We start from the raw sequence: 44978 nt of genomic DNA, 5'->3' as shown, positions 1-44978 counted from the left end.
TGGTCAGCCGTCGCCGACTGTCTATCCGCCTTCACCCCCGAGGAATGCCGGAACTACTTCGAGCCCGCCGGATATGACCCGGACTAAGTCGAATCCGCGCTAGCCCATGGTGTCCCGCAGCTTCATCGCGATATACCAGGTGATCGGCAAGGCGATGACCGCGCCCCCGGCGGCAGCCAGGAGAATGGCGCGCAGATCGTAAAATCCCATCGCCAGGACGATGATCACGCCGATCCCGGCAAGCGTGGTCAGGCTGATCGACAGCAGAATCATGAAAAGTCGGGTCATTTCCATCCTCGGACAATTGCCACATCGTAAGGGCACATTTCGAGGCGGCAGGCTTTGATAGGGATCAAAGCGGCCAGGCCCGGCCGGACAGGGGACCAAGGCAGACCCGCGGGCAACAGCGCGATTCCGCGGGGAAACCCGCCCGGCGTACCGGCCTTCCTGCGGCGATCCGCCTCACGCGGGAATGGTGCGGGTGGAGGGACTTGAACCCCCACGCCTTGCGGCGCCAGAACCTAAATCTGGTGCGTCTGCCAATTTCGCCACACCCGCAACGGCGCGTTCTCTAGCAAAGCCGCGCTTCACATGCGAGCGGTAATTTCATCCCCCCGGCCGGCGCAGCACCGCGGGCAGCGCCTCGGGCAGGTCGTCGGCGATCAGGCCGGGGCCGACATGGCGCGCGGCCCTGGCATGGACCAGCGTGCCCAGGCTGGCGGCGTCCAGCGCCGGCAGGCCGCGGGCCAGCAGGCCGGCGATGATCCCGGCCAGCACGTCGCCGGCACCGGCGGTGGCAAGCCAGGGAACATCGAAGGCGGAATGGATGCGCGCGCGCCCGTCGGGGGCGGCGATCACCGTGTCGGGGCCCTTCAGCAGCACCACCGCGCCACAGCGCGCCGCAGCGTCGCGGGCGGCGTCGAGGCGCGAATAGAGCGGCCCGCGCATTTTCGCCAACGCCTCGCGATAAGCGGCCAGTTCCGCCAGGCGCCGCGCCATCCGCGCCGGATCGGAGGCCTGGTCGCGGCCACCCGCGGCGGGCGGACGCGGATGCTCGAGGCGCTCGGCAAGGTCGGGAAAGACGCGCCCGAATTCGCCCGCATGCGGGGTCAGCACGCAGTTTTCGTGCAAAAGCGCCATCAGGCCGGGGTCGCGCGACAGGGCGGTCAGCGCATCGGCATCCAGCACCGTCGCCCGCCCCGCGCCCAGGATCGCGGGCAGCAGCGCCGCCGCGCGCTCGACCCCGCAGCCGGGACCGATGCAGAGCGCGTTGACCCGCGGGTCGGCCAGCATGTCCCGCAGCGCGGCGGCATCGTCGACGCCTCGGCGCATCAGCGCATCGGGCGGGCCGGCATGCTCCGGCAGGGCCTCGGCCGGCGGCGCCAGCGTCACCAGCCCGGCACCGATACGCAGCGCGGCGCGGGCCGAGAGGCGCGCCGCCCCGCCCCTGGCCGGCCCCCCGGCGACGATCAGCGCATGGCCGTGGCTGAACTTGTGGCCGCTGCCGGCCTCCTGCTTGCGCAGCCAGGATGCCTGCCGGCGGGCGGCCATCGGGTACCGGCGCGAATCGGGAACGGCGAAACCGGGCCAGAGGGCCTCGACGGCGGGAAAGCGGGTGATGCTTGACGGGGTCGCGCCCTCGTTCGGCTGGCGGATCCGCCACGCCGCCAGGCCGATATCGGCGATGACCAGCTCGCCGCAGCATTCCGGCCCGCGCTCCAGCAGGTGCCCCGGCTTGGGGCTGTCGAAGGCGACGGTCAGGCGGGCGCGCAGGTCGAAATCGCCGGGCTCGCGCGGCCGGCCGGGAAAGGCGCCGCTGTCCAGGCACAGCCCGCTGGGGCAGTCCACCGCCACCAGCCGCTCGCGGAAGAACGCCCAATCCCCACCCGAACCGCCCAGATAGTCCAGGATCGCGGCAATCTCGCCCTCGGGCGGGCGGGTGAGACCGGTGCCGAAGACCGCATCCACATAGACATCCGCATCGGGCCCGGCGCGCAGGGCGTCCCGGGTCAGGGGCAGGACGGGGCCCAGCGCCTGCCATTCGGCCTTCATCCGCGCCGCATCCGGCCCCGGCCGGCTTTCCATCCCCAGCACCCGCACCTGCCAGCCCGCCTGGTGCAAAAGCCGCGCCACCACATAGCCGTCGCCGCCGTTGTTGCCCGGTCCGCACAGCACCGCCACCAGGCCCGGCCTGGCCCAGCGCAGCCGGATCTGGCCGGCGACGGCGCGGCCGGCGCGCTCCATCAGTTCCGCGCCCGTCACCTGCCCGCTGGCCATGGCGGCGGATTCGATGGCGCGCATTTGGGCGGTCGTCAGGATTTCGGTGCCGTGAAGCATGCTGTCTGCCTAAATTATAATCTTGCTGCACGAAATATGCGCATATCGGCCGGGCAGATGCGATCCGCCGCGCGATCCGGGCCCTGCCCCATTTACCCGCATCATCAAACCCGCCAATCAGGTCGCAGGCAAGTCGCGAGAGAAGGATCAGGCGATGAAGAAAGTCGAAGCCATCATCAAGCCCTTCAAACTGGACGATGTGAAAGAGGCGCTTCAGGAAGTCGGCGTCCAGGGTCTCTCGGTCACCGAGGTCAAGGGCTTCGGCCGGCAGAAGGGCCATACCGAACTTTATCGCGGCGCGGAATATGTCGTGGACTTCCTGCCCAAGGTGAAGATCGAGATGGTGCTGCCCGACGACCTGGTCGAGGCCGCCGTCGATGCCATCGTCTCGGCCGCGCGCACCGAGAAGATCGGCGACGGCAAGATCTTCATCATCCCGGTCGAACAGGCCATCCGCATCCGCACCGGCGAGACCGGCGACGACGCGGTCTGATCCCGCCCGACCCGCACAAAGAATCCGATGACCCTTGCCCCGCGGCGGCGCCGGGCAGACTGATGGAGGAAGGATCCCAATGACAGTCAAGGACGTTCTGGATCTGATGAAGACGGAAGAGGTCGAATATGTCGACGTCCGCTTCACCGATCCCAAGGGCAAGCTGCAGCATGTGACCCTGGTCGCCGACCTGGTGGACGAGGACTTCTTCGAGGAAGGCTTCATGTTCGACGGCTCCTCGATCGCCGGCTGGAAGTCGATCGACCAGTCCGACATGAAGCTGATGCCGGACGCCGCCTCGGCCTATATCGACCCGTTCTATGCCGAAAAGACGCTCTGCGTGCATTGCAACGTCGTCGAGCCCGACACGGGCGAGCCCTATGCCCGCGACCCGCGCGGCACCGCGCTGAAGGCCGAGGCCTATCTGAAATCCAGCGGAATCGGCGATACCGCCTATTTCGGCCCCGAGGCCGAGTTCTTCCTGTTCGACGACGTGCGCTATTCGGTGACGCCGCAGAAGGTCTCGTTCGAGCTTGATTCGGTCGATGCCGCCTGGAACACCGACACCGTCTACGAGGACGGCAACCTCGGCCATCGCGCGGCCCACAAGGGCGGCTATTTCCCGGTGAACCCGATCGACGCCGCCCAGGACATCCGCGGCGAGATGCTCTCGACCATGAAGCGCATGGGCATCAAGGTCGACAAGCACCACCACGAGGTCGCCACCGCCCAGCACGAGCTGGGGATGATCTTCGGCGGGCTGGTCGAGCAGGCCGACAACATCCAGAAATACAAATACGTCATCCACAACGTCGCCGCCGCCTATGGCAAGACCGCGACCTTCATGCCCAAGCCGATGAAGGGCGACAACGGCTCGGGGATGCATGTGAACATGTCGATCTGGAAGGACGGCAAGCCGCTGTTCGCCGGCGACAAATATGCCGACCTCAGCCAGGAGGCGCTGTATTTTATCGGCGGCATCCTCAAGCACGCCAAGGCGCTCAATGCGCTGACCAACCCGGCGACCAACAGCTACAAGCGGCTGATCCCCGGCTTCGAGGCCCCGGTGCTGCGCGCCTATTCGGCCCGCAACCGCTCGGGCTGCGTGCGCATTCCGTGGACCGAATCGCCCAAGGCCAAGCGCGTCGAGGCCCGTTTCCCCGATCCGGCGGCGAACCCCTACCTGGCCTTCGCGGCGCTCTTGATGGCCGGCCTTGACGGCATCAAGAACAAGATCGACCCCGGCCCGGCCTCGGACAAGGATCTCTACGACCTGCCGCCCGAGGAGCTGGCCGAGATCCCGACCGTCTGCGGCAGCCTGCGCGAGGCGCTGGAGGAACTGGAGAAGGACATGGACTTCCTGCTGGCCGGCGATGTCTTCACCCGCGACCAGCTGGAAGGCTACATCAAGCTGAAATGGGAAGAGGTCTATGCCTATGAACATACCCCCCATCCCATCGAATACGCGATGTATTACAGCTGCTGAACGGCTGGGACAGCGACGGAAAGCCGCCCTTCGGGGCGGCTTTTTCATTCGGATCAAGGGCAACAAGCGGCGATCCGGCGCATCACCGGCAGGATCTGCGACGCCGCGGTCTCCAAGGCCTTGCCCTGGGGCGGGACGGACCGCCGCAAAGCGGGCGGCGCGGGCCGTCCGCCATGCCGCCGCCGCAGGACCGCCTTCCCGCCCGCGATGCGGCGCCGAAGCACCGGTCACGCCCAGGCGCAGCGACGCCTGGCCCGCGCGCAAGGCCGCCACGGTGCCGCACGCTGATGGCGTCGAACACGGGGCGCCACCGGCCAAGGCCGGGTCAGCCAAAGGCCGGACCCATCGCCTTGACCCATGCGCTGCCCCTTTCGTGACAAGAGCCCGCCGGCCGCAGATGCAGGCCAGCGGACCGGTCCGATCCGTCGGACCCGGCAAAAGCGCGAAAAGGATCAATTTGTCTGAAAAAATGCGAGAATCTGGGCGCGGAACCGCGCTTGCCCCTTGCCATGCCCTGCGAACCGTCTTCTGTATGGCGCGCGGCAGCCACCGGCCTACCCTGATCGGCGGATGCCTGCTTTCAGCCTCCGGCATGGGCAAGGCCCGGCCTGCTACAGGATCCTAGAATGCCTTTTTTCACTGAAATACCTGATGCGACCATCGACCTGGAGGCCGCGACCCCGGTTCTCAGTCTCGGCAGCAATCTCCTGCTGAACAGACTCGGCGGCTCGACCCAATTTGCGCAATATGACGTGGATGCCTCGCAGGCCACCACGCTGCGCCGGGGCGACGATGTCTCGCTGGTGGATGGCGAGGGCAATCCGCTGCTGTCGGGCGGCACCTTCGCAGGCACCGGCACGCTGTCCTCGGCAGCGGCCAGCGTGGGCGTTCCATTGGTTGCCCAGCTCAAGGTGCAACTGAACCCGATCAACGGCTCTTTCGTCGTGGACGGCGAGGACACCTATTTCGTCTCCGACCAGCCCCTGGACAAGGACCATATCGGCGTCAAGATCACCGGCACCATCCTTGGACAGCAAATCAATCTTGCGAATGTGAACATCTCGGACCTCGGCGGTGTATTGACCGGCCCGGTTCTGTCAGCGGTGCAGAACCTGCTTGACACGCTGGTGGTCAACATCGCCTACAATCCCGCCGGCACGCTGGTCCTTGACGACGACGACGTCTTTCCCTGCTTCACCGCCGGCACGCTGATCGACACGCCCGATGGCCCGGTTCCGGTCGAAAGCCTGTCGGTGGGCGATCTGGTACTGACGGCCGACCACGGCCCGCAGCCGGTCCGCTGGATCGGCCGCCGCCGCTTTGCCGCCGACCGGCTGGCCGCCCATGACGCCCGGCTGATGCCCGTCCGCATCAAGGCCGGGGCACTGGGGCCGAACATGCCCTCGGCGGACCTGACCGTCTCGCCGCAGCACCGGATCCTGCTACGCTCGCGCATCGCGCAGCGGATGTTCGGCACCGACGAGATCCTGGTCGCCGCCAAGCAGCTCCTGCAGATCGAGGGCGTCGAGCGGGCCACGGACCTGGCCGAGGTGGAATATGTCCATATCCTCTTCGACCGGCACGAGGTGGTCCGGGCCAACGGCACCGCGACCGAATCGCTCTATCTGGGCCCGCAGGCCCTTGCCGCCCTGCCCGCCCCGGCGGTCGGGGAAATCCTTGCCATCTTCCCCGAACTGGCCGCGCGCAGCCATGCCCCCGAGGGGGCGCGGATGCTGGCCTCGGGGCGCAAGGCGCGCAAGCTGGCGCAGCGCCATGCGCAGAACGGCCAGCCGCTGGTCCTGGCCTGAATCGGCAGCGGCCGTGCAGGGGCCGCCGTGCCCCTGCCGGCTGCGGTTGCGGGTGCGGGGCCTTGTCGCTAAAACCCCGGCAAACCCAAGGAGCCCCGCATGATCCCGCGCTATGCCCGTCCCGAAATGGTCGCCATCTGGTCGCCCGAGACCAAGTTCCGCATCTGGTACGAGATCGAGGCGCATGCCTGCGACGCCCAGGCCGACCTGGGCGTGATCCCGCGCGAGAATGCCGAGGCCGTCTGGAAGGCCAAGGACGTCGAATTCGACGTCGCCCGCATCGACGAGATCGAGGCCGTGACCAAGCATGACGTCATCGCCTTCCTGACCCACCTGGCCGAGCATATCGGCGCCGAGCAGGCGCGCTTCGTCCACCAGGGCATGACCAGCTCGGACGTGCTTGACACCACGCTGAACGTGCAGCTGGTGCGCGCCGCCGACATCCTGCTGGCCGACATGGACAAGGTGCTGGCCGCGCTGAAGAAACGCGCCTACGAGCACAAGGACACCGTGCGCATCGGCCGCAGCCACGGCATCCATGCCGAGCCGACCACCATGGGCCTGACCTTCGCCCGCTTCTACGCCGAGATGGCGCGCGGCCGCGAACGCCTGCTGCGCGCCCGCGAAGAGGTGGCGACCGGCGCCATCTCGGGCGCGGTCGGCACCTTCGCCAATATCGACCCGGCGGTCGAGGAACATGTCTGCGCCAAGATGGGCCTCTCGCCCGAGCCGATCTCGACCCAGGTCATCCCGCGCGACCGCCATGCGATGTTCTTTGCCACGCTGGGCGTGATCGCCAGCTCGATCGAGAACATCGCCATCGAGATCCGCCACATGCAGCGCACCGAGGTGCTGGAGGCCGAGGAATATTTCAGCCCCGGCCAGAAGGGCAGCTCGGCCATGCCGCATAAAAGGAACCCGGTCCTGACCGAGAACCTGACCGGCCTGGCCCGCCTGGTGCGCATGGCCGTGGTGCCGGCGATGGAGAACGTGGCGCTGTGGCACGAACGCGACATCAGCCATTCCTCGGTCGAGCGCGGCATCGCCCCGGATGCGACGATCACCCTGGACTTCGCCCTGAACCGCCTGGCCGGCGTGATCGAGAAGCTGGTGGTCTACCCCGAGAACATGCTGAAGAACATGAACAAGTTCAAGGGACTGGTCATGTCGCAGCGCGTGCTTCTGGCCCTGACCCAGGCCGGGGTCAGCCGCGAGGACGCCTATCGCCTGGTGCAGCGCAATGCCATGAAGGTCTGGGAACAGGGCGCCGATTTCAAGACCGAGCTGCTGGGCGACGCCGAGGTGACGGCCGCGCTTTCCCCCGCCGAGATCGAGGAGAAGTTCGACCTCGGCTATCACACCAAGCATGTGGACACGATCTTCGCCCGCGTCTTCGGGGAAAACGGCGCGCATTAACCGCCTGTTCGCTTTTCCCTGCCAGATTGCCCCCGACAGGTTTGGAATCGGGGGCAATCCATGGGTGTTCCGGCGCTCGGGGCGACGGCGGGGCTCAGTCCGCGGCAAAAGGCGGCGGTGATCGTGCGGCTGGTGCTGGCCGAGGGCGGGGATATCGACCTGGCCCGGCTGCCGCCCGAACTGCAGACCGACCTGGCGCAGGAAATGGCGCTGATGGGCATGATCGACCGCGAGACGCGCAATGCCATCGTGGCCGAGTTCTGCGACCGGCTGGAGGCGGTCGGCCTGTCCTTTCCGGGCGACATCGACGGCACCCTGGACCTGCTCGACGGCCATCTCTCGCCCGATACGACCGACCAGCTGCGGCGCATGGCGGCGCTGCACGGGGCCGGCGATCCCTGGGACAGCATCGCCGCCCTGCCGCCCGCGCTCCTGGCCGAACTGGCCCGGACCGAAGCGGTCGAGATCGGGGCGGTGATGTTCTCGAAACTGCCGGAGCCGCGCGCGGCCGAGGTGTTCGGCCTGCTGGACCAGGAACGCGCCCGCCAGATCGCCTATGCCATGTCGCTGACCGGCGGCATCACCCCCGAGGCGCTGCAACGCATCGGCCGGGCGCTGATCCAGGCCGCCGACGCCGTGCCGCAGCCGGCGCTGGAGGGCAAGGCCGGCGAAAAGGTCGGCGCGATCCTGAACTTCTCGCCCTCCAGCATGCGCGACAGCGTCCTGGCCGGGCTCGAGGACGATGATGCCGCCTTTGCCGGCGAGGTGCGCAAGACCATCTTCACCTGGGCGCATATCCCGCGCCGCATCGACCGGCGCGACATCGCCCGCATCCTGCGCGAGGTGGACAATCCCGTGCTGCTCAAGGCGCTGGCCGGCGCCCGCGGCCCGGCGCGCGAGACCGTGGATTTCCTGCTCGGCGGCATTTCCTCGCGCCTGGCCGAATCGATGCGCGAAGAGATCGAGGCGCTCGGCAAGGTCTCGGCCCGCGATGCCGAGGAGGCGATGGACCAGGTCGTGGTCACGATCCGCCGCATGGAGGCGGCGGGCGACCTGTTCCTGATCGCCCAGGAGACCGAGGAGGAGGGAGAGGAGGAAGAACCGCAAGCCCCGCCCGGCTGATGGGCGCCGGCACCCGCGATCCGGCAGGCCGTGGCAAGGCCGCCGCCACGCGCCGCGGCCTCGCCGACCGCCCGACGCGGCCCCGGGCCGCCACGCGCCGCACGGGTCGCCCCGCACGGCATCGTACCGCATCGGCTTCGCGCGGCAGCAGGCCGCCCGGCGCGGCATCCGGTCCGAGTCACCCGGCACGGCATCCAGGCAGGCCGGGCGCGCCGCCTGCCGGCACATGGCAGACGGCAACCGGGACCGCATGGCAACCGGGCCCGTGGCACGCGACGGCCGGGCCGTCCGGCACATCGCGTCAAGGCCGCCCGGCGCTGGTGCCCTCGCCGATCGCGGCACCGCGTCCGGCGGCCAGCCGCAAAGGCTTGCCCGGCCCCGGCCTCTGCCCTAGCAGGGGGCGGGAGCGGCGCATCGCGCCAGGGGACGGCGGGCCAGGGGACGGCGGGCCAGGAAAACGGCAAGGACGGGACGGATGGCATGACAAATCGGATCGCGCTGGTGCTGGGGCTTCTGATCCTGGGCCTTTTCGCCGCGGATGCGCTGGTGCTGCATTGGAACCTGCCGCTGTTCCTGGGCAAGGAATTCGCCGGCCTGATCGAATATCTCAGCTTCTGGCGCTGAGGCGCCCGGCGCGGCGATTCGCCGCTCTGCAGCATCGGCCCTCGCGGCAGGCGGCCCGCCCCGCCGGCGCCAGACATCCGCGCCGCCGGCCGGGCGCCGCGGCAGCGACCATATGTCGCAACAATGCCCCGGCATGGCCCTTTCAGCCCGGTTTCCGCCCCTTCCGCTCGCAGGCATTTGCATTTCCCCGGCGATGCGGGCTATTTGCAGCGCGAACATCATCAGCGGCGGAGGAAACCTATGGCTGTCAAGGTAGCGATCAACGGCTTTGGCCGGATCGGTCGGAACGTGCTGCGCGCGATCATCGAATCGGGGCGCAATGATATCGAGGTCGTGGCGATCAACGACCTGGGCCCGGTCGAAACCAATGCGCATCTGCTGCGCTACGACTCGGTCCACGGCCGCTTCCCCGCCGAGGTCAAGGTCTCGGGCGATTCGATCGACGTCGGCCGCGGCCCGATCAAGGTCACCGCGATCCGCAACCCGGCCGAACTGCCCTGGGGCGACATCGACGTCATCATGGAATGCACCGGCATCTTCGCCTCCAAGGAAAAGGTGCAGCCGCACCTGTCGACCGGCGCCAAGCGGGTGCTGATCTCGGCCCCCGGCGACAATGCCGACAAGACCATCGTCTTCGGGGTGAACCACGACACGCTGACCAAGGACGACATCGTCGTCTCGAACGCCAGCTGCACCACCAACTGCCTGTCGCCGGTGGCCAAGGTGCTGAATGACAGCATCGGCATCGCCCGCGGCTTCATGACCACGATCCACAGCTATACCGGCGACCAGCCGACGCTGGACACCATGCACAAGGATCTCTACCGCGCCCGCGCCGCGGCGCTGTCGATGATCCCGACCTCGACCGGCGCGGCCAAGGCCGTGGGCCTGGTGCTGCCCGAACTCAAGGGCCGCCTGGACGGCGTGGCGATCCGCGTGCCGACGCCCAACGTTTCGGTCGTGGACCTGGTCTTCGAAGCCGCCCGCGACACCTCGGTCGAGGAAATCAACCAGGCCATCCGCGCCGCCGCCGACGGCCCGCTGAAAGGCATCCTGGGCTATACCGACGAGCCGCTGGTCTCCTCGGACTTCAACCACGACAGCCACAGCTCGGTCTTCCACATGGACCAGACCAAGGTGATGGAGGGCAAGCTGTGCCGCATCCTGACCTGGTATGACAACGAATGGGGCTTCTCGAACCGCATGTCCGACACCGCGGTCGCCATGGGCAAGCTGATCTGAACCCGCATCTGAACCCGCAAGGGCTCGATCCGAAAACCGAAACGCGCCCTCGCCGGGGCGCGTTCTTCCTTTCCGGCGGGCCGGCCTGGCCGGTCGCCCGTCAGTCCTTGCCCGAAAGGCGCCGCACATTGGCGCGGGTGCGCTTGCGATAGGGCCGCAGCGCCGCCGCCATCACCCGGTCGGCCCGCTCGCCCCGCCCGGCGGCGCGCAGCGCGGCATGCAGCGCCTCGGAGGCGGCATCGGCCTTCTCGACCACCATGCGCTGCGGCTCGGCCGCGTCCTGGCGCAACAGCCCCATCATCCCCGCCGTCCGCAGGGCGATGACCATCTGCGATTCCCAGGCCATGCGCGCCATCTGCTGCCACAGCAGCAGCGGCGCCTGCATCGCCGCATAATTCATCTTGCCGAAACCCATCACGAATTCCCTTTAAGCGAACAACAGGCGGGCAAGGCTGCGCCCATGGCGACGAAATGCCAAGAGCCCCGGTGGACGGGATCTTTGCCCTATGGCCTTGCTGCCGCACCCGGTATAGAGGGAAAATCATGACCAAATCCGTGACGCTCCGACGCCCCGACGACTGGCACCTGCATCTGCGCGATGGCGCCATGCTGCAGGCAGTGGCTTCATTTTCCGGCCATTTCGGCCGGGCGATCATCATGCCGAACCTGGTGCCGCCGGTGGTGACCGGGGCGCAGGCCGCGGCCTATCGCGACCGCATCCGCGCCGCCCTGGCCCCGGAAATGACGTTGCGTCCCTTGATGACGCTCTACCTGACCGAAACCAGCGATCCGGCCGATGTGCTGGCCGCCCATGCGCAGGGAATCATCTCGGCGGTCAAGCTCTACCCGGCCGGGGCGACCACCAATTCGGCCTCGGGCGTGCGCGATTTCGACAAGGTGCGCGGCGTGCTCGAGGCCATGGCCCAGGCCGGCATCCCGCTCTGCGTCCATGGCGAGGTCACCGATCCGGCGGTGGACATCTTCGACCGCGAGGCCGTGTTCATCGACCGCGTCCTGGACCCGATCCGCCGCGCCACCCCCGGCCTGCGGGTGGTGATGGAACATGTCACCACCTCGGACGGGGTGGATTACGTCGCGGCAAACGAGGATATCGGCGCCACCATCACCACGCATCACCTGGTCATCAACCGCAACCACATCCTGGCGGGCGGCATCCGGCCGCATTACTACTGCCTGCCGGTCGCCAAGCGCGAAACCCACCGGCTGGCGCTGCGCCGCGCCGCGACCTCGGGGGACGCGCGTTTCTTCCTGGGCACCGATTCGGCGCCGCACCCGGACCGCGCCAAGGAATCGGCCTGCGGCTGCGCCGGCTGCTTCACCGCGCCGAACACCATGTCGATCCTCGCGCAGGTCTTCGAGGAGGAGGATGCGCTCGACCGGCTGGAAGGCTTCGCCTCGCTCCACGGCGCCGGCTTCTACGGCATGGCGCCGAACCAGGACCGCATCCGCCTGGTGAAGCGCGACACGCCCGCCGCATATCCGACCCATATCCCGGCCGGCGACGAGACCGTCACCGTCTTCGACCCCGGCTTCCCGCTCTACTGGCACCTCGAGGATCCCGCATGACCCTGCCCTTTCCCCCGCGCGAGGAAATCGCCCGGCTGACCGCCCGCATGCTGCTGGAGATCAAGGCGGTGCATTTCAACGCCGCCGAGCCCTATACCTATGCCTCGGGGCTGAAGGGGCCGACCTATATCGACTGCCGCAAGCTGATCAGCTTTCCGCGCATCCGCGCGACGCTGATGGATTTCCTGGCGGCGACGGTGCTGCGCGAGGCGGGCTTCGCCGCCTTCGACAACGTCGCCGGCGGCGAGACGGCGGGCATCCCCTTCGCCGCCTGGGTGGCCGAGCGGCTGGAACTGCCGATGACCTATGTGCGCAAGAAGCCCAAGGGCTACGGCCGCAACGCCCGCATCGAGGGCGCCATGACCGAGGGCCAGCGCGTGCTGCTGGTCGAGGACCTGACCACCGACGGCGGCTCGAAGCTGAGCTTCGTCGACGCGATCCGCGAGACCGGCGCCACCTGCGGCCATACGGCGGTGATCTTCTATTACGGCATCTTCCCGGAAACCACGCAGCGCCTGGCCGACCATGGCGTCCGGCTGCACCATCTCTGCACCTGGTGGGACGTGCTGGCCGAGGCCAAGGCGCAGGGCTTCTACGACCAGGCAACGCTCGCCGAGGTCGAAAGCTTCCTGACCGATCCCCGCGCCTGGCAGGCCGCGCATCCCTGATCCGGCGCCAGACGCGCAACCACGGCGCCTCTCGGCACGGCCGCATGGGTATTTGATGAACGAAGAAGACGGGCGCGGCGCTCCATTCTTCTCTGTTGCCCAAATACCCATACCGCCCTGGCCACCGGCGCGAGGGGCGGCATTCCGTCCACAGCTTATCCACAGCATATCCCGATGGACCGCGGGGCGCATAAGGTGGATAACGGCTCCCAGCCGAGTCGAAGGTCGGAGACCATGGGATGAGCGAGTTGCGCGCCGTCGAAATCAGGAAGCCCGGCGAGATCGCCGAGGCCGCCGCCGCCCAGGCGGTGCCCTTCTCGATCGAGGCCGAGCAGCAATTGCTGGGCGCGCTGCTGACCAATAACGAGGTCTACGACCACGTCTCGCGCATCATCCAGGCCGGGCATTTCTACGACCCGGTCCACCGCCGCATCTACGAGATCTGCGCCGAGCGCATCGCCCGCAACGCGCTGGCGAGCCCGGTCACGATCAAGGCCTTCATGGAGCATGACGCGGGGCTGAAGGAACTGGGCGGCCCGGCCTATCTGGCGCGGCTGGCCGGGGCGGCGATCTCGTCCCATGCCGCGCGCGATTATGCGCAGATGATCCGCGAATTCGCCCTGCGCCGCGAGCTGATCGGGCTGGGGCAGGACATCGCCGCGCGTGCCGCCACCGTCACGGTCAGCGATTCCGCCGAGGAGCAGATCAAGGAGGCCGAGCAGGTTCTCTACAAGCTGGGCGAGCAGGGCGTGGCCGAGCGCGGCTTCCAGAGCTTCCTGGCCGCCGTCACCGGGGCGCTGAACGCCGCCAATGCCGCCTTCAGCCGCGGCGGCGGGCTGTCGGGCATCTCGACCGGGCTGGTCGACCTGGACGGCAAGATGGGCGGGCTGAACCGCTCGGACCTGATCATCCTGGCCGGGCGGCCCTCGATGGGCAAGACCTCGCTGGCCACCAACATCGCCTTCAACGTCGCCAAGGCGCATCGCCTGGGCGAGCTGCCCGACGGCACGCATGGCACGGTGGCGGGCGGCGTCGTCGGCTTCTTCAGCCTCGAGATGTCGGCCGAGCAGCTGGCCGCGCGCATCCTCTCGGAGGCCGCCGAGGTGCCCAGCGAGGCGATCCGCCGCGGCGACATGACCGAGGACGAGTTCCGCCGCTTCGTCAAGGCCGCCCACGACCTGCAGAACTGCCCGCTTTACATCGACGACACGCCCGCCCTGCCGATCAACCAGCTGGCGGCGCGGGCCCGCAAGCTCAAGCGCACCATGGGGCTGGACCTGCTGATCGTGGACTATCTGCAGCTGCTGCGCGCCGCCTCGGCCAAGGACAGCCGCGTGAACGAAGTCAGCGAGATCACCCAGGGCCTCAAGGCCGTCGCCAAGGAGCTGGACATCCCGGTCATCGCGCTCTCGCAGCTGTCGCGCCAGGTCGAGAGCCGCGAGGACAAGCGCCCGCAGCTGTCCGACCTGCGCGAATCCGGCTCGATCGAGCAGGATGCCGACATCGTCATGTTCGTCTTCCGCGAGGAATATTACCGCGAGCGCGAAAAGCCCGCCGACCACGACCTCGACAAGATGGCCACCTGGCAGCAGGTCATGGAATCCTGCCACGGCAAGGCCGAGGTCATCATCGGCAAGCAGCGCCACGGCCCGATCGGCACGGTCGAGCTGTCCTTCGAGGGCCGCTTCACCCGCTTCGGCAACCTGGAAAAGCATCGCAGCTGGGATCGCGCTGAATGAACCTGCCGGTGCCCTTCGTCACCATCGGCCTGCTGATCCTGTCGAACCTGTTCATGACCGTCGCCTGGTACGGGCATCTGAAATTCAAGGCCGCGCCGCTTCTGCTGGTGATCCTGGTCAGCTGGGGCATCGCCTTCTTCGAATATGTGCTGCAGGTGCCGGCGAACCGCAGCGGCTACGGCCATTTCAACGCCGCGCAGCTCAAGACCATCCAGGAGGTGATCAGCCTGTCGGTCTTCGTGCTGTTCTCCTGGGCCTGGCTGGGCGAGCGGCTGACCTGGAACGTGGCGGCGGGCTTTGCCTGCATCTGCCTGGGCGCCTTCCTGATCTTCCACGATTTCGGCAGTTCTGCGCATTGACGCGAAACAGTGCCCTGTAAACAGGCGATTGCCTTTGCCCGCCGACCGGGCAAAGGTGCGGGCATGAGCAGCGCGACCCCCTCCCTTCCCCGCCGGCCAAGCATTCTGACCCTGGTTTCGATCTCGGCCGCCGGGGCGCTTTCCATGAACATCTTCCTGCCCTCGCTGCCGGCCATGGCGCGGGATTTCGGCGTGGAATACGGCTTCATGCAGCTTTCCGTCTCGGCCTTCCTGGGGGTCAGCGCGGTGCTGCAACTGCTTTGCGGCCCGATCAGCGACCGCTATGGCCGCCGGCCGGTGGTGCTGGGCTCGTTTGCGATCTTCCTGCTGGCGACCGTGGGGGCGCTGCTGGCCAGGGATGCCGCCTGGTTCATGGTCTTCCGCCTGATCCAGGCCGTCGCCACCACCGGCTTCGTCATCAGCCGCGCCGTGGTGCGCGACATCGTGCCGGCCGAGCAGGCGGCCAGCATGATCGGCTATGTCACCATGGGCATGTCGCTGGTGCCGATGATCGCGCCGACGCTGGGGGGCGTGCTGGACGAGACCCTGGGCTGGCGCGCCAGCTTCGTCGCCATGGGCCTGACCGGGCTGGCGGTCATGGCGCTTTGCGCCTTCGACCTGCCCGAGACGGCGCGCGGCGGCGGCGTGCCGCTGCGCCGGCAGGTCGCGACCTATCCGGTGCTGGCCCGCTCGCAGCGGTTCTGGGGCTATGCGCTGGCGGCGACGCTCAGCGCCGGGTCGTTCTATGCCTATCTGGGCGGCGCGCCCTTCGTCGGCCAGGTGGTGCTGCACCTGTCGCCGGCCGAGGTCGGCTATTGGTTCGCCGGCCCCTCGATCGGCTATGCGCTGGGGAATTACCTTTCGGCGCGGTTCTCGACCCGCATCGGCATGAACCGGATGATCCTGTCGGGGGCGCTGATCTGCTCGGTCTTCCTGGCGCTGGCGCTGGCGGTGGACCTGATGGGCGGGCTGACGCCGCTGGTCTTCTTCGGCGCGGTCGGGCTGATGGGGCTGGGCAACGGCATGGTGCTGCCCAATGCCAATGCCGGGATGATGAGCGTGCGCCCCGAACTCGCCGGCACCGCCAGCGGGCTGGGCGGCGCCATGGCGGTGGCGGGCGGCGCCGGGCTGGCGGCGCTGGCCGGCGCGCTCTTGCACGACGAATCGGGGGCGGCGCCGCTTCTGGTCATCATGGCCGGGTCGGCCCTGGCCTCGATCGGCTTCATCCTCTGGGTCATGATCCGCGAAAGGCAGGTCATCGCCGGCCGCTAGATCCCCCTTGCGGCAACGCCTTTGCAAAGCGTATGGCTGCTTTGCAAAGAGGACTCGCATGGCCACACAAAAGATCTATGCCGGCGTCGCCCTGCGCGAGACGCGGGCCCGCGCCGGCCTGACCCAGCGCGCCTTTGCCGACCGGCTGGGCGTGTCGCTGCCCTATCTGTCGCAGATGGAGAACAACCACCGCCCGGTCTCGGCCGGGGTGCTGCTGAAGCTGGCCTCCGAGTTCTCGGTGGACCTGGGTGCCATGGCGGTCGGCGATGCCGAGCGCATGGTGATGGACATGGCCGAGGCGCTGGCCGATCCGCTGTTCGACAGCGCGCCGCCCCGCGCCGACCTGCGGCTGGCCGCGACCAATGCGCCGGCTCTGGCGCGCGCCTTCCTGGACCTTTATCGCGCCCATCGCGAGGGGCAGGAACGGCTGGCCGCGCTGGACGAGGCGCTGGGGGCCGGGGCGCAGAACGCCACCCCCTCGCCCTGGGAGGAGGTGCGCGACTTCTTCCACTATTGCGACAACTATATCGACGCGGTGGACCACGCCGCCGAGCATTTCGCCCGCATCCGCCCCGAGTTGCGCCCGCTGGACCGCGCCATCGCCGCCCTGGCCGAGCGCGGCATCGAGGTGGTGATGGCCGAGCTGGGCAGCGGCCCGGTCTATCTGCGCGACGGCAAGCGCATCACCCTGAACGCCGCCGCCGAGCCCGCCACGCAAGCCTTCCAGCTCTTGCACCTGCTGGCACTGGAGACGCGCGGCGACCTCCTGGAGGCGACGCTGGAACTGGCGCGGTTCCGCAGCGCCTCGGCCCGCGACATCGCCCGGCTGGGGCTGGCGAATTACTTCGCCGGCGCGGCGATGATGCCCTATGCCCGCTTCCTGGCCACCGCGCGGGCCGAACGGCACGATCTGGAGCGGCTGGCGCATCTGTTCCACGCCTCGCTGGAGCAGGTGGCGCATCGGCTTTCGACCTTGCAGCGCGGCGGCGACCGCGGCGTGCCGTTCTTTTTCGTCCGCGTCGACCAGGCCGGCACCATCACCAAGCGCCATTCCGCCACGCGCATGCAATTCGCCCGCTTCGGCGGCGCCTGTCCCTTGTGGAACGTGCACCAGGCCTTCGAGACCCCCGGCCGCTTCCTGCGCCAGCTGGCCGAGACCCCGGACGGCAAGCGTTACCTGCTGCTGGCGCGGGACGTGTCCAAGCCCGCCGGCGCCTTCGGCGCGCCGGTGCGCCGCTTTGCCATCGGCCTGGGCTGCGAAATCAGCCATGCCCGCGACGTGGTCTATGCCGACGGGCTGGACATCGGCAATCCGCAGCTGTTCGAGCCGATCGGCGTGTCCTGCCGGATCTGCCCGCGGCCGAACTGCCACCAGCGTTCGGTGCCGCCGGTGGACCGCCATATCCGCATCCCGGCGGATCGCCCCGGCCCGCTGCCCTATGAGATCGCCTGAAACCGCCGCAAGCCGCACGGTTCCGCCGCCCCGGGGGCGAATCCCGCGCGCCATCGCCCGATCTGCCCCTGGGCCGGACCGGCCTGCCTAATTCATGGGCAGAAATCCTGGCCGGCCGCCGCAAGCCCCCGCCGCCACGCGGGATGCGGATCGAACCGACCAGTGCATCAAATTATCTTCAAACTTTCACATATTGATTGGACTGGTTCAGTCTTGCAATCCACGGTTGTATCAAAAGGGGCCTTTCCTCCGGCACAGATCCACCCGCCTGGCGGGGGCGATCGGCATCAATCCGCCCAAGCGGCACATAAACCCTCCGCCCCTGTTGCGCTTTGATCACAGGTCGGATTTATCCGTGCGCAGCCATGACCGCCTTTGCCCGGCAGGTCGGCCGAAACAACATGGACCTGGGACATTGCGGATCACCCACAGCCTGAATTCGGTGCTTGAGCGCTGGCTGCCAGAACAGCGCCTATTCCTGAAGTCGGACAAGACCACCCGCTTTCTGCGGCTGCGTCCGGCCACGCAGCTTCTTGCCCTGGGCGGCCTCGCGCTGGTCTTCGGCTGGACGATCATCGCCAGCTCGATCCTGGTCATCGACGCGATCGGCGCCGGCTCGGTGCGCCAGCAGGCCCGGCTGACGCAAGGCGCGCTGGAAGCGCGGCTGACCGATCTGTCCGCCGAACGCGACCGCCGCGCCGCCGAGGCGGTGGCGGCGCAGAACCGCTTCGCCGTGGCGCTGGACCAGGTCTCGCACATGCAGTCGCTGCTTTTGGAAACCGAGGCGCAGCGCCGCGAGCTGGAAACCGGCCTGGGCGCGGTGCAGGCCGAGCTGCACGGCGCGGTCAAGGCCCGCCAGCAGGCCGAGGCGCTGGCGGCGCCCGAAGGCGCTGCCGGCCCCGCCCGCACCGCCGAATTGCAGGCCGCGCTGGACATCTTGGCGGGCGAGTTGAAACAGGCCGCCGGCCAGCGCATCGAGGCGGTGCAGCAGGCCGAGGACGCCCGCCGCCTGGCCGAGGCCGTCACGCTGGAGCGCGACCAGATCATCGCCCGCAACGACGCCATCCTGTCGCAGCTGGAAGACGCCGTGACCGTCTCGGTCAAGCCGCTGGACGACATGTTCCGCAGCGTCGGCATGAACCCGGACGAGATCCTGCGCACCGTGCGCCGCGGCTATGTCGGCCAGGGCGGCCCGCTGAACCCGGTCGGCTATTCCTCCAGCGGCAATGCCGAGATCAGCCAGGGCGAGGCCAAGGCCAGCGAGATCCTGATCACCCTGGACCAGATGAACAGCTATCGCATCGCGGTCGAGAAGATGCCGCTGGCCATGCCGGTGAAATCGGCCTTCCGCTATACCTCGCCCTTCGGCCGCCGCTGGGGCCGCGCGCATGAGGGCATCGACATGGCCGCCCCGGTCGGCACGCCGATCTATGCCACGGCCGAGGGCACGGTGATCTTCGCCGGCTGGCAACGCGGCTATGGCAACCTGATCAAGATCCGGCACGAGCTGGGCACCGAAACCCGCTATGGCCACCTGTCCAAGATTCGCGTGAAGGTGGGCCAAAAGGTATCGCGCGGCAGCCAGATCGGTGATATGGGCAATACCGGCAGATCGACCGGCCCGCATCTTCACTATGAAGTCCGCGTGAACGGCCGTGCCGTGAATCCCATGAGCTTCATCAAGGCAGCCCAAAATGTTTTCTAAGACCCGTGTTACCGAACCCGGCCCCCGCACCCAGCCGACCCCCGAGCCCGAATCGGCGCGCAGCCTTGACACGAGTTACGACCTTCCGCCGGCCGCGGCCCCGCGGGCACGCACCGCGCCTTCGGTGCTGTCCCCCGACCTGACCGTCACCGGCAATATCCGGACCGAGGGCGACATCCAGGTCGAGGGCACGATCGAGGGCGACATCCGCGCCCACCAGCTGATCGTCGGCGAAAGCGCCACCATCCGCGGCGAGATCGTCGCCGAGGAAGTGGTGGTGAACGGCCGCATCGTCGGCCGCCTGCGCGGCCTCAAGGTCCGCCTGACCGCCACCGCGCGGGTCGAGGGCGACATCATCCACAAGACCATCGCCATCGAATCCGGCGCCCATTTCGAAGGCTCGGTCCAGCGCCAGGAAGACCCGCTGGCCAATGGCGTGACCCCGAAACTGGCGCCGCCGCCGGCCCGCGCGGCCAATGACGACGCCGAGTGATCCTGGGGATCCCGGCGTCACCGCGATGATCGGCGGCCCTCGGGCCGCCGTTTTTCATGGTTCGGGCTCGGGGTCCGGCATCAGCAACCGATACATGTGCCAGCTGGCATGGCCCAGCACCGGCAGGGCGACGAACAGCCCCAGAAACAGCGGCACGATGCCCAGAAACAGCAGCGCGGCGATGACCACGGCCCAGGACAGCATCACCGGCAGGTTCGCCCCCACCGCCTGGAAGCTGGCGATGATGGCCGAGATCAGGTCCACCTCGCGGTCCAGGATCAGCGGCAGCCCGACCACGGTGATCGAGAACAGCACCGCGGCAAAGCCCGCCCCGATCGCCGTGCCCGCCGCCAGCATGACCAGCCCGCGGCCCTGCAGCAGCACCTCGGGCGAGGAGGTGATGTTGGTCAGCGCCGAGACGCCCATGAACAGCGCGAAGGTGGTATGGGCGACAAAGACCCAGAACATGAACATCAGCAGGATGACCATGGCCATGGACGGCACCTGCCGGTCCTTTTGCGCGATGACCACGGCCAGCACCTCGCGCCAGATCAGCGGCCGGTCCGATTCGATGCGCCGGCTGACCTCGTAAAGCCCGACGGCGGCGAAGGGCGCGATCAGCGGAAAGCCGACGATAAAGGGCATCAGCCACCATTCCTGCCCTGCCGCGGTGGCGACCGCGGTCAGCACCAGCCCGCCCGCGACATAGAAGGCCGCGAACAGCAGGCCGAATGCGGGCGCGCGGCGGAAATCCCGCCAGCCCGCCGCCAGCGCCGCCGGAATGGCCTCCAGCCCGATCACCGCCGGCAGCGGGATCTCGTCCGGGCCCGGATCGGGCAAGGGGTCGGGCAGCGGCTGCCGCTCGGGCTCGGGGATGGGACTGGGAATGGGCTTGGGGTCCGAATCGGTAAATACCATCTGCTCCTCCGTCAATGCGACGAAGGTTAGCAGGCCCGCGGCAAAGAAAAAGCCTTAGCGCGCGAAGCGCGCCATCAGCGCCTCGCGGACGGTGGGCGAGACGAATTTCGACACGTCCCCGCCCAGCCGCGCGATCTCCTTGACCAGTTTCGAGGCGATGGCCTGGCGCCGGGCATCGGCCATCAGGAAGACCGTCTCGATGCTGTCGTCCATGGCCCGGTTCATGCCGACCATCTGGAACTCGTATTCGAAATCGGCCACCGCCCGCAGGCCGCGCACGATCACCGTGGCGCCGACATCGCGGGCGCAGTCGATCAGCAGGTTCTCGAACGGATGGACCACGATCTCGCCGCCGCGCCTGGCGACGATGCGGTCGCATTCCTCGCGCACCATGGCGACGCGATCCTCCAGCGCGAAAAGCGGACTCTTGTCGCGGTTGATGGCAACGCCGATCACCAGCCGGTCCACCAGTTCCAGCGCACGCTGGATGATGTCCTGGTGGCCCAGGGTGATGGGATCGAAGGTGCCTGGGTAAAGCCCGATGCGCATGGGTTGCCGTCTCCTCGCCGAATGCCGGCAGTCAAACAGGGTTTCGCCAAGGAATGCAAGACCATGCGCCCGGCCCGCCTTGCGCGCGGCGGGCGGGCGGGCCGGGTCAGTTGCCCATGATCATCCCGGTCAGCGCCTCTTTTTCCGCCGCCAGTTCCTTGAGCCGGGCCGAGACCGCGTCGCCGATCGAGACGATGCCGACCATCTCGCCCTGCTCGTTCACCACCGGCAGGTGGCGGAAGCGGCCCTGGGTCATGCGGTCCAGGATCACCAGCGCATCCTCGCCGGTGGTGCAGGTCGCCAGCTTGCGGGTCATCAGCTCGGTGATCGGCTGCTCCAGGATCGCGGCCCCCCGCTTGCCCAGTTCGCGCACCACGTCGCGCTCGGACAGGATGCCCAGCGGGATCTTGCCATCCTCGGACACCACGATCGCACCGATGCGCTTTTCCGAAAGCAGCCTGGTGGCCTCGGCCACGCTGGTTTCCGGGGCGACGGTGAAAATCTCGCCGCTGGCCTTCATCGACAGGATCTGATTGACGAGCATCGCTGTTCCTCCTCAGGGTTGGCGCAAGCAGGGCTGGCGCAAGCGTCCTGGCGCCCAGCGTCACCTCAACCTCGGCTTGCGTCAAGCCCGATGTTGCAGTGCAGCGATCAAGGTATGACCAGCGCCTGCAGCCGCGCCACCTCGGCCCGGATGCCCTGCGCCAGCGCATCCGCCAGCCGGTTCATCCGCTGCGAGCGGCGGTCGTCGGCATGCCGGATCAGCCAGAAGCTGCGCGTCAGCGAAACCTGGTCGGTCAGCACCCGCTGCACGCCGGGGCAGAAGGGAATCGCGAAGTCATGCACGATGCCCAGCCCCGCGCCCACCCGGATGGCCTGCATCTGCACCGAGACCGAGTTCGAGGTCAGCGCCGCCCATTCCGCCCCCGTCTCGGTCAGGTAGTCCAGCTCGCGGTCGAAGATCATGTCGGCGATATAGCCGATCATGCGATGGCCGCGCAGATCCTCGCGCGAGCGGATCGGCGGATGGGCGCGCAGATAGTCCTCATGCGCCGCCAGATGCAGCTGGTAGTCGGTCAGCCGCTGCACCACCAGCCGCCCGGCCTGCGGCTGCGAGACGGCGATGGCCATGTCCGCCTCGCGCTTGGACAGGTTGAAGACCCGCGGCAGGGCGACGATCTGGATCTCCAGCCGCGGATGCGCCTCGGACAGGCGCGCGCAGACCTGCGGCAGCAGGTAGTTGGCGCAACCGTCCGGCGCGCCGATGCGCAGCTGCCCGGTCAGGTCGCCGGGGCCGCTCAGCGCCTCTTCGGCGCCGCTCAGCGCCGCCTCGACCGCCTCGGCATGGGGCAAGAGCCGCTCGCCCTCGGGCGCCAGGCCATAGCCCTGCGGCGTCTTGACGAAAAGCTTGGCGCCCAGCGCGCCTTCCAGCCGCGCCACCCGCCGGCCCACGGTCGAGGCGTCGATGCCCAGCCGACGCCCCGCCCCCGACAGGCTGTCGGCCCGCGCCACGGCCAGGAAGATGCGCAGGTCGTCCCAGTCCATGCCCGCCACCTTTGCAGAAATGCAAAACCCTTTTGCCAGACTTCCTCTTTTTCCGGCAATGCTGCAAGTCTATGATCCCTCCGAAACCTGAACCCCTCGGGAGGCACCCATGGAAGAACTGAGCCACTGGATCGACGGCAAAGAGGTCAAGGGCACCTCGGGCCGCTTCAGCGATGTCTACAATCCCGCGACCGGCGAGGTGATCGCCCGCCTGCCGCTGGCCACCCCGGCCGAGCTGGACGCCGCCGTGCGCAGCGCCGAGAAGGCGCAGGTCGCCTGGGCCGCCACCAACCCGCAGCGCCGCGCGCGGGTGATGATGAAATTCGGCCAGCTGATCCAGGACAACATGGACGCGCTGGCCGAGCTGGTCTCGCGCGAACACGGCAAGACCCTGCCCGACGCCCGCGGCGACGTGCAGCGCGGCCTTGAGGTGATCGAGGTCTGCATGGGCGCGCCGGCGCTGCTCAAGGGCGAATATACCGACAATGCCGGCCCCGGCATCGACCTTTATTCCATGCGCCAGCCGCTGGGCGTGGTGGCGGGCATCACCCCCTTCAACTTCCCGGCGATGATCCCGCTGTGGAAGATGGGCCCGGCGCTGTCGGCCGGCAACGCGATGATCCTCAAGCCCTCCGAGCGCGTGCCCTCGACCTCGCTGATGCTGGCCAAGCTCGCGCAAGAGGCCGGGCTGCCCGACGGCGTGCTGCAGGTCGTCAACGGCGACAAGGAGATCGTGGACGCGATCCTCGACCATCCGACCGTGCAGGCGGTGGGCTTCGTCGGCTCGACCCCGATCGCGCAATATATCTATGGCCGCGCGGCGGCGAACGGCAAGCGCGCGCAATGCTTCGGCGGCGCCAAGAACCACATGCTGATCATGCCCGATGCCGACCTGGACAAGGCGGCGGACGCGCTGGTCGGCGCCGGCTTCGGCGCGGCGGGCGAACGCTGCATGGCGATCTCGGTCGCGGTGCCGGTGGGCGACAAGACCGCCGACGCGCTGATCGAGCGGCTGATCCCCAAGATCGAGAAGCTGAAGGTCGGCCCCTATACCGCCGGCGCGGACGTGGATTTCGGCCCGGTCATCACCAAGGCCGCGCAGGAGCGCATCGGCCGGCTGATCGATTCCGGCGTGGAACAGGGCGCCAAGCTGGTGGTGGACGGCCGCGGGCTGAAGATCCAGGGCTACGAGAACGGCTTTTTCTGCGGGCCCTCGCTCTTCGACAACGTGACCCGCGACATGGAGATCTACAAGGAAGAGATCTTCGGCCCGGTGCTCTCGACCGTGCGGGCGCAGAGCTACGAGGATGCGCTGAACCTGGTCATGGACAACGACTATGGCAACGGCACGGCGATCTATACCGCCGACGGCGACACGGCGCGCGACTTCGCCAGCCGGGTGAACGTGGGCATGGTCGGCATCAACTTCCCGATCCCGGTGCCGCTGAGCTATTACACCTTCGGCGGCTGGAAGAAGTCGGCCTTCGGCGACCTGAACCAGTATGGCCCGGACGCCTTCCGCTTCTACACCAAGACCAAGACCGTCACCGCGCGCTGGTTCTCGGGCATCAAGGACGGCGTGGCGCTGAACTTCAAGGCCATGGACTGATTGAACGGGCGGGCGGGGGCTCTGCCCCCGCGTGCCCTGCACCCCTCGACGGGGTGCCGGGCACGCTCCCCCGGGATATTTGGACAAGAAAGAAGCCGGGGCGCGGTTGCCGCCCCCGCCGTTTCGCGCAAACCTGCAAAACTGGCGCAACATTTCCCGGCCATGACCGGACAAGACACATCAACACGAAAGACATGAGGGGGAGAGCATGGATTTCGCGCTGAGCGAAGAGCAGCAGGCGATATTCGATCTGGCCCGGGATTTCGGGACGGCGGAGATCGCGCCCCATGCCCGCGCCTGGGAAGAGGCGGGCACCATCCCGCGCGCGCTGTGGCGCAAGGCCGCCGAACTGGGTTTCGGCGGCGTCTATGTCGGCGAGGATCACGGCGGCACCGGGCTTTCGCGGCTGGACGCCACGCTGGTCTTCGAGGCGCTGGCCATGGCCTGCCCCTCGGTCGGCTCGTTCCTGTCGATCCACAACATGTGCGGCGGCATGATCGACAAGTTCGGCACCGACGCGAACAAGGCGCGCTGGCTGCCTGGCCTGTGCAGCATGGAAAAGGTGTTCTCCTATTGCCTGACCGAGCCGGGCTCGGGCTCGGACGCCGCGGCGCTGCGCACCCGGGCCGAGCGGGTACCGGGCGGCTGGAAGCTGAACGGCACCAAGGCCTTCATCTCGGGCGGCAGCTATTCGGATTGCTACCTGGTCATGGTCCGCACCGGCCAGGACGGGCCGCGCGGCATCTCGACCATGGTGGTCGAGGCCGGCACCCCGGGCCTGAGCTTCGGCGCGCTGGAACACAAGATGGGCTGGAAGGCGCAGCCGACCGCGCAGGTGCAGTTCGACGATTGCGTGATCCCCGAGGAGAACCTGATCGGCGAGGAAGGCCGCGGCTTTGCCTATGCCATGGCCGGCCTGGACGGCGGGCGGCTGAACATCTCGGCCGGGGCGCTTGGCGGTGCGCAGGCGGCGCTGGACGCGACCCTGCGCTACATGGGCGAGCGGCGCGCCTTCGGCCAGACGCTCGACCAGTTCCAGGCGCTGCAGTTCCGGCTGGCCGAGATGGAGACGGCGCTGCAATCGGCGCGCATCTTCCTGCGCCAGGCGGCCTGGAAGCTGGACCGGGGCGCGCGGGACGCCACCAAGTTCTGCGCCATGGCCAAGCTGCATGTCACCGACCGCGCCTTCGAGGTCGCCAATCAATGCCTGCAATTGCATGGCGGCTACGGCTATCTGGCCGATTACGGGATCGAGAAGCTCGTGCGCGACCTGCGCGTGCACCAGATCCTGGAAGGCACCAATGAAATCATGCGGCTGATCATCGGCCGCGCCCTGCTGGCGGAGCGTGACTGATGGCCGAGATGCCCGAATCCGACATGATCATCCGCAAGGACCGCCGCGCCGGCCGGCTGACCTTCAACCGCCCGCAGGCGCTGAACGCGCTGAGCCACGAGATGGCGCTGGCCATCGACGCCGCCTTGCGCGAATGGCAGGACGATCCCGAGGTGGCGCTGGTCGTCATCGACGCCGAGGGCGAGCGCGCCTTTTGCTCGGGCGGCGACATCGCGGCGGTCTATCGCGCCGGGCTTGCGGGCGACCACCGGGTCGGGCGCGAGTTCTTCCGCGACGAATACCGCATGAACGCCCGGATCAAGGACTATCCCAAGCCCATCGTCGCCTTCATGCAGGGTTTCGTCATGGGCGGCGGCGTCGGCGTCGGCGGCCATGCCAGCCACCGCATCGTCGGCGACACCACCCAGATCGCCATGCCCGAGACCGGCATCGGCCTGATCCCCGACGTGGGCGGCAGCTGGCTTCTGGGCCACGCACCGGGCCGCTGCGGCGAATATCTGGGCCTGACCGGGGCGCGCATCGGCGCCGGCGACGCGATCTTCACCGGCTTCGCCGACAGCTACATCCCCGAGGCGGAATGGCCGGCGCTGATCGACCGGCTGGCCGAGACCGGCGACGTGGCCGCAATCACGCCCCGCCCCCGCCCCGCGGCGCCGCTGGAGGGCCGCGACCTTTCCGCCTTCGGCGGTCCGAGCGTGGCCGAGATCGTCGCCGCGCTGGAAGCGGCCGGCGACGAGGCGGCGTTGAAGCCCTTGCGCCGCAACTCGCCCCTGTCGATGGCGGCGACGCTGGCGCTGGTGCGCGCCGCGCGCGGCGATGCCCGCCTGCGCGACAGCCTGGCGCGCGAGCTGCGCTTCACCGCCCGCGCCACGGCCGAAAGCGATTTCCTGGAAGGCGTGCGGGCGCAGATCATCGACAAGGACCGCAACCCGCAATGGTCGGCCGATGCCAGCCCGGCGCATGTCGAGGCGATGCTGGCACCGCTGGGCGAGGACGAAATCGAATGGGAGGACCGGACATGAAGATCGGATTCATCGGCTTGGGCAATATGGGCGGCCCGATGGCGGCCAATCTGGCCAAGGCAGGGCACGCGGTCGCGGGCTTCGACCTGGCCGCGCCGATGCCCGAGGGCGTCGCCAAGGCCGCCAGCGCCGCCGAGGCGGCGCAGGGCGCCGATGTCGTCATCACCATGCTGCCGAACGGCGCCATCCTGCGCGCGGTCGCGGATGAGGTCGTCCCGGCCATGACCGCGGGCGCGGTGTTCTGCGACTGCTCGACGGTGGACGTGGAAAGCGCCCGCGCGGTCTCGGCGCAGGCGCAGGCGGCGGGGCTGGGCGCGCTGGACGCGCCGGTTTCGGGCGGGGTCGGCGGCGCGACCGCCGGCACGCTGACCTTCATGGTCGGCGGCGCGGCCGAGGCTTTCGACAAGGTGAAGCCGCTTTTCGACGTCATGGGCCAGAAGGCGGTGCATTGCGGCGCGGCGGGCGCCGGCCAGGCGGCCAAGATCTGCAACAACATGATCCTGGGCGTGACCATGATCGCCACCTGCGAGGCCTTTGCGCTGGCCGACAAGCTGGGGCTGGACCGGCAGAAGATGTTCGACGTGGTCTCGACCTCCTCGGGCTACAGCTGGACGATGAACGCCTATTGCCCGGCGCCGGGCGTGGGGCCGCAATCGCCCGCCGACAACGGCTACAAGCCGGGCTTCGCCGCCGAGCTGATGCTGAAAGACCTGCGGCTGAGCCAGCAGGCCGCCGAGGCCGCGGATGCCGACACGCCGATGGGCGAGCTGGCCGCCGCGCTCTATGCCCGCTTCGTCGAGGACGAGGACGGCAAGGGCCGCGATTTCTCGGCCATGCTGCCCAGATTCGAGGCCCGGCACCGGCACGGCTGATTTTCTCGCATTCGTGAGGGAGCCGATCGGCGGGTTGCGGCGTTTGGCCTTTGACAAGGATTATCGTGCCAGGCTGAAGCCATGTTCCGCAATCGCCAGAGCCTGATTCTCGCCGTCGGCCTGTTCGGCATCCTTGCGCCCGCGACGCTGGCGCAAGGGGTGGGCCAGGCGGCCGAGGCAACCGCCCCGGCCGCCGCCGGACAACCCGCCATGCTGCGGGTGGGGGACCGGCTGGACAGCGCGCGCCTGCATCCGGTGACGCGCCCCGGCCTTTACGGCATGAGCGAGGCACCGTCGGGCAGCCGCTACGGCATCGTGGACGGCAAGCTGATCCGCTATGACCCGGAAAACGCCCAGGTGCTGTCGATCATCCGGCAGGTGGACCGCATCATGGATTGACCGCGGGCGCCGCGGCGAAAGGGCGGCGCCATGACCGCGTCTCCCGCCCGCTTGCGGGAACGGGAACGGGAACGGGAACGGGCCGCAACCCCCCCCCCGCTAGGCGCCGGCAAGGGCTTTCCCGCCACGCCCGCGGGCAGGGCGACCCCCGAATGCGCCTTTGAACTTCGCGCCGTGTTTTCTCCTCGCGCCCGCGGCCCGGCGGGGCGGCCCTGCCCGTCACATCTTCTCGCCGGGCAGCCGGCTGGCCTGCGCGACCCAATCGGCGAATTGCGCCTCGTCGAACTCGCCCTCGCGGATGTCGAGATAGCGCACCTGCGGGTGCTTGGACCTGCCCGGCGGCGGCGGCTCCAGCGCCGTGCCGCGAAAGAACGTCACCTTCACGTATTTCGTGAAGCAGTGAAAGCTCAGGAACCAGCAATCATCCGCCAGCCCGTAGAAGGGCGAGTTCCATTTGACCGCCTTGCGCACGCCGGGCACGACGCGCGCGATGATGTCGTCCATCCGCCGCCCGAGGTCGCTTTTCCATTCCGGCATGGCGGCGATATAGGCCTGGACCGGGGCGTCGCCATAGCCCTTGGCGATCTGGGGATTGCCGCCCGACAACAGCACGGAGCCGCCCTGCCCCCTGGGTTTCTCGGCGCTCGGGGTCTTTTTGCTGGTCATGTTCGCCTCCGCTCTCGGATGACCGGCCGGACGGCACCCTGTTGCGGCGGCCGCCCGTGTCGGCGGGCCGGGCGCGCTTCGGCCGATGCCGGCCCAGCGTCGCAGCAAACCGGCCGCGGGGAAAGCCCCTGGTGGCGCGATCACAAGCGCGGCAACCCCCCGGCCGGCACCATGCGGCACCAGCCGGGCCGCCGGCATGCCTCCCCATTGAAATGCCAAGCAATTTCCGTGCGCGCCGGGTATGATCGGCGGCATTTACAAGCCGGCCGGGATGGCAAAACCATGGTCGCGTCGCGGCGGGAACCACGCTAAAAGCGTCGCGAAACGGGGGCCGAGCCGCACCCGCCTGATACCTTGTCGCCCGGCCGGACCCGGCCGAATGTTACGGAGTGCCCCCGATGCGCAAGCCCGTTGCCCTTGTCCTGATCGCCGCGGCGCTGGTCGCCCTGCTGGCCGGTCTGGGCGGCCTGGGCGAGGGCAAATCCGCCGCGCCCGCCTATGTGAGCGCCGCAGTCACCCGCAGCGACATCGAGGTCACGGTGCTGGCCGAGGGGCGGGTCAAACCCTCGAACCTGGTGGCGGTGGGCGCCCAGGTCTCGGGGCGGATCACCGAACTGGCGGTGCGGCTGGGCCAGCGGGTGGAACAGGGCGACCTGATCGCCCAGATCGACTCGGTCCAGCAGGCCAACGAATTGCGCACGGCCGAGGCCGCGCTGGCCAATCTGCGCGCGCAGATGGCCGAGCGCCAGGCCGTGCTGGCTCTGGCCGAAAAGACGCTGGAGCGGGCCGAGAACCTGATCCGCTCGAACGCCGCCGCGCGCAGCACCATGGACAGCGCCCGGCAGGACGTCGAGATCGCCCGCGCCCAGATCGCCGCGCTGGAGGCGCAGATCGCCCAGGCCGAGGTCGCCATCGAGATCGCCCGGACCGACCTCGACTATACCCGCGTCACCGCGCCCAGCGCCGGCACGGTGCTGGCCATCGTCAGCCAGGCCGGGCAGACCGTGAACGCGGTGCAATCCTCGCCCACCATCGTCGTGCTGGGCCAGCTCGACCGCATGGAGATCCATGCCGAGATCTCCGAGGCCGATATCGGCAAGGTCCGGCCCGGCCAGCAGGTGCGCTTCACCCTGCTCGACGACAGCGGCCGCAGCTACCGGGGCGTGCTGGATTCCATCGCCCCCGCGCCGCAAAGCATCGTCAACGACAGCGCCATCCAGGGCGGCAGCACCGCCGACAGCAGCAGCGGCGCCATCTATTACACCGGCATCATCCCGGTCGAGAACCCGGACGGCCAGCTGCGCAGCTACATGACCGCCCAGGTCAGCATCGTGCTGGGCGCGGCGCAGGACGTGCTGACCATCCCGTCCAGCGCGCTCGGCCGGCGCAACCCGGACGGCAGCCACCAGGTGCGCGTGCTGGGCGGCGCCGGCATCGAGACCCGCGACGTGATGGTCGGGCTGAACGACAAGGTGCTGGCCGAGGTGGTCTCGGGCCTCAAGGAAGGCGAGCGCGTGGTGACCGGCGAACAGGCCGGCGCCCCGGCCTCGGCCCCGCGCGGCAGCCGGCGCATGATGAGCCCGCTGGGTGGCTGAGATGCAGGCCCCGCTGATCCGGCTGCGCGGCATCAGCCGCGAATACCCCTCGGGCGAGGGGGTGCTGCGCGTGCTCAAGGACATCGACCTCGACATCGCGCAGGGCGAATATGTCGCGGTCATGGGCGCCTCGGGCTCGGGGAAATCGACGCTGATGAACATCCTGGGCTGCCTCGACCGGCCGACATCCGGCAGCTACCTGCTGGACGGGCGCGAGGTGGCGCAGCGCGAGCCGGGCGAGCTGGCGGCGCTCAGGCGCGAAACCTTCGGCTTCATCTTCCAGCGCTATCACCTGCTGGCCGAGATGACGGCGCTGGGAAATGTCGAGGTGCCGGCGATCTATCGCGGCCTGCCCGCCGAGGCGCGCCGCGCCCGCGCCCGCGCGCTTCTGGACCGGCTGGGGCTGGGCGACCGGCTGGGCCACCGGCCGGGCCAGCTTTCGGGCGGCCAGCAGCAGCGCGTCTCGATCGCCCGCGCGCTGGTCAACGACGCCCGCGTGATCCTGGCCGACGAGCCGACCGGCGCGCTCGACAGCCGCAGCGGCGACGAGGTGCTGGCCATCCTGGAACGGCTGAACGCCGAGGGCCGCACCGTGGTCATCGTCACCCACGACCCCAAGGTCGCCGCCCGCGCCCGCCGCGTGGTCGAGATCGCCGACGGCCGCATCATCGCCGACCGCCGCAGCGACGCGCCCGCCGATGCGGCGGCTTTGGCCGCGCCCGAACAGCCCCGCGCCGCCGCCCCGGTGCTGGGCCGGCTGGCCGAGGCGCTGCGCATGGCGGTGCTGGCCATGCGCGCCCACAAGCTGCGCAGTTTCCTGACCATGCTGGGCATCATCATCGGCATCGCCTCGGTGGTCTCGGTGGTGGCCTTGGGCGAGGGCTCGCGCCAGCGCGTGCTGCAAAACATCGCCGGGCTGGGCACGAATACGCTGCAGATCTATCCCGGCCGGGATTTCGGCGACATGCGCTCGGGGCGGGTGACGACGCTGGTCACGGCCGATGGCGCGGCGCTGGCGCGCCAGCCCTATGTCGCCTCGGTCAGCCCGACGGTCGGCAGTTCGCAGACCCTGCGCCACGGCGCGACCGAGGCCGGCGCCCAGATCAGCGGCGTGGGCGAGCAATATTTCGACGTGGCCGGCATCACCCTGACCCAGGGCCGCAGCTTCGACGCGGCCGATGTGGCGGCGATGAGCCAGAATGTCGTCATCGACGAGAATACCCGAACGAGCCTGTTCGGCGAGGGCCCGGCGCTGGGTCAGGTCTTCATGGCCGGCAAGGTGCCCCTGCGGGTGATCGGCGTGGCCGAGGCGCAGAACCGCGGCCCCGGCGGCTCGACCAGCCTGACCGTCTATGCCCCCTATACCACGGTGCAGGCGCGCTACCTGGGCTCGACCAGCGTCAGCGGGTTGACCCTGCGGGTGGCCGACGAGGTGGACATGGCGCTGGCCGAGCAGATGGTCACCGACATGCTGACCCAGCGCCACGGCAGCAAGGATTTCTTCATCGTCAACAACGACCAGATCCGCCAGACCATCACCTCGACCACCCAGACCCTGACGCTGCTGATCGCGGCCATCGCGGTGATCTCGCTGCTGGTGGGCGGCATCGGGGTGATGAACATCATGCTGGTTTCCGTCACCGAGCGCATCGGCGAGATCGGGCTGCGCATGGCGGTGGGCGCCCGGCGCGGCGACATCCGCGCGCAATTCCTGATCGAGGCGGTGCTGGTCTGCGTCATCGGCGGCGCGGCGGGCATCCTGGCCGCGCTCGGCTTCGGCCTGGCCTTCGAGCGGCTGAGCAGCAATTTCACCCTGGTCTATTCGCCGCTCTCCATGGTCGCCGCGCTGGCCAGCGCCTGCGGCATCGGCCTGATCTTCGGCTACCTGCCCGCCGTCAACGCCGCCAAGCTCGACCCCGTCGCCGCCCTCGCCAAGGGCTGAAATCCGGCCTTGCGGACGGGTGCGACGACTGTTGCCCCCGGCCCACAGTCGCGGCACCTGTCCGAAAGGCGATCTTTCCAGACTCGGCCCCAGCGCCCAAACTGCTGGTATGGAAGGAGGAAAGGAACAGGGGCAATGAAAGGCACAGTCACCCTTACCGGGCGCAAGGGGGCGCTCGTCTCCGGCGAATACGAGGTCACGGGCGACACCATCCGGGTGTCCTATGCCGGCCACGAGCGCTGCGTGCGGCTCGACGGCGGCTCGGTGGACCACCTGGCGCAATCGCTCTTGCGCGATCTCTGGCTGGAATGACGCGTCCCGCCCGGCGGCGGCAACGGCGGCACGCCGGCACCCGAGGAAAAATGCGCATGCCGCGCCCTTCCGTCCGGCTGCGGTTTCGTGTCAGAACCTGCAAGGACAGGCTGAGCGAAGGCATCCGATGACGGCGACGATTCCGGCAAGACTGACCCGCGCGGGACTGGTTGCGACGGCGCGCATCCTCATCAGCCTGCGCGCCATCGACCTGCCGCCGCCGGGCGGCGCGCCGCGCATCCTGGTCGCGAACCATGTCAGCCATGCCGATTTCGTCGCGCTCTGGTCGGCGCTGCCCAAGCCGCACCGGCTGCGCACCCGCCCGGTCGCCGGCGCCGATTACTGGGAACGCTCGGCCATCCGCCGCTGGATCGCCCATCAGGTGTTCCGCGCCGTGCTGATCGACCGCGACCCGGCCAGCCGCCGCGCCGATCCCGTCGAGACCGTGGCCCAGGTGCTGCGCGGCGGCGAGGACGTGATCTTCTTTCCCGAGGGCACGCGCAACCTGACCGACGCCCGGCTCCTGCCGCTGAAATCCGGCATCTACCACCTGGCCCGCGCCGTCCCCGAGGCCGAGATCGTGCCGGCCTGGATCCTGAACCTCGACCGCATCCTGCCCAAGGGCGCCTTCCTGCCGGTGCCGCTGAACTGCGCCGTCCGCTTCGGTGCCCCGATGCGGGTCGAGACCGGCGAGAGCCGCGAGGATTTCCTGCAACGCCTCGCCGCCGCGATGCTGGCGCTCTCCGAACCGAAGGCATAGGCTATGGACCGCTTCTACTCTCCCTCGGCCTTCGTGTTCTACGGGCTCTTCGCCTTCCTGGTCCTGGCCTCGCTGGTCGCGCGCTGGCTGATCCGCTCGGGGCGGGTCGGCGGCCCCACGGCACAGAACCTCGCCGACCGCATCCGCGCCTGGTGGGTAATGATCGGCGTGCTGGCGCTGATCTTCACCCTGGGCGCCGGGGCGATCACGCTGTTCTTCGCGCTGTGTTCCATGGCGGCGCTGCGCGAGTTTGCCACCATCACCCATACGCGGCGCGACGACCATGACGGGCTGGCCATCGCCTTCTACCTGATCCTGCCGCTGCAATACCTGCTGGTCTATTTCGAGGTGCCGGTCTTTGCCGCGCTGCTGATCCCGGTCTACAGCTTCCTGCTCTTGCCGGTCGTGACCGTGTTCAAGGGCGAGGTGCAGGGCTTCCTGACCCGGGTGTCGGAAACGCAATGGGGGCTGATGGTCTGCGTCTATTGCGTCTCGCATATCCCGGCGATCCTGACGCTGGACATTCCCGACTATCGCTACAGCGCCTTCACGCTGGTCGCCTGGCTGATCCTGGTGGTACAGGCCTCGGACGTGCTGCAATATGTCTGGGGCAAGAGCATCGGCCGCCACCTGCTGGCGCCGCGCGTCTCGCCCTCCAAGACGGTCGAGGGGCTGGCCGGCGGCATGCTCAGCGCCACGGCGCTGGGAATGGCGCTGACGCCGATCACCCCGTTCCTGTGGTGGGAGGCGGGGCTGATCGCCCTGACCGTCACCGGCTTCGGCACGCTCGGCGGGCTCATCATGTCGGCGATCAAGCGCGACCGCGGCGTCAAGGACTGGGGCACGCTGGTCCAGGGCCATGGCGGCATCCTGGACCGGCTGGACAGCCTGGTCTTCTCGGCGCCGGTCTTCCTGCATATCCTGGCATGGGGGTGGATGTGACCGAGGATTTCAGCCGGCGCCCGATCGCCAGCCGCAACACGAAATGGGCGGCCCATGTGACCCGGCGCCTTGTCGCGCGCGGGATCGCGCCGAACCGCATCTCGGCCGGATCGGTCGTGGCCGCCGCGCTTTCGGGCGGGGCCCTGGCGCTGTCCGCGCAGACCGGCCCGCTCTGGGCCTCGGGGGGGCTGCTCGTCCTCGGCGCGCTGTTCTGCCAGTTGCGGCTGCTCTGCAACCTGTTCGACGGGCTGGTCGCGGTCGAGGGCGGCATGGGCAGCCCCGACGGCGCCTTCTGGAACGAGGTGCCGGACCGGCTCTCGGACCTGATGATCCTTGCCGGCTTCGGCCTGGCGGCGGGCTGGCCGGCGCTGGGGCTGCTGGCCGGGGCGCTGGCGATCCTGACCGCATACCTGCGCGAATTTGGCCGCGCCTCGGGGCTCGGCTCGGATTTCTCGGGACCGGGGGCCAAGGCGCACCGCATGGCCGCCGTGACGCTGGGCGCGCTGGCGCAGGCCGGCGCCTGGATCGCCGGCGCGGGCTGGCCGGTGCTGGCCTGGACGCTGTGGCTGGTGCTGGCGCTGACGGCGGCGACGATCATCCGCCGCAGCCGGCGCATCCTGCGCGGGCTGGCCGGCGGGGCGTGAAATCGGGGGTAGTCGCCGCCGTCCAGCGTGATAAGGGATAACCTCGCCAATTCCTTCGTGATACTGGCCGCTCAGCACGGACAATCAGACGACAGAGAACCCAGCCATGCCCGCATATCGTTCCCGCACCACCACCCACGGCCGCAACATGGCGGGGGCCCGCGGCCTCTGGCGTGCGACCGGGGTGAAGAACAGCGATTTCGGCAAGCCGATCATCGCCATCGTGAACAGCTTCACCCAGTTCGTGCCGGGCCATGTGCATCTGAAGGATCTGGGCCAGATGGTCGCCCGCGAGGTCGAGGCGGCCGGCGGCATCGCCAAGGAATTCAACACCATCGCGGTCGATGACGGCATCGCCATGGGCCATGACGGGATGCTGTATTCCCTGCCCTCGCGCGAATTGATTGCCGACTCGGTCGAATACATGGTCAACGCGCATTGCGCCGACGCCATGGTCTGCATCTCGAACTGCGACAAGATCACGCCGGGCATGCTGATGGCGGCGATGCGGCTGAACATCCCGGCGATCTTCGTCTCGGGCGGGCCGATGGAGGCGGGCAAGGTCACGCTGGGCGACGGGCGCAAGGTCTCGCTGGACCTGGTGGACGCCATGGTCGCGGCCGCCGACGACAAGGTCTCGGACGCCGACCTTGCCGCCATCGAGGAGGCCGCCTGCCCGACCTGCGGCTCCTGCTCGGGCATGTTCACCGCCAATTCCATGAACTGCCTGTCCGAAGCCCTTGGCCTGTCGCTGCCCGGCAACGGCTCGACGCTCGCCACCCATGCCCTGCGCAAGACCCTGTTCCTGGAAGCCGGCCGCCGCATCGTCGAGGTGACGCGCCGCCATTACGAACAGGACGACGCAAGCGTCCTGCCGCGCGCCATCGCCAGCAAGGCGGCGTTCCGGAACGCCATGTCGCTCGACATCGCCATGGGCGGCTCGACCAATACCGTGCTGCACCTCCTGGCCATCGCGCAGGAGGGCGGGGTGGATTTCACCATGGACGACATCGACGCGCTGTCGCGCCGGGTGCCCTGCCTCTGCAAGGTCGCGCCGAACACCGCCAATGTCCATATGGAGGACGTGCATCGCGCCGGCGGCATCATGGCGATCCTTGGGGAACTGGACCGCGCCGGGCTGATCGACCGCGATTGCCCGACCGTGCATGCCCCCACCATCGGCGCCGCCATCGACCAATGGGACATCGCCCGCAGCAACGATCCGCAGGCGCGCGAGCTGTTCCTGGCCGCGCCGGGCGGCGTGCCGACGCAGGTCGCCTTCAGCCAGGCGACGCTCTGGCCCGACCTGGACCTCGACCGCGAAAAGGGCGTGATCCGCTCGGCCAAGGCGCCGTTCTCCAAGGATGGCGGGCTGGCCGTGCTCAAGGGCAATATCGCGCCGGACGGCTGCATCGTGAAGACCGCCGGCGTGGACGAATCGATCCTGGTGTTTTCCGGCAAGGCCAAGGTCTATGAAAGCCAGGACGCCGCCGTCTCGGGCATCCTGACCGGCAAGGTCGAGGCCGGCGACGTGGTGGTCATCCGCTACGAAGGCCCCAAGGGCGGGCCGGGCATGCAGGAGATGCTGTATCCGACCAGCTACCTGAAATCGAAGGGGCTGGGCAAGGCCTGCGCGCTGATCACCGACGGGCGCTTCTCGGGCGGCACCTCGGGCCTTTCCATCGGCCATGTCAGCCCCGAGGCGGCGGCCGGCGGCACCATCGGCCTGGTGCGCGACGGCGACCTGATCGAGATCGACATCCCCAACCGCTCGATCCGCCTGGCGGTGCCCGAGGACGAGCTGGCCGCGCGCCGCGCCGAACAGGACGCCAAGGGCTGGAAGCCCGCGCAGCCGCGCCAGCGCCAGGTCTCGGCCGCGCTCAGGGTCTATGCGCAATTCGCCGCCTCGGCCGACAAGGGCGCGGTGCGCATCCTGCCGGAATAACGGCCCCCTTNGACGCCAAGGGCTGGAAGCCCGCGCAGCCGCGCCAGCGCCAGGTCTCGGCCGCGCTCAGGGTCTATGCGCAATTCGCCGCCTCGGCCGACAAGGGCGCGGTGCGCATCCTGCCGGAATAACGGCCCCCTTTCGCCCCTTTCGCGCGCGGCGCCGGCCCGGCCGGCCCGGCCCTGCGCGCGCCCGCCTTCCGGGGCCGGTCTTCCCGGCCGCCATCGTCCGCGTCCCCGGCGCCGGCGCGCGAAACTGCTCGCCGGCCGGCGGCGAGCCCCAGCCGGACCCCTGCCCATGCCGCCCAGCATCCTCTGGCTTTGCCGCGACTTCCGTTTCCGGGACAATGCCGCCCTGGCCGCCGCCGCCAAGGCGGGGCCGGTGCTGCCGGTCTTCCTGATCGACGCCGCCTTGCGGGCGCAGGGCGCGGCCAGCCGCTGGCGGCTCCAGCGTGCCCTGCTGGCCTTCGACGCCGAGCTGCGCCGCCGCCATGGCGCGGCCGTGCTGGTGCTGGAGGGCGAGCCCGAGGCCATCCTGCCCGCCCTCGCTGCCCGCATCGGCGCGCAGACCGTGCATCGCAACGACTGGCCCGAGCCCGCCACCCTCGCCGCGCAGCAGCGGCTGGGCCGGGCCTTGGCCGGCACGCCGGCGCGGCTGGTGCTGCATCCGGGCCACCTGCTTGCCCATCCCCGCGCCCTGCGCACCGGCTCGGGCGGCGCCTATCGCGTCTTCACCCCCTTCGCCCGCGCCCTGCGCGCCATCGGCCCCGACCGGCCCGTTGCCGAGACCGCAAGGCTCGCGCCGCTGGCCGACCCGCCGCAGGGCCTCGCGCCCGACCGGCTGGAGCTGGCGCCGGACCTGCATCGCGGCCGCGCGGTGCTGGAACGCCACGCCCTGCCCGCGGGCGAGGCGGCGGCGCTGGCCCGGCTCGGCGCTTTCCTGGACCGCGCCGCGGATTACGCCGCGCAGCGCGACCGCCCCGACCTTGCCGCCACCTCGGGCCTGTCCGAACATCTGGCCATGGGCGAGATCGGCCCGCGCGACCTCTGGGCCATGGCCTCGGCCCGCGCCCAGGCCGATGCCGCCGCCGGCGCCGGCATCGCCGCCTTCCTGACCGAGCTGATCTGGCGCGAATTCGCCTGGCACCTGCTGGTGGAATTTCCGCGGCTCGCCCAAAGGCCCTGGCGGCCGGAATGGGCGGATTTCCCCTGGCAGGGCGACGGCGCCGCGCTGACCCGCTGGCGCCGGGCCGAAACCGGCATCGCGCTGGTCGATGCCGGGCTGCGCGAGATGCGCGTGACCGGGCGGATGCACAACCGGGTGCGCATGGTGGCGGCCAGCTGGCTGACCAAGCACCTGCTGGCCGACTGGCGGCTGGGGCTGGCGCATTTCGCCGACAGCCTGACCGATTGGGATCCGGCCGCGAATGCGATGAACTGGCAATGGGTGGCGGGCTGCGGCCCGGATGCGGCGCCCTTCTTCCGCATCTTCAACCCCGAACGGCAGGCCGCGCAATTCGACCCGCAGGGCCGCTATCGCCGGCGCTGGCTGCTGGGCTGGCAAGGCGCCAAGGGCGAGGAGGCGCGGGCCTATCTCGACAGCCTGCCGCCCGGCTGGGAGGTGGCACGCGCCTGGCAGGACCGCGCCACGCCCGGCGGGCTGGCCCAGGGCCGGGCCCGCGCGCTCAAGGCCCATGCCGCCTTCCGCCGCCAGGCCCCCGGCCCCTGACCGGCCGGCGGCCGCGCCGCCCCGGTCCTGCGCATCGCGAAACCCGCGGGCCTAGCCCTCCAGGCCCAGCAGGCGCAGGGCCTGCCGGACCTGGTCCTCGACCGACAGAGCCATGTCCACCACCGCGCCATCCTCGTCGGCCGCCAGCGGCTCCAGGGCGGCCAGCTGCGAATCCAGCAGCTTGGCGGGGAAGAAATGCCCCGCACGATGCGACAGCCGGCTCTCCAGCAGCTCGCGCGGGCCATGCACGTGCAGAAAGCGCACCCGCGGCGCGCCTTCGCGCAGGATGTCGCGATAGGCCCGCTTCAGCGACGAACAGCCCATGACCGAGGGCCGGCCCAGCGCCTCGTTGCGCGCGATCTCGTCGGCCAGCGCCCGCAGCCAGGGCGCGCGGTCGTCGTCGTCCAGCGGAATGCCGGCGCGCATCTTGGCGACATTGGCCTCGGGGTGGAAACTGTCGCCCTCGACGAAGGGCCAGCCCAGGTGCCGGGCCAGCGCCTCGCCCGTGGTGCTTTTGCCGGCGCCCGAGACGCCCATCACCACGACATGCTGCACCGCGCCCTTCACAGCAGCCACCAGCCGATCAGCGCGAAGCCAAAGGCGATGCTGCCCAGCAGCGTCTCCATCACCGTCCAGGTCTTGAGCGTGGTCTTTTCGTCCATCTCCAGGAAGCGCCCGACCAGCCAGAAGCCGGAATCGTTGAAATGGCTCAGCACGGTCGCGCCGCCGGCGATGGCCACCACCAGGAAGCAGCGGTCGAACTCGCTCAGCCCCGTCGTCGCCGCCACCGTGGGCGCGATCAGCCCGGCGGTGGTGGTCAGCGCCACCGTGGCCGAACCCTGCGCCACCCGCAGCGCCGTCGAGATGACAAAGGCCGCCACGATCAGCGGCATGCCCACCGCGTCGAGGCTGGAGGCCAGCGCCTCGCCGATGCCGCTGGCGCGCAGCACGCCGCCGAACATGCCGCCGGCGCCGGTCACAAGGATGATGGCGCAGATCGGCGCCAGGGCGCTGTCCATGATGCGCTCGACCTCGGTCGCGCTGCGGCCCCGGCCCAACAGCGCCATGGCCACCAGCACGGTGATCAAGAGCGCGATGGGCGTCTGGCCGATCAGCCGCAGCACCGTGACCCAGCCCGCGCCGGCATCGACGACGCCCATGGTCGCCAGCGTGCCCAGCCCGGTGTTCAGGAAGATCAGCCCCAGCGGCAGCAGCAGCACCAGCATCACCGTGCCGAAACTGGGCGGGATGCGGTCATGGCTCTCGGCATCGATCGCGCCCAGGATCTGCGGGATCGGCAGGACGAAGCGCCGCCCGGCCCAAAGCCCGAACAGGTAGCTGCCGAAGAACCAGGTCGGCAGCGCCACGACCAGCCCGACCACCACCAGAAGCCCGATATCCGCGCCCAGAAGGTCGCCCGCCGCCACCGGCCCCGGATGCGGCGGCAGCAGCGCGTGCATGGCGGCAAAGGCCCCGGCCGCCGGCAGCGCGTAAAGCAGCACCGAGCCGCCAAAGCGGTAAGCCACGCTGAAGATGATCGGCAGCATCACCACCAGCCCGGCATCGAAGAAGATCGGAAAGCCGAACAGCAGCGAGGCCACGCCCAGCGCGAAAGGCGCGCGCTCGGCGCCGAACTGGCCGATCAGCCGGTCCGCCAGCACCTGCGCGCCGCCGGTGATCTCCAGCAGCCGGCCGATCATGGCGCCGAAACCCACCAGCAGCGCCACCGTCGCCAGCGTCGAGCCGAAGCCCTGCATCAGCACCCCGATGACATCGGCCATGGGAATGCCCGCGACCATGGCGGTCATCAGGCTGACCAGGACCAGCGAGACAAAGGCATGCAGCCGGAACCGCATGATCAGGACCAGCAGCACAAGAACCGCCGCCAGGGCGATCAGCAACAGCACGGCCGTGCTGTGAACGGGCTCGACAGAATTCATGAAAGAGGCTCCTCCAGCGAAAGGGTCGTGGGACGGCCCTGGGCTCGTGTCCGCCGCGGCTTGAGGGGGCGGCCAGGCATCCGTCGGTTTTCGTGGCCGTTAGCGTTAACAGGTGCCGGGTGAAAAGTTAAGATGTTTCGCGCCGGTGCCGCGACGCGGTGGCAAGATCATGCAGCAGGCGCATCTCGTCCGACAGCGCCAGCTCCAGCGCGGCCTCCTCGCCCGCCAGGGCGCCGGGATCCTCCTGGCCGTCCAGCATCACCTCGCGGTCCTCCAGCCATTGCAGCATCTGGGCCCGCATATCCTCGGGCGAAAGTTCCAGCAGCTTCTGAAAGGTGCGGCGATGCGCGATCACCCGGCCTTCAAGGCCGTCGATCCGCGCAGCCAGCCTGTCCATCCTGTCCATGCGCGATTTCCCTGATGTTACCGGAAATCATGATGGCACAGATGCCGGAACCGGCAAAGCCGTTCAGTTCCGCGAGGTCAGGCTGCCGCCCTCGATCCGCCGCAGCGAGATTTCCAGCCGCGCCTCGGCGGCCATGATCTCGGCGCGCACGCGCTTGGTATAGATCATGTGGTCCTGCGCCGCCCGCGCCGCCGCCGGCGCGTCGCAGGCCATGATCGCGTCATGGATGGCGCGGTGCTGGGCGCGCAGCACGTCGCGCACCTCGGGCCTTGCATACAGCTTTTCGCGGTTGTGGAACACGCCCTTGCGCAGCATGCCCGACAGCGCCCGCATGATCTGCAGCAGCACGATATTGTGGCTCGCCTCGTAGACCGCGACATGCAGGTCCACATCCGCCTCGGCCTCGTCGCGCGGGTCGGCCTTGTCATGGGCCTCGTCGATGCGCTCCATGCAGCGGCTCAGGGTCTGGCGATCCACGTCATTGGCCCGCGTCGCCGCCAGGCTGGCCGCCATGCCCTCCAGCGTGGCGCGCAGTTCCAGGTAATCGTCCACCACCTCGGGGCGCGAGGCCATCAGCTCGACCAGCGGATCGGTGATGCTGGTCGCCAGCGGCGCCACCCGCCGCCCGCCGCCCGGATCGGCGACGATCAGCCCCTTGTCCTCCAGCATGCGGATGCCCTGGCGCAGCGTCGGGCGCGACACGTTCAGCCGCAGCGCCATCTCGCGCTCGGCCAGCAGCGGGTCGCCGGGGCGCAGCGAGCCTTCGAGAATCAGATCCTCGATATGGCGCGCGGTGGTTTCCGCGGCGGGGGCGCCCTTGTTCACTTCGCTGGGCATCTGCGACTCCTCTGGCAACGGCCGCGATTTCAGGGGGTTAAGCGGCGGCTTCCGGTCCCGAAGATTAGCCGCAGCGCCGGGTCCGGCGCAATGGATTTCCCACTTGACCCAAGCGGTAAAATTATTTTACCAATAACAGAGGGAAGGTAAAGCGATCTGCCCAGCCGGTGCCATGCGGCGCCGGGTTGATCGCATCAAGGGGGGACAGTCATGACGGCAGACCGTGCGGACCTGCTGGACCGCCTGCGCGCCATCGTCGGGCGGGCGCATGTGCTGACCGCGCCCCGCGCCACCCGCCGCTACACCCGCGGCTTCCGCTATGGCGAGGGGCCGGTGGTCGCGGTGGTCCGCCCCGGCACTCTGGTCGAGATGTGGCGGGTCTTGAACGCCGCCGTCGCCTCGGGCCGCGCGGTGATCCTGCAGGCGGCGAATACCGGGCTCACCGGCGGCTCGACCCCCTGGGGCGATGACTACGACCGCGAGATCGTGCTGGTCTCGGTCATGCGCCTCAAGGGCATCCACCTGCTCGGCGCCGGCGAACAGGCGGTCTGCCTGCCCGGCGCCACGCTAGACGCGCTGGAAAAGCGCCTGCGCCCGCTGGGGCGCGAGCCGCATTCGGTCATCGGCTCCTCCTGCATCGGCGCCTCGGTGCTGGGCGGCATCTGCAACAACTCGGGCGGCGCGCTGATCCAGCGCGGCCCGGCCTATACCGAGATGAGCCTTTACGCCGAGGTGCGCGCCGACGGCTCGGTGGCGCTGGTCAACCACCTGGGCCTCGATCTGGGCGACGACCCCGAGGACATCCTGGCCCGCGTCGAGACGGGCGACCTGCCCGCCCCCGCCCCCACCGACGCCTGGGCCTCGGACCGCGACTATGCCGAGCATGTCCGCGACATCGAGGCCGAGACGCCCGCCCGCTTCAACGCCGACCCGCGCCGGCTGCACGAGGCCTCGGGCTGCGCCGGCAAGCTTGCCGTCTTCGCCGTGCGGCTGGACACGTTCCGGGCCGAAAAGGACACGGCGGTCTTCTATATCGGCAGCAACGACCCCGACGAGCTGACCCGGATCCGCCGCCATATCCTGGCGCATTTCCAGAACCTGCCCATCGCCGGCGAATACATCCACCGCGAAGCCTATGACGTGGCGGCGCAATACGGCAAGGACACCTTCCTGTTCATCCGCCATGCCGGCACCGACCGCATGCCGGCCCTGTTCGCCGCCAAGGCGCGCATGGACGCGCTGACCGAGCGGCTGGGACTGGGCGCGACACTTTCGGACCGGCTGGCGCAGGGGATCGCATCCCTGATGCCCCAGCACCTGCCCAAGCGCATGAACGATTTCCGCGACCGCTACGAGCATCACCTGCTGCTGCGCATGGGCGGCGCCGGCATCGCCGAGGCGCGCGCCTATCTTGACGCCATCTTCCCCTCGGCCCAGGGCGACATGTTCGAATGCACCCCGGACGAGGGCAAGGCCGCCTTCCTGCACCGTTTCGCCGTGGCCGGCGCCGCCGTGCGCTACCGCGCCATCCATGCCCGCAAGGTCGAGGACATCGTGGCGCTGGACATCGCGCTGCGCCGCAACGACCGCGACTGGGTCGAGCGCCTGCCGCCCGAGCTCGACGCGAAGCTCGCGAAAAAGCTCTATTACGGGCATTTCTTCTGCCACGTCTTCCACCAGGATTACGTGGTGAAAAAGGGCCAGGACTGCCTCTCCGTCGAGCATGAGATGTGGCGGCTCTTGGACGAACGCGGCGCCGAATACCCGGCCGAGCACAATGTCGGCCACCTTTACCACGCCAAGCCGGAACTGGCCGGCTTCTACCGGCAGCTGGACCCGACCAACAGCCTGAACCCCGGCATCGGCCAGACCTCGAAATGCGCGCATTGGCACTAGGCCGCGCCATCCAAGACGACCGCGCAGCATTGCGCACCCGCAACGGCGGAACCGCCCGCCCCATCTGAGGAGGAAAGATGGCTGGACTTATCACATTCATCCTGGCCCTGCTGCCCATCGCCACGGTCTTCGTGCTGCTGGTGGTGCTGGCGAAATCGGCCAAGTTCTCGATGCTGGTGGCCTATCTCGTCACCGCCGCCACCGCCCTGCTGATCTGGGGCACGGAACTGAACAAGGTTCTGGGCGCCACGGTGAACGGCGTCGTGACCGCCGTCAGCCTGCTCTACATCGTCTTCGGCGCCATCCTGATGCTCTATGCGCTGGAGGAAAGCGGCGGCATCCGCTCGATCCGGGCCGGCTTCACCTCGATCTCGCCCGACCGGCGGGTGCAGGCGATCATCATCGCCTGGCTCTTCGGCTCGCTGATCGAGGGCGCCTCGGGCTTCGGCACGCCGGCGGCCATCGCCGCGCCGCTGCTGGTCGCCATCGGCTTTCCGGCCATGGCCGCGGTCATGGTCACGCTGATCATCCAGAGCACGCCGGTTTCCTTCGGCGCGGTCGGCACGCCGATCCTGGTCGGCGTGCGCACCGGCCTGGCCGACCAGCAGATCGTCGAGTCCACCATCGCGCCGATGGCCTTCGGCGACTACCTGCTGGAGATCGCAACCAAGGTCGCGATGATCCACGGGCTGATCGGCTTCCTGATCCCGCTGATCCTGGTCGGCATGCTGACCCGCTTCTTCGGCGCCAACCGCTCCTTTGCCGAGGGCTTCCGCATCTGGAAATTCGCGCTCTTCGCGGGCCTCGCCTTCACCCTGCCCTATTACATCATCGCAGCGACCCTGGGGCCGGAATTCCCCTCGCTGCTGGGCGGCATCATCGGGCTCATGATCGTGGTGCCGGCGGCGCAGCGCGGCTTCCTGATCCCGAAGGAAAGCTTCGACTTCCCGCCGCGCCGCGACTGGGGCGCCGACTGGACCGGCAAGCTCGACGATCTCGAGGATCACAATGCCCACAAGCCGGTGATGCCGCTGGCCAAGGCCTGGGCGCCCTATGTCTTCGTCGTCGCCCTGCTGGTCCTGACCCGCTCGGTCGCGCCGATCAAGGCCTGGCTGACCTCGCCCGAGATGACCATCGCCTTCCGCGACCTGTTCGGCTCGGGGATCAACGCCTCGGTGCAGGTGCTGTTCCTGCCCGGCACCATCCTGATCCTGGCCTCGCTCTTTACCTTCGTGCTGCATGGCATGTCGGGACGCGACTACGGCCGGGCGCTGAAATCCTCGGGCACGACCA

General features: G+C 69.1%; 42 protein-coding genes and 1 tRNA gene (1 of these 43 only partly in view). 30 read left to right on the top strand and 13 right to left on the bottom strand.

Going from position 1 to position 44978, the window contains the following annotated elements:
- Positions 1-99: 99 nt before the first annotated feature.
- From ACDP63_RS06415 to ACDP63_RS06405, 3 genes are all read right to left on the bottom strand, one after another.
- Complete coding sequence (locus tag ACDP63_RS06415; protein ID WP_409927859.1) at positions 100-288, bottom strand: hypothetical protein; 189 nt, start codon at positions 286-288, stop codon at positions 100-102.
- Between the two features lie 185 nt (positions 289-473).
- Positions 474-558 (bottom strand) — tRNA-Leu (locus ACDP63_RS06410).
- Positions 559-606: 48 nt separating this feature from the next.
- On the bottom strand, positions 607-2337 hold the full coding sequence (locus ACDP63_RS06405) for an NAD(P)H-hydrate epimerase (RefSeq protein ID WP_024843760.1): 1731 nt from the start codon (positions 2335-2337) through the stop codon (positions 607-609).
- A gap of 154 nt (positions 2338-2491) precedes the next feature.
- Between ACDP63_RS06405 and ACDP63_RS06400 the strand changes: the two genes are divergently transcribed.
- The 7 genes from ACDP63_RS06400 to gap all read left to right on the top strand — a co-directional run bounded on the left by ACDP63_RS06400 (position 2492) and on the right by gap (position 10528).
- Positions 2492-2830: a P-II family nitrogen regulator gene (locus ACDP63_RS06400; RefSeq protein ID WP_024843759.1), complete on the top strand. Its 339-nt coding sequence runs from the start codon at positions 2492-2494 to the stop codon at positions 2828-2830.
- A gap of 79 nt (positions 2831-2909) precedes the next feature.
- The gene (glnA, locus tag ACDP63_RS06395) at positions 2910-4316 is read left to right on the top strand and encodes a type I glutamate--ammonia ligase (RefSeq protein WP_024843758.1); all 1407 of its coding nucleotides are present in this window, start codon (positions 2910-2912) and stop codon (positions 4314-4316) included.
- 626 nt (positions 4317-4942) lie between these two features.
- Entirely contained in the window at positions 4943-6124 is a 1182-nt protein-coding gene (locus ACDP63_RS06390; RefSeq protein ID WP_024843757.1) for a Hint domain-containing protein, read from the top strand.
- A gap of 99 nt (positions 6125-6223) precedes the next feature.
- Positions 6224-7540, top strand: coding sequence for an adenylosuccinate lyase (gene purB / locus ACDP63_RS06385; protein ID WP_024843756.1), 1317 nt, complete (start codon positions 6224-6226; stop codon positions 7538-7540).
- 60 nt (positions 7541-7600) lie between these two features.
- Complete coding sequence (locus ACDP63_RS06380; protein WP_409927858.1) at positions 7601-8662, top strand: flagellar motor switch protein FliG; 1062 nt, start codon at positions 7601-7603, stop codon at positions 8660-8662.
- A 480-nt stretch (positions 8663-9142) separates the two neighbouring features.
- Positions 9143-9286 carry a hypothetical protein gene (locus ACDP63_RS06375; protein WP_024843754.1) on the top strand — a complete coding sequence of 48 codons (144 nt, stop codon included), beginning with the start codon at positions 9143-9145 and terminating at the stop codon, positions 9284-9286.
- A 240-nt stretch (positions 9287-9526) separates the two neighbouring features.
- Positions 9527-10528 carry a type I glyceraldehyde-3-phosphate dehydrogenase gene (gene gap / locus ACDP63_RS06370; protein WP_024843753.1) on the top strand — a complete coding sequence of 334 codons (1002 nt, stop codon included), beginning with the start codon at positions 9527-9529 and terminating at the stop codon, positions 10526-10528.
- Positions 10529-10628: 100 nt separating this feature from the next.
- On the opposite strand, the gene ACDP63_RS06365 is transcribed toward gap, so the two are convergent.
- Positions 10629-10943 (bottom strand): hypothetical protein, encoded by a 315-nt coding sequence (locus tag ACDP63_RS06365; RefSeq protein WP_051419482.1) that lies wholly within the window; start codon positions 10941-10943, stop codon positions 10629-10631.
- 128 nt (positions 10944-11071) lie between these two features.
- Between ACDP63_RS06365 and pyrC the strand changes: the two genes are divergently transcribed.
- The 8 genes from pyrC (at position 11072) to ACDP63_RS06325 (ending at position 19804) form a co-directional block, all read left to right on the top strand.
- Positions 11072-12115: a dihydroorotase gene (gene pyrC, locus ACDP63_RS06360; protein WP_024843751.1), complete on the top strand. Its 1044-nt coding sequence runs from the start codon at positions 11072-11074 to the stop codon at positions 12113-12115.
- Entirely contained in the window at positions 12112-12783 is a 672-nt protein-coding gene (locus tag ACDP63_RS06355) for an orotate phosphoribosyltransferase (protein ID WP_024843750.1), read from the top strand. The genes pyrC and ACDP63_RS06355 overlap by 4 nt, the downstream gene beginning before the upstream one ends.
- Before the next feature lie 239 nt (positions 12784-13022).
- Complete coding sequence (locus ACDP63_RS06350; RefSeq protein ID WP_024843749.1) at positions 13023-14522, top strand: replicative DNA helicase; 1500 nt, start codon at positions 13023-13025, stop codon at positions 14520-14522.
- Positions 14519-14881, top strand: coding sequence for a DMT family protein (locus tag ACDP63_RS06345; RefSeq protein WP_024843748.1), 363 nt, complete (start codon positions 14519-14521; stop codon positions 14879-14881). Before ACDP63_RS06350 ends, ACDP63_RS06345 begins: the two co-directional genes overlap by 4 nt.
- 63 nt (positions 14882-14944) lie before the next feature.
- Positions 14945-16153: a multidrug effflux MFS transporter gene (locus ACDP63_RS06340; protein ID WP_024843747.1), complete on the top strand. Its 1209-nt coding sequence runs from the start codon at positions 14945-14947 to the stop codon at positions 16151-16153.
- Between the two features lie 58 nt (positions 16154-16211).
- On the top strand, positions 16212-17606 hold the full coding sequence (locus ACDP63_RS06335) for a short-chain fatty acyl-CoA regulator family protein (protein ID WP_024843746.1): 1395 nt from the start codon (positions 16212-16214) through the stop codon (positions 17604-17606).
- 415 nt (positions 17607-18021) lie between these two features.
- Positions 18022-19311: a M23 family metallopeptidase gene (locus tag ACDP63_RS06330; RefSeq protein WP_024843745.1), complete on the top strand. Its 1290-nt coding sequence runs from the start codon at positions 18022-18024 to the stop codon at positions 19309-19311.
- Positions 19301-19804: a polymer-forming cytoskeletal protein gene (locus tag ACDP63_RS06325; RefSeq protein ID WP_024843744.1), complete on the top strand. Its 504-nt coding sequence runs from the start codon at positions 19301-19303 to the stop codon at positions 19802-19804. Before ACDP63_RS06330 ends, ACDP63_RS06325 begins: the two co-directional genes overlap by 11 nt.
- A 54-nt stretch (positions 19805-19858) precedes the next feature.
- On the opposite strand, the gene ACDP63_RS06320 is transcribed toward ACDP63_RS06325, so the two are convergent.
- The 4 genes from ACDP63_RS06320 to ACDP63_RS06305 all read right to left on the bottom strand — a co-directional run bounded on the left by ACDP63_RS06320 (position 19859) and on the right by ACDP63_RS06305 (position 22816).
- Complete coding sequence (locus ACDP63_RS06320; protein ID WP_081750460.1) at positions 19859-20722, bottom strand: DUF2189 domain-containing protein; 864 nt, start codon at positions 20720-20722, stop codon at positions 19859-19861.
- A 54-nt stretch (positions 20723-20776) separates the two neighbouring features.
- Positions 20777-21271 (bottom strand): pantetheine-phosphate adenylyltransferase, encoded by a 495-nt coding sequence (gene coaD / locus ACDP63_RS06315; RefSeq protein WP_024843742.1) that lies wholly within the window; start codon positions 21269-21271, stop codon positions 20777-20779.
- Between the two features lie 106 nt (positions 21272-21377).
- Positions 21378-21815, bottom strand: a complete 438-nt coding sequence (locus tag ACDP63_RS06310) for a CBS domain-containing protein (protein WP_024843741.1) — start codon at positions 21813-21815, stop codon at positions 21378-21380.
- A gap of 107 nt (positions 21816-21922) precedes the next feature.
- Positions 21923-22816: a LysR family transcriptional regulator gene (locus tag ACDP63_RS06305; protein ID WP_024843740.1), complete on the bottom strand. Its 894-nt coding sequence runs from the start codon at positions 22814-22816 to the stop codon at positions 21923-21925.
- 109 nt (positions 22817-22925) lie between these two features.
- On the opposite strand from ACDP63_RS06305, the gene ACDP63_RS06300 reads away from it, so the two are divergent.
- The 5 genes from ACDP63_RS06300 to ACDP63_RS06280 all read left to right on the top strand — a co-directional run bounded on the left by ACDP63_RS06300 (position 22926) and on the right by ACDP63_RS06280 (position 28072).
- Positions 22926-24425, top strand: coding sequence for a CoA-acylating methylmalonate-semialdehyde dehydrogenase (locus ACDP63_RS06300; RefSeq protein WP_024843739.1), 1500 nt, complete (start codon positions 22926-22928; stop codon positions 24423-24425).
- 208 nt (positions 24426-24633) lie between these two features.
- Complete coding sequence (locus ACDP63_RS06295; protein ID WP_024843738.1) at positions 24634-25779, top strand: acyl-CoA dehydrogenase family protein; 1146 nt, start codon at positions 24634-24636, stop codon at positions 25777-25779.
- On the top strand, positions 25779-26801 hold the full coding sequence (locus ACDP63_RS06290; RefSeq protein WP_024843737.1) for an enoyl-CoA hydratase/isomerase family protein: 1023 nt from the start codon (positions 25779-25781) through the stop codon (positions 26799-26801). Before ACDP63_RS06295 ends, ACDP63_RS06290 begins: the two co-directional genes overlap by 1 nt.
- Complete coding sequence (gene mmsB / locus ACDP63_RS06285) at positions 26798-27673, top strand: 3-hydroxyisobutyrate dehydrogenase (RefSeq protein WP_024843736.1); 876 nt, start codon at positions 26798-26800, stop codon at positions 27671-27673. Before ACDP63_RS06290 ends, mmsB begins: the two co-directional genes overlap by 4 nt.
- A gap of 81 nt (positions 27674-27754) precedes the next feature.
- Positions 27755-28072, top strand: coding sequence for a hypothetical protein (locus ACDP63_RS06280; protein ID WP_024843735.1), 318 nt, complete (start codon positions 27755-27757; stop codon positions 28070-28072).
- A gap of 219 nt (positions 28073-28291) precedes the next feature.
- Here ACDP63_RS06280 and ACDP63_RS06275 read toward each other — a convergent pair whose 3' ends face one another.
- Positions 28292-28738 (bottom strand): DUF1801 domain-containing protein, encoded by a 447-nt coding sequence (locus tag ACDP63_RS06275; RefSeq protein ID WP_024843734.1) that lies wholly within the window; start codon positions 28736-28738, stop codon positions 28292-28294.
- Positions 28739-29136: 398 nt separating this feature from the next.
- On the opposite strand from ACDP63_RS06275, the gene ACDP63_RS06270 reads away from it, so the two are divergent.
- From ACDP63_RS06270 to ACDP63_RS06235, 8 genes are all read left to right on the top strand, one after another.
- Complete coding sequence (locus ACDP63_RS06270) at positions 29137-30333, top strand: efflux RND transporter periplasmic adaptor subunit (protein WP_024843733.1); 1197 nt, start codon at positions 29137-29139, stop codon at positions 30331-30333.
- Position 30334: 1 nt separating this feature from the next.
- The gene (locus tag ACDP63_RS06265; RefSeq protein WP_074990410.1) at positions 30335-32275 is read left to right on the top strand and encodes a MacB family efflux pump subunit; all 1941 of its coding nucleotides are present in this window, start codon (positions 30335-30337) and stop codon (positions 32273-32275) included.
- Positions 32276-32410: 135 nt separating this feature from the next.
- The gene (locus tag ACDP63_RS06260; protein ID WP_166435372.1) at positions 32411-32587 is read left to right on the top strand and encodes a hypothetical protein; all 177 of its coding nucleotides are present in this window, start codon (positions 32411-32413) and stop codon (positions 32585-32587) included.
- A gap of 127 nt (positions 32588-32714) precedes the next feature.
- Positions 32715-33347: a lysophospholipid acyltransferase family protein gene (locus ACDP63_RS06255; RefSeq protein WP_024843731.1), complete on the top strand. Its 633-nt coding sequence runs from the start codon at positions 32715-32717 to the stop codon at positions 33345-33347.
- A 3-nt stretch (positions 33348-33350) separates the two neighbouring features.
- Positions 33351-34289 (top strand): phosphatidate cytidylyltransferase, encoded by a 939-nt coding sequence (locus ACDP63_RS06250; RefSeq protein WP_024843730.1) that lies wholly within the window; start codon positions 33351-33353, stop codon positions 34287-34289.
- Complete coding sequence (locus ACDP63_RS06245; protein WP_024843729.1) at positions 34286-34933, top strand: CDP-alcohol phosphatidyltransferase family protein; 648 nt, start codon at positions 34286-34288, stop codon at positions 34931-34933. The genes ACDP63_RS06250 and ACDP63_RS06245 overlap by 4 nt, the downstream gene beginning before the upstream one ends.
- Positions 34934-35039: 106 nt before the next feature.
- Positions 35040-36878, top strand: a complete 1839-nt coding sequence (gene ilvD, locus ACDP63_RS06240) for a dihydroxy-acid dehydratase (protein WP_024843728.1) — start codon at positions 35040-35042, stop codon at positions 36876-36878.
- Between the two features lie 297 nt (positions 36879-37175).
- Positions 37176-38606: a cryptochrome/photolyase family protein gene (locus tag ACDP63_RS06235; protein ID WP_036747270.1), complete on the top strand. Its 1431-nt coding sequence runs from the start codon at positions 37176-37178 to the stop codon at positions 38604-38606.
- 51 nt (positions 38607-38657) lie between these two features.
- Here ACDP63_RS06235 and ACDP63_RS06230 read toward each other — a convergent pair whose 3' ends face one another.
- The 4 genes from ACDP63_RS06230 to ACDP63_RS06215 form a co-directional block, all read right to left on the bottom strand.
- On the bottom strand, positions 38658-39173 hold the full coding sequence (locus ACDP63_RS06230; protein WP_024843726.1) for a gluconokinase: 516 nt from the start codon (positions 39171-39173) through the stop codon (positions 38658-38660).
- Positions 39170-40546, bottom strand: a complete 1377-nt coding sequence (locus ACDP63_RS06225) for a GntP family permease (protein ID WP_028709978.1) — start codon at positions 40544-40546, stop codon at positions 39170-39172. The genes ACDP63_RS06230 and ACDP63_RS06225 overlap by 4 nt, the downstream gene beginning before the upstream one ends.
- A 127-nt stretch (positions 40547-40673) precedes the next feature.
- A complete protein-coding gene (locus tag ACDP63_RS06220) occupies positions 40674-40952 on the bottom strand; it encodes a hypothetical protein (RefSeq protein WP_024843724.1) in 279 nt (92 codons plus the stop codon).
- A gap of 63 nt (positions 40953-41015) precedes the next feature.
- A complete protein-coding gene (locus tag ACDP63_RS06215) occupies positions 41016-41789 on the bottom strand; it encodes an FCD domain-containing protein (RefSeq protein ID WP_024843723.1) in 774 nt (257 codons plus the stop codon).
- 210 nt (positions 41790-41999) lie between these two features.
- Between ACDP63_RS06215 and dld the strand changes: the two genes are divergently transcribed.
- Positions 42000-43685 carry a D-lactate dehydrogenase gene (gene dld / locus ACDP63_RS06210; protein WP_024843722.1) on the top strand — a complete coding sequence of 562 codons (1686 nt, stop codon included), beginning with the start codon at positions 42000-42002 and terminating at the stop codon, positions 43683-43685.
- A gap of 77 nt (positions 43686-43762) precedes the next feature.
- Positions 43763-44978: the 5' portion of an L-lactate permease gene (locus ACDP63_RS06205; RefSeq protein ID WP_074990415.1), read on the top strand. It continues 551 nt past the right edge of the window; 1216 of the gene's 1767 nt are visible here — the first part of the coding sequence; the start codon lies at positions 43763-43765; its stop codon lies beyond the right edge, outside the window.

The organism is Paracoccus sp. P2, assembly GCF_046335115.1.
In the GTDB taxonomy this organism is placed as follows: Bacteria; Pseudomonadota; Alphaproteobacteria; order Rhodobacterales; family Rhodobacteraceae; genus Paracoccus; species Paracoccus pantotrophus.
This window is presented reverse-complemented; position numbering and strand designations above follow the sequence as displayed.

Bases quoted from the DNA above. Each gene is read 5' to 3' on its own strand.
- ACDP63_RS06325 (WP_024843744.1), top strand. From the start codon at position 19,301: ATGTTTTCTAAGACCCGTGTTACCGAACCCGGCCCCCGCACCCAGCCG.
- ACDP63_RS06260 (WP_166435372.1), top strand. From the start codon at position 32,411: ATGAAAGGCACAGTCACCCTTACCGGGCGCAAGGGGGCGCTCGTCTCC.
- purB (WP_024843756.1), top strand. From the start codon at position 6,224: ATGATCCCGCGCTATGCCCGTCCCGAAATGGTCGCCATCTGGTCGCCC.
- ACDP63_RS06295 (WP_024843738.1), top strand. From the start codon at position 24,634: ATGGATTTCGCGCTGAGCGAAGAGCAGCAGGCGATATTCGATCTGGCC.
- ACDP63_RS06365 (WP_051419482.1), bottom strand. From the start codon at position 10,943: ATGGGTTTCGGCAAGATGAATTATGCGGCGATGCAGGCGCCGCTGCTG.
- glnA (WP_024843758.1), top strand. From the start codon at position 2,910: ATGACAGTCAAGGACGTTCTGGATCTGATGAAGACGGAAGAGGTCGAA.
- ACDP63_RS06345 (WP_024843748.1), top strand. From the start codon at position 14,519: ATGAACCTGCCGGTGCCCTTCGTCACCATCGGCCTGCTGATCCTGTCG.
- ACDP63_RS06375 (WP_024843754.1), top strand. From the start codon at position 9,143: ATGACAAATCGGATCGCGCTGGTGCTGGGGCTTCTGATCCTGGGCCTT.
- ACDP63_RS06380 (WP_409927858.1), top strand. From the start codon at position 7,601: ATGGGTGTTCCGGCGCTCGGGGCGACGGCGGGGCTCAGTCCGCGGCAA.
- ACDP63_RS06220 (WP_024843724.1), bottom strand. From the start codon at position 40,952: ATGGACAGGATGGACAGGCTGGCTGCGCGGATCGACGGCCTTGAAGGC.
- ACDP63_RS06305 (WP_024843740.1), bottom strand. From the start codon at position 22,816: ATGGACTGGGACGACCTGCGCATCTTCCTGGCCGTGGCGCGGGCCGAC.
- ACDP63_RS06235 (WP_036747270.1), top strand. From the start codon at position 37,176: ATGCCGCCCAGCATCCTCTGGCTTTGCCGCGACTTCCGTTTCCGGGAC.
- ACDP63_RS06335 (WP_024843746.1), top strand. From the start codon at position 16,212: ATGGCCACACAAAAGATCTATGCCGGCGTCGCCCTGCGCGAGACGCGG.
- ACDP63_RS06415 (WP_409927859.1), bottom strand. From the start codon at position 288: ATGACCCGACTTTTCATGATTCTGCTGTCGATCAGCCTGACCACGCTT.
- ACDP63_RS06290 (WP_024843737.1), top strand. From the start codon at position 25,779: ATGGCCGAGATGCCCGAATCCGACATGATCATCCGCAAGGACCGCCGC.
- ACDP63_RS06310 (WP_024843741.1), bottom strand. From the start codon at position 21,815: ATGCTCGTCAATCAGATCCTGTCGATGAAGGCCAGCGGCGAGATTTTC.
- ilvD (WP_024843728.1), top strand. From the start codon at position 35,040: ATGCCCGCATATCGTTCCCGCACCACCACCCACGGCCGCAACATGGCG.
- ACDP63_RS06355 (WP_024843750.1), top strand. From the start codon at position 12,112: ATGACCCTGCCCTTTCCCCCGCGCGAGGAAATCGCCCGGCTGACCGCC.
- mmsB (WP_024843736.1), top strand. From the start codon at position 26,798: ATGAAGATCGGATTCATCGGCTTGGGCAATATGGGCGGCCCGATGGCG.
- ACDP63_RS06390 (WP_024843757.1), top strand. From the start codon at position 4,943: ATGCCTTTTTTCACTGAAATACCTGATGCGACCATCGACCTGGAGGCC.
- ACDP63_RS06300 (WP_024843739.1), top strand. From the start codon at position 22,926: ATGGAAGAACTGAGCCACTGGATCGACGGCAAAGAGGTCAAGGGCACC.
- ACDP63_RS06400 (WP_024843759.1), top strand. From the start codon at position 2,492: ATGAAGAAAGTCGAAGCCATCATCAAGCCCTTCAAACTGGACGATGTG.
- pyrC (WP_024843751.1), top strand. From the start codon at position 11,072: ATGACCAAATCCGTGACGCTCCGACGCCCCGACGACTGGCACCTGCAT.
- ACDP63_RS06225 (WP_028709978.1), bottom strand. From the start codon at position 40,546: ATGAATTCTGTCGAGCCCGTTCACAGCACGGCCGTGCTGTTGCTGATC.
- ACDP63_RS06270 (WP_024843733.1), top strand. From the start codon at position 29,137: ATGCGCAAGCCCGTTGCCCTTGTCCTGATCGCCGCGGCGCTGGTCGCC.
- ACDP63_RS06280 (WP_024843735.1), top strand. From the start codon at position 27,755: ATGTTCCGCAATCGCCAGAGCCTGATTCTCGCCGTCGGCCTGTTCGGC.
- ACDP63_RS06255 (WP_024843731.1), top strand. From the start codon at position 32,715: ATGACGGCGACGATTCCGGCAAGACTGACCCGCGCGGGACTGGTTGCG.
- coaD (WP_024843742.1), bottom strand. From the start codon at position 21,271: ATGCGCATCGGGCTTTACCCAGGCACCTTCGATCCCATCACCCTGGGC.
- ACDP63_RS06215 (WP_024843723.1), bottom strand. From the start codon at position 41,789: ATGCCCAGCGAAGTGAACAAGGGCGCCCCCGCCGCGGAAACCACCGCG.
- ACDP63_RS06405 (WP_024843760.1), bottom strand. From the start codon at position 2,337: ATGCTTCACGGCACCGAAATCCTGACGACCGCCCAAATGCGCGCCATC.
- gap (WP_024843753.1), top strand. From the start codon at position 9,527: ATGGCTGTCAAGGTAGCGATCAACGGCTTTGGCCGGATCGGTCGGAAC.
- ACDP63_RS06320 (WP_081750460.1), bottom strand. From the start codon at position 20,722: ATGGTATTTACCGATTCGGACCCCAAGCCCATTCCCAGTCCCATCCCC.
- ACDP63_RS06265 (WP_074990410.1), top strand. From the start codon at position 30,335: ATGCAGGCCCCGCTGATCCGGCTGCGCGGCATCAGCCGCGAATACCCC.
- ACDP63_RS06350 (WP_024843749.1), top strand. From the start codon at position 13,023: ATGAGCGAGTTGCGCGCCGTCGAAATCAGGAAGCCCGGCGAGATCGCC.
- dld (WP_024843722.1), top strand. From the start codon at position 42,000: ATGACGGCAGACCGTGCGGACCTGCTGGACCGCCTGCGCGCCATCGTC.
- ACDP63_RS06250 (WP_024843730.1), top strand. From the start codon at position 33,351: ATGGACCGCTTCTACTCTCCCTCGGCCTTCGTGTTCTACGGGCTCTTC.
- ACDP63_RS06340 (WP_024843747.1), top strand. From the start codon at position 14,945: ATGAGCAGCGCGACCCCCTCCCTTCCCCGCCGGCCAAGCATTCTGACC.
- ACDP63_RS06275 (WP_024843734.1), bottom strand. From the start codon at position 28,738: ATGACCAGCAAAAAGACCCCGAGCGCCGAGAAACCCAGGGGGCAGGGC.